The organism is Microcoleus sp. BR0-C5 (assembly GCF_036705045.1).
Lineage (GTDB): Bacteria > Cyanobacteriota > Cyanobacteriia > Cyanobacteriales > Microcoleaceae > Microcoleus.
On sequence record NZ_JAUBTR010000012.1, the window covers coordinates 57,672 to 115,342 of the forward strand.

Here is a 57,671-nt window from a genome sequence, read left to right on the forward strand (position 1 = left end):
CCAAGTCCATTGAGTTAATTATTTGAGGAACATCGCCATGAAAAAGTTACTTTACGCTGCTGCATTCACCTTTGTGCTAGCATTTAATGCCCCGACTACTCTTGCAGGAGGAGCCATGCGAAATGCTAATGTTTCTCACCTCGTACACAGCGGCGCCCATCCCAATAACGCTCGCTTTCAGGCTGCTACCCATCATTTTGAAGTTCACGTTCAGGGAAGAGCTCTTTCAGCACTCACAATTGATTTGCCGGAAGATGTGAAAATGCGTAGCGGCATTGACGTAACAAATCAATCTGGTCAAAAAATCGAGTCTCAAGTTTCTGTTAATAACCGAAAAGCGACAGTGGTTTTCTCCCAACCTGTTTCTTCTGACACCACCATATCAATTGATATGCGGGGCATTCACACTCCAGGTTACAGTCACAATTGGAGGTACGCAATCGCTGGCAAAATGGTGGGAATAAACGCAGACATACCACTCGGTACAGTTTTAATTCAAACCTACTAAATGTAGCTGGTCTTTAAGGATTTTAAATTGCAAGTAACTTGAATAAATTAGAGAAAGTTGCAATTTAAAATCTGCTATTTGTCATTCAAAGGCGAAAATTGGGGAACTTTAGGCGCTGCTATCTGTTTGCTAATCAAGTTTTAAAGGGATTTACTGCTATAAATTATAGTTATGAGAGTTTTGCTAGTTGAAGATGAGCCAGATTTAGGAAAAGCGATCGATCGCACTTTGAAGCAAGAAAAATATATCGTTGACTGGGCCCAGGATGGCTGTGAAGCTTGGGAATACTTAGAAAGTCATTGGACTCAATATAACTTGGCTATTTTTGACTGGTTGCTTCCAGGATTTTCAGGGTTGGAACTGCTGCGAAGATTGCGCGCAAAAAATAGCGTATTGCCAGTCTTGATGCTGACAGCAAAAGACCGAATGGAAGATAAAGTGGCTGGACTCGATGCGGGGGCTGATGATTATTTAGTGAAGCCGTTCGGGATGGCGGAACTGTTAGCAAGATTGCGGGCTTTGCAAAGGCGATCGCCCCAAATTCAACCGCAACAGCTACAGGTAGGAAATCTCGTTCTCGACTGCGGAAATCGCACTGCTTGTCATCTCGAACGCAACGGTAAAAACCAGATAATTTCGCTGACCAACAAAGAATTTCAACTGTTAGAATATTTTATGAAACATCCGAACCAAATTGTCACCACCGACCAAATTCGGAATCAGCTATGGGAGGTTAGTGCAGATACCTTTAGCAATGTCGTAGCAGCTCAAGTGCGCTTGCTGCGGCGCAAACTTGAGTCGGTTGGCGGCGCGAATTTAATTGAAACTGTACACGGCGTAGGATACCGGATGAGAAATTAAAGTAGGGTGGGCATTGTTCAGAACCCCTTTTATTTACCAACAGTCCTGGACGCAGCTATTGTGTCTGTCATGAGTCAAACGCAACGCAGTGTAGTGAAGCCTCTGTGAGATTCTTCGGTACACTCAGAATGACAGAATTACGTTGAAATGCGTAAGTCCTGACCAATTACCTATTAAGAATTACCAATTACCAAGTTATGAAAAATGAATCAAAATAAACTATTTAACCGGACTCGCTGGAAATTAGCCATTTCCTATGCAGCAGTAATGGGTTTGATTTTAAGCTTGTTGGGATTTGGCGTATATAGGGCGATCGCCCACGCTCACTGGGTAGCCATAGACCGGGAATTAGAATTGGTAGCTGGGACGCTACACGACAGCCTAGAACTCAAATTGCAGCAGCCCGGACGCTTGGAGCCTATAGTAAACGAATTTTTGCCCAACCTCCGCCTAACTGGAGTTAAAGGCATTAAAGAACAGTTGCCAAGCCGCCATATTTTAAGCGCTATCAACCAAGGCTATTACTATATTCGTTTATTTGATTATTCCGGGAAATTGATTGCTACAGCAGGCGCTTCTCCAGAAGAATTATCACCACAATTTAACTCCAAATACTGGCAAACAATAACTGACACCAAAGGCAATGTTTATCACCAAATTTCTGTAGTGTTACACACCAAAACACAGCAAAAATGGGGATATATTCAAGTGGGGCGGAGCCTGCAAGACTTCAATGATTATCTCAATACAGTGAAATTGGTTTTGAAATTAGGATTGCCTACAGCATTGATTTTGGTCGGCTTTTCTAGTTGGTTATTGGCAGGATTGGCAATGAAACCGATTTATGCTTCCTACCGACAAATTCAACAGTTTACAGCGGATGCCGCTCACGAATTACGAACGCCTTTAGCTGCTTCGCAGGCGACAGTAGAATCAGCGCTGTTGACGCCTCAATTGGATGAAAAAGAGGCGCGGGAAACTTTGCGGACGATCGATCGCCAAAACCGACGACTGACTCAGTTAGTTGCTGATTTGCTGTTGCTGGCTCGCATGGATAATCAACCGATACCCTATCGCCCTCAATTGTGTTGTTTGAATGACCTGGTTAGCGATTTAGTCGAGGAATTGGCAGCAATGGCGATCGCAAGAGAGGTAGCGCTAACATCGGAATTGCGGGTGCATCAGCCATTGACTATTATCGGTGATTCTAACCAGCTTTACCGCTTAGTTTCTAATTTAATTGTCAATGCCATTCAATACACTTCACCTGGTGGCAAAGTAAATGTTATTTTAGAGAAAAGTGACCATTTAGTTGTGATTCATGTTCAAGATACAGGGTGTGGGATTGCAGCAGAAGATCAAAGGCAAATTTTTGACCGTTTCTATCGAGTTAACAGTTCACGCGATCGCGTTACTGGCGGATCGGGATTGGGGTTGGCGATAGCGCAAGCTATAGCCTTAGCACATGGCGGTAGCCTGACTGTGCAGAGCAAATTGGGTAGGGGTAGCATTTTCACACTGCGATTTCGAGAAAGAAATGCGACGTTAGTGAATGATGCCATGAATCATTGAGGAATCGGCACATCCTAGAATTTGGGCGTTGGGCGTTGCACATTTATGGTATGATGGACAAATATACTTAACTAACTAAACCTATGATTTGTCCCGACTGTCAGTCCATCAATATCAAGAAAAATGGCTGAAAAAGAGGTAAACAAAACCATATTTGTTCAGGTTGCGGTCGGCAATTTATAGATGTTTATTCTGAGCGAGGTTATCCCCAAGAGGTAAAAAAGCGGTGTCTCCATCTCTACCTGGAAGGAAATGGTTTTCGGCGGATAGAACGTCTGACGGGGGTTTCTTATAATACAGTTATTAATTGGGTTAAAAAGGCCCGAAACTGCCTATCAACCGAACCAGATTATAGCGAAATTTCCGAAATTGCCCAGATAGATGAATTACAGACTTAATAGTAAACAAAACATATATGACATGGGTAGAAGGAGAAAATACCAGATTAATACATTACCTAGCTCGAATGCAATTGAAAAACTTTATGTTACTCCAAATCAGTAGAAATGTTAAACCTATCGGTGAGGTTGGTTGTTTACTATCTCAAACATAAAACTGTACCCCTACCTCCCTGTATCATACCATAAATGTGCAACGCCGAAAAAAAAGCCAAGTGGACAACGTTGATGATCATTGACTCACTCATGGGTGCAAAATACCTGCAATGCCAGTGTGGAGTCGAAAGGATGAAAGTTTCTACAAATTGACGGATGGGATCAAGCGGCATCGTGCCGTCGATACATTGGGGTTTCCTTTCTTCACTCACTGCACTTTCATCGAATATCTCAGACGATGCCGGATTGATTGAGATGCTGACATAACACCTAGATTATTTCCAGTCGAAGCCCGTCAATATTCCGAAGATCACCATCTTGTTAAACCACGGTTATCACGAGCGAGCATCTGACCCAAGAGTTGGAGAAGGTGTATCCGCAGATCATGCGGAAGATTAAGTTTGAGCGCTCGACCAAGCCCTCGAAACAAGAAAAGGCAGCCCAAGGAAAGTCGGGATTTGTTCCAGCAGTCGCCCGGTGGGTGATAGAACGGTCAAATGCTTGGATGGAACGATGTAAGCTCCTGGTGAAGAACTTTGAGCGAACCCTATCGAATGCGACTGCTAAGCTCAATCTTTGTTTCATCAGGCTAATGATTAAGAGGCTGGCAGCTTCTCCTTAGAGATGTCAAATGGGTTCTATACCTATTTAACAGAACAGCCCTGTGAAGGGGCTTATACAATTGATGTACCAGCAGACCCACGCATTGGTCGGACGGCGAGAGAAGCATTGCTCATTATTTGCTGTGTTAGTGTTAAGATTCGGCGTCCCGATCAATTGAAGGCACAAGATTATCCACCCAGTATCACTCTTTACGCAGTCGAAGCAATAGAAGTTAATCCTCCGGCAGGGCAAGAAGCGATTCATTGGCGATTACTCACAACTCACAGGGTGGTTTGTTTAGAACAAGCACTACAAGTTATCGAATGGTATCGATGGCGATGGCGCATCGAACAACTTTTTGCCACATTGAAACAAGCAGGATTAAATCTTGAAGCTACACAGTTAGAGTCCGTAGCTGCCATTCAACGACTCACTGTCTTGGCTTTAGGCGTTGCCGTGCGAACCCTACAAATGGTTGAAGGGCGCGATCGTGCCGACTTACCAGTTTCCCTGACTTTCTCTGATTCTCAACAGCAATGCTTCTCTGTGATTGAACCATCTCTTCAAGGGCGCACGAAAAAATTGCAAAATCCCTATCCTCCCGCCTCCTTACCGTGGGCTACTTGGCTGATTGCTCGACTTGGGGGTTGGTCTGGTTATAGTTCTCAGAGACCTCCCGGAATGCCTACCCTTGTTCATGGACTCCGACAGTTTGAATCCATCTTTTTGGGATGGAAACTAGCTCAGAATCAACTTGTGTGTACACGGTAGCCCTACTTATTGAGCCGATACTCTGATTTAATGTTCATTATTTTCTCGCTCTTTCACTCGCTCCCTCGATCATACCTCATTTCAGCAACGCCGATTTTTGTTAGTTCAGCATCCAGAGTTGCAATGTCTGCCCGGGGCGGAATTCGTTGTTCTCTTCCATATTTTTGACCAGGTTTGGCGACACTCCTGCTAAACCGATCAGGCGATCGCGCGCAATTGGCGGCGCTGCCGCCATGCGTAAAATGGGCAAAACCTCTGGATGCTGTCGCAGTAATGCGGACGTGATGTTGGTTAGATTGGCTGTTTCTGCTAAGGCGGATTCAACTTGTTGAGTTGTAGCAATGCGAGTGTCGCGGTAGGCTTTTGGAGCGAACTGCATAAACCAATTGTTATAGAAGTCTACCGACAGGGCAATATCGGGTTTCCACAAGTGTGGTTTGTCGGCATTAACTGGCACTGCACCTCCTCTAATCGCGACCCTCGCCTAAATAGCTTAGATTGCTGGAACGTCTCTGTTGTATTATCCACCAAGCGGTTGCTCTTGAAGCGGATTTAGTCAACTAAACCCGCGCGAAGAGCTCTGACAGCAGCTTGAGTGCGATCGTCACAAGACAGTTTGTTGAGTATGTTACGTACATGAGTTTTCACAGTACCAAGGGAAATGTATAGCTGCTTGCAAATTTCCTCATTGCTGCACCCTTCGACAATCAGCTCTATAACCTCTTTTTCGCGTTCTGTTAAAGGGTTCGCCATTAACAACTGACTGTACTCCGGATCGACTCCATTGATTGACACAGTGGAAATAGTTGCTGAATTAACAGATTCCTTGAAAGGATTATTCATGCGAGCCAAAACGATTCTGGCAATTGAAGAATCGATCCAGTTTTCGCCAGCATTTGTCTCAACAACGGCTTCCACTAACTTTTCAAAACTGACATCTTTCATGCAGTAAGAGTCGGCTCCCGCTGCAAAAGCTGCCAGTACGGATTCTTCGTTATCCTGCATCGTTAAAATCAACACTTTTGGTTGGTTATCCACGCTTGGGTTTTTGTCGGTTTGTATGTATTCTTTGAACCTTTTTGTCAGTTCAATCCCATCTACCAACCCCGGCAGTCCGATATCGACTATCGCTACGTCAGGCATGGTTTTCTCTAGTAAAGTTATCCCTTGCAGGCCGTTAGCTGCCTCTCCGATAAATTCAAGTTCTTCGCAGTCTTCTAAAGCTGCTTTGATTCCGGCCCTTGTCAGGTGGTGGTCTTCAATTAAGGCAACGCTAATTTTATTCATGGTTGGTTTGTTTAAAAAAGGGACAATTGTACTTTAGCGGCACGAGTGTGCCCGAGGTAGAACGTATGCGCTCTTTTGTATCCAAACAAGATTTTTAGAGCGAGATAGGGAGCCGTACAGTAAATGTGCTGCCTTGACCCACCGTTGATGCTACGTCAATACTGCCAGAGTGGGCTTCTACAATCCAGCGAGACAAGTGCAGCCCCAAACCGCAACCTGCTCTGGCATGGTTTCCGGTGCGAAATCGTTCAAACAGCGTGACTTGTTCTGAGGCTCTGATACCGGGGCCGGTGTCTTCTACGCTAATGCTTACCGACTTGACATCTGGACGGACAAAGATTTTCACACAACCAAAATCGGTGAATTTAATGGCATTTCCGACTAAGTTGGTGATGACTCGGCGGAGTTCGAGGCGATCGCCTTCAATCCGTATTGGTTGCGGGTCAGAGTCGTCGAAAGTTAGGACAAGTCCTTTATCAATAGCCACAGCCTCCTGTTCCTTAACGACTTCTTTGACCAGTTTTTTGAGGTCAAAGGGCGCGATCGCCAGAGTTTTGCAACCAGATTCAAATCGGTGAACCTCTAGTAAAGTATTGACTAACGAAAGCAAATTTTGGTTACTGTTGCCGATGGTGGCGATCGCCTCTACCGCTTGAACGGGCAGTTCACCAAATTTCCCTCGTTGGAGTAGGGTCAGCATTCTATCAGCGCCGACTAGGGGAATCCGCAAGTCGTGGGTAAGACGAGCCACAAAATCCTCTCGCGCCTTTGTTACTTCCTGCATCGCATCTATACTATGTTTGAGCCGGAGGAGGCTACGGACGCGAGCCAGCAACTCATTTACCTGGATGGGCTTGCAAACGAAATCATCAGCCCCCAAGTCGAGTCCATCTGCTATGGTTGTTGAGTTGTCAGCCGCAATTAACAGGATGGGGATAAAGGGAAGTTGAGGATTTGAGCGAATTCTGTAAGTCACTTCGTAACCGTCTACTTCTGGCATCATTACATCCAAAAGGAGTAAATCTGGGGGCGACTCCTCAACTAAAGCTAAAGCATCAAGTCCGCTAGAACTTGTACTGACGCAGTAGCCTTCTTCGGAGAGGATAGCCTGCATAATAAATAAGTTGTCAGTCGTATCATCAACCGCCAAGATTTTACTGCGTTTATCTCTCATTGCCCTGGATTTCTCTCCCGCCTCCATCCAAAGCTTACGAACGAATCCATATCTTCTGAGTCAGCCTTTTGGCGGATAAAACTTAAAAACTGTTGATAATCTTGAAGCTGCTTGGATTCTTCCAACTTTCGCTGCTTTCTGATTCGCAACAAGTAGTCTTTGAGGCGAGCGTACCGCCATCCAACATGGAACCCCAGATCGTAGATTTGAGGGATTTTCGGATTCGCGGTCGCGTTGAGTAAGGTTTGTGCGACGTTTGGCGAGCCTTCAGCAGAAATTGTTCTCCTGCTTTTTTTTCCATCCCTACAACCTTTCCAAAACTCTTGGCTGCTAGTTGAAGTGTGGATGGAAATCTTGTACTCTTGCAGCGTCGTTTCAAGCCAATCTAAGTCTTGTTTTCTGTCGTTTGAGAGCGAATCGTTGGGCTGATACTTGTTCCAAGCGCGGGCTAAAGCATTTAGCGACTTTTGAAAATCTGCCAAAAAACAGTCTAACAGGGTTTGATACTTGGCCGGCGGTAAAAGTCGGCTGTGGTTTGAAAGAGTGTGACTTTGTGGCATAACTGTCAACATAAGCCAAACAGGGTTTGAGTTTGCTTTTTTTCGGTTTCATCTCTATGTCTCTAACCTATCAACTGCCAAGCTCGATCGAATTCTACCTAAAAGCTGATTTCTCATTCACTGTCGCAAAGCTAATAATTTCTCCTTCACTGCCACTCTTGGTCAGAATTGTTAGCTCGACTTTTCTTTTTACAGAATAGTTATGCCGTCCCCTGCGCTCACGCCTGTATCAGACCGATCGCCAAAAAAGAATGTTCTCTCGATTAAGAGGGCATCCTTGACAAAAACTTAAACTTTGCCTCCCAACAGCCAGGGCAGAAATAATATCAAGCCCTGTACTCCGCGCGATCGCGCCGCTCGCCCGAAGTATAGCCAGGGATTAGGGATCTCTTACTAGGGACTAGGGAAAAAACCAACTAGAATCAATGGTTTCAGGAACTTGGAGTATCCTAACCGCGTTGTCGTTTGCTGTATGAAACCGTCCGCTAGAAGTCGCATATTTAATTCCTCAGAAGTCTCTGATCGCTTCTGTCTTTTAATGGGTACAACCATCCCTCAATGCCGGAACTTCTTCTCTAGAATCCGGTTGCACGGATTAGGCAGAATGCGGCATTGCCCTTGTTTTTTCTAATCTACTAAGAGGGATTCTAGCTCTATTAGAATTTTTTGGAGGCGCTTCTGCTTCTTGGGATCGCTCCAAGCTTTGGACTTGTTCGCTCTTGTTAAAGCTCCCTTTATTTTGGTTTTCAGATTTTCTTCCGGTTCTTCTTCCGAAGTACCTGCCTTTAAATCCGCGATGCGTTCTTTAATCTGAGTTAGAGATAGACATTCAGCGATTGCCGCTTCCAGAAGCGACTTTCTTGCCGGCTCGTCTTTAACTTTGGCGATCGCTCGCGCCTTGGTATACTCGATCTGACCTCGGCGGAGGGCTTCTTGGATGTCTGACGGCAGCTTCAGCAGTCCCAGTCTATTGCTGACGAAAGACTCCCATGACATCCGCCCCAATTCGCTAAAAACCTTGACGACTATTTGCGTTTCATGATGAATGATAACGTTATCATTCATCCTCTGTACGTCATTTTGCATCCGGTAGAGCAGCCGCACCACCTCTTCTAGATCGTATTCAAGGTGATGGGAGAGCAGTTGCAATATCCCCTCGGTTTCTTCGACTGGGTTGAGGTCTTCGCGCTGGAGGTTCTCAACTAATGCAACGCGCAGAGCTTGCTGTTGTGTCAAGTCCCGAATGATAACAGGGACTTCTGTCAATCCCACTTCCTTTGCAGCTCTATACCGCCTTTCGCCTGCTACTAGCTCGTATTTTTCCTCTCCCAAAGGACGGACTAACAGAGGTTGGAGAATTCCATCAGTTTTTACTGACTGAACCAAAGCCTGCATAGCTTGGGAGTCGAAGTATCGGCGAGGTTGAGAAGATGGAAGCTCGATCGACTCAATCGAGAGCAGTTTTTCTGCCGTTGGTTCTGCCACTTCATCATCTCCAAACAAAACGCTCAAAGAGGCCTTACCTTTATAGGGCTGGTCATTCTTACTTGACATTGAGTTTCTCCATCTTGGCGGATAGCTGGTCTAATATTTTGACGACGGGATTTTTAGGTTCGTAAACAGCAAGCGGGACTTGTTTCTCCGAAGCATCCGCGAAAGCAGTTATTCGCGGGATGGGAGCGTAAACAGGACCAAAGGTCGTAAACTGCTCGTTTATGGCTTTGAGAGTTCGCTTGTCCTGAGAGTTGGTGGCAGCATAGCGGGAGGGAACAAAACCAGCTATCTGCAAAGAGCGGTTTCCCTTCTTCCTGATTCTCGCTACTGTTTGCAACAGGAGGTTGGTGCCCTCAAAGGCCTTGTAGTGAGTCTCAACGGGGACTAAGACGTGAGTTGCGGCTACCAGGCTGATGTAGCTGAGCAACCCTAAACTGGGAGGGCAATCTATGAGGATGAAATCGTAGTTGGCTTGAATTGGGGCGATCGCATCTTTAAGGCGAACTTCCCGAAAATCCATGTTAACCAGTTGAATTTCCGCCGCGCTGAGGTTGATGTTGGTAGGAGCCAAATCCATACCGTGAATGCCCGTGTGGATGGAAAGAGGTTCCTCATTGACAATGGCATCAAACACAGTTTTATCCAAATTCTGAGAGTCAACCCCCATGAAGAGCGTTAGAGAACCTTGAGGATCGATATCGATGAGAAGAACCTTGTGGCCTCGTAAGGAGAGGTGGTAGCCGAGATTGAGCGCGATCGTGGTTTTCCCCACACCGCCGGCTTGGTTGAACAGCGAGATTATCTTTGTCATGAATTGCCCTCCGGTAGCGTGCCACTATAGTTCCAATACGGAGTGCAAAAGGAGGTGGCGGTTAAAACTGTAAGCATATTTGCACTTTTGTTGAAGTTTGGGAATGTCTGCACTTTAGGCATGAACCCTCACTATCCCCAGACCGTTTTGTAGAAAAACTATAGTTATACTCTCATATCAAGGTGATGTCTCTGAAGGCGCATTAGGAATTTTTTGATTTTTTCCCACTCCCAAAGGCAATTGGCAACAGTGACCATGCCGTTGCTGTGAAAGACAACGGCAATGCCGTTGGGTGCATGAATGCTGGCAGGTGACGCTAAATACTTCTAAGCTCGCTCTTTCATAGACTTGTAGGTATAAGAATAGTTGATTCTTAGTTTGAGTGAGCCAGGAAGTACCTCTGGTTGATTAATAATGCAGTAAATGAGATATCCAGCCCGTTCCACTTCGGTCGTTGCCAGAGGCGAGAATTGGGCTGACTCACAAATGGCGCGTTTAACGAGTCGCGATCTGCTGCGGTTCTCAAACAGAGCTTGCACAAACTGGGTGGGATTGGCTATGGCAGGAGACAGAAGCTTGCAAAATTTTTTAGGATGAACTGTCCGAAGGTAATGGATAGCAGCTTGTCCATTAAATGCTTCAACTAGAGATGGGGAAATTTGCAAGTGCTGAAGTAGCAACTCAATATCTTCATCAGTATTGGTTACTGCCCATAAATTATTCTCGATCCACCCCCAAACTATCTGCTCAGCCTCTTTGTCAGTTGTTACCAAAAAGCGATTTCCTTTGTAGGTAAACCCTGATACGTGAGGTAGTTGGGGGAGAGACCAGTCGGCAAGAGCGCGATCGCACTCCAGTAGCAATAGGACGGATGCTAGTATGTGCCTCCTGCTGTGCCGCAGCGGATCGGCGACGGGTGCAGGCTGTCGAGAGCTGTATTGATAGTCAAAATGCATGGGAACGCCGTTCTCCTATTAACAGTAAAGTTATTGCTTAAAGCTAAAAGCTAAAGGCTGTAAACTCAATCCGCCTTCCCTCCTAATTTCCCACCTCAAAAGTCATCGGCAAAATTAATCTTGCGGACTATTAAAACGCGATCCCGAGGCAAAAGCTATCGTCCGAGTGGCTGTTGTTTCTTGTAATTCCAGCTAGTTATAGCAATAGGGAAAAGGCATTTGTTCAATGGCTTATTTCCGGACAATACTTTTTGATAAAACAATTACTGATTCAATGTTCTCTGCCTTGAGAACTAAAGTTAGTTACAACTGAAGGCGTACCGAGAGCGACAAGAGCGCATGATAGGTTGGTTGCTAAAAGATCGACGCGCTTTTAGATGGCGGAACACTTATGTTTTTAGACACCATACAGAGATTTTCCCCTGACTATATCTTGAGGCTAAAACAAATAGGGCTGGCTTTTTTTGAGAAGATAGCAACTGACCGAGCAATAGCTGGAGAAACTCAAGATTTTTACCAGGGATTGCTGGCGGGATTGGATGGGGCAGTTAAATTAATAGACGAAGAAAGCGGAGTACAAACGCTTAGCCTTTTAGAAGCTAAAATAGCAACTTTTATCAATGATGAAGAAGATAACTCACCCCAACAAAGTTTAAGTTCAAGTTCAGTAGAAGGTGACTGTAAGCTATCCATTTCTAGGTTACCTGTTAGATCTATTTCTCAACTTAGACAAATTGGAAGAGAAACCGATTGCGAACTAGATATAGAAGATTGTGTCTGCATCGGCGAGACTCAAGATTTCTATCACGGCTGCCTCGCTGCGATTGATTTTGCTCTGTCCTTGGCAGGTGAGAAATATGCCTATGCTCAAATCAGTCTGGTAAAAACTAATGCCGCCAATTTCATCGAATTAAACAAAGATTGGGAACGCCGAGTTCTTGAGCTTAAAGGCTTATCCTCCTCTTTGAGGCAAGATAGGCAACCAAAACAAAATTTGCTGGTTTGGTTTTCGCAAGCGGATGGTGACAATCAAGTTGGGACGTTGGTTGGTGAAGGAGAGGAGGATGAAGCTGATTTGCGATCGACAGAAACAGGAACTTTAGAAGCTGAAATACAGGAGCAAGATTTAAAGAGCGATCGCTCTAATTCTAGCGAACTAATCGTACCTCTTACTTTAAGCAATCCGGTTCTTTTGAAATACCAGACTGAAAGTGAAGAGGAAGTACAAGAACAGTTTAAAGAAGAGATAGTAAAGCTGCCAGAAGAGGAGCGCTTAGAGCTAGAGAATTTGCTAGTCAGCACTTTATTAGATGGTTGTCAACTATTAAAGCTAGGAAAACGTAAAGTTATAGAAGATTGGACAGCATTTTTAGAGGAGGATGAAGCAATCAGGGTGATTTCCGATCGAGACAGCCACATCGTTCTGCGGATCACTTTAGAGGGTGAAGTGCAAAACGCTCTATCTTATGGCGATGCAGAGGTATTGAATGCAACTGTTAAAGAAAACTCAGAGGATTTGGTTATATTCTCTAACTGGTTAGAGCCGATAATTGAAAACGTGTCAGCAGATAATTTGAATGCTGATTCAGTACCGCCAGCAGCCACAATGGATATTCAGCAGGTAAAATTGGCTGAGTCTATCCTGCCAACAGCTCAAAGAGCTTTTGAGTATTTACTCAATCATGCTCCCGATCGCGTGGAAGAGACTGATGAGTACACCCGCATTCGGGTAGGAGATTTGTACGATCTGATAGTCGGAGAGTCGGAAGGGGTTTCAGTATCTTCTCTGACTGTCTCTGTCCGAGGGGAGTTAATCAAAGTTCGCGGAGAAAATTTGGTTTTAGCTCAGGGTATTTCCCCTGAAGATATTGACTTTTGGAGAGTTGTGGCAGATGAGCTAGATCGGATAGAGGCGAGGAGTAGGGATTGTGAGCGATCGGAACCAGATAGTGCAAGTGGTTTAGGGCGCTGAATCGCTGGAAATATAATTTTTCAGGAACAGGGAAAATAGTAGCTTCAGCGCGGCTTTTTTGCTGCAAAACTTGCAGGCTGTTGCGGTAGGGGTTTAGCTGTTGAGTTACGACCTTAGCATAGCACCTATGCACCTCGTCTGCAACACTTAAACACAGCGTGTAAGCTGTTAGACTTGAAAAAGTAGTGTGAAAGTAACGCAGGCGTGACATGATAGGAAGAAATGCGCTCAAAATTCCTGTGACGAAACGAGTAACTGTTTATCTGCCAGATCCGATTTACGCTTGGCTTGAAGAGTGGGCGATGGAAGAACAGCGCCCTGTAAGTAACTTGTCAGCGTTTTTACTGGAGAGAGTAGTCCGCGAACATAAGGACAAAGAACTTGGTAGAGGGGTAAAAAAGAATGAATCCAGCAAGGATTGACCCTTTTACCCTTCCATCTTAGTTAAAGGTAATAAGCTGTAATAGATCGCCCGTTACAGTCTACACAGCAGCCAATACCAGAAGTGCCTGCAATTGTTATCCCGCTCGTTGGATATAGACCTTAACGCCATCTATACAGATAGCCGCCTGGTCTACATTACGATCGCAACCTGTAATCAGACAAGATAAGACCTACAGATTACCGTACATTTTTTAACAGTTTCCCTATCAGAGTGAGGTAAGCGTGCCGACTGCGTGTCTGGAGTCAAGGATAGTATTTGCTTCGAGCGAGGAGCTATTTCAGATTAAAGCGCTTGCCGATACCCATCGGCAAGAGATAGGCTTTGTGAATCAGGCTGTTTTGGTAGAAGCGATCGCAAAGAGTGAAATTCTTTATCTCCCCTTCGGCTTTCTCCACTTTCATCACCGTCGAGACAAAATATCTACCCTTTACCATCTTTGCGTTTCTCCCAACCACCGCAGGCAAGGCATGGGTCGTCAGCTTATTTCTGCATGGGAAGAACACGGCAGGAAGTGTGGCATTACAAAACTGCGCCTAAAATGCCCGTTGGACATAGAAGCTAACGGGTTTTACAACAAGATGGGATTTGATCGGGTACAAATTGATCCTGGTAAACGCCGCTCTTTGGTTGTTTGGGAAAAGATATTATGCTCTAATATTCTCCTGACAATTCCCAAGTTTGTGGCTGCCGTAAGTGCTGGGGGCCCTGAGATTGAACGCAGTCGGCAGTTGTGGAATTCTAGCGGCGATCGGCGTAATCCCTTTGAAAACGTTCTTTACTCACCGATAACGTGCCCAGCTTCTACGACAGAATACTTTCGTCAACAAAAAGATGTGGGAAACATTTCGGAAGTCTGGCTAGATTGCGGTGCATATCAGGTGCAACAGGGGAAATTTACTTACGATCAACTGCTGGAATTTTTAGATAATTTTTATCGCAATAATACCTGGGCAGATGGGTATGTATTGCCCGATATCGTACCCATCTCAACTGATTCAGAGGAAATAGTGGAGTACAAAGTTCGCGAAACGCTTTACCATTGCGAAAAATTTTTCGGTAAAATGCCTGTTTATGTACAAGAACGCGCGATCGCCCCCGTACACGGACGCACTATCAACCAAATCAATCGCTGCATTGAAACCTATGCAAAAATGGGTATTACCCGTATCGGCTTTGGCTCTTGGGGAACGTCAGGGCCCAACGGCAGCGTTAATATGATTTCTGAATCTAGTTTGGCATTGTTTAAGATTGTTGGCAGTATCGCCCGCGAAAAAAACATGAAAGTTCACTGCTTTGGCATTGGCGGCCCAAACAGCTTTTATCGCCTCCGCAACAACTCCCTTGTACCCCATAGCTTAGATAGCTCAACCTGGTCAAAAGCAGGAGCCTTCGGCAGCATTTTTTTTCCGGGTACTTCTCAAATTCAAATTACCGTTAGACGCGGTTTTGAAACTACTAAAACTGGTCTAGAGGAACTCAAAAAATCTACGCAACATTCATGTTACTTTTGTCAAAGTATTGATAAATTGAGAACCAGCCGAGAATATCGGATTATGCACAATTTGACTGCTTGGTTAGATACTTTAGAACGCGCTTTATGAGCAATAAATTAACTTTACATATTCAGCAAAATACTACGCTAGAAAGAGTAGCTATAATTCTTGATTTTTTGAGAAATAAAGAAACAAATTTTGAACAACTTGGAGCTAGTTGTAATTTAGGGCTTTCCGTTCTCCAAAAGGTGGTATTTCCATTCTTGCGGAATCTTTCAATTATTTCAAAAAAAAATCCACCCTCACTGACACCTCTTGGCCAAGTTGCAGCTAAAATTCAAGAGTCTAACCCCGAATTGCTAGGAGATTTTTTACATTTAGTAATTTATAATCTACACCAAGAAGAAGCTGAAAAAAGGTTTTCTTGGACTTATGCTACAGTTGTACAACAACTCTGGTTGCGAAAAGAAGTTGTTTTATCACCGCCCGAAAAAAAGTCCCTAGTTGGAGAAGTAATTGAAAAGGCTGCTGTGAAGTTTGAACTACCTACCAGTGAAATAGCATTTAGTGATACGAGTGTGGCGGGTGTCCTCAATTGGTTGCGATCGCTATCGCCCAGTGTCATAGAACCAGAAGGCAAATACCAAAACTTCAGTCGCCGCTACTTCAGTGCCGCTCCTATTTTACTTCAGGCAGTAGACACAATCTACAAACAGCGACAACGAACCTATGGAGTCAAGATTTTCTTACGGGAAGAAGTTCAAGACGCTATCTGTCAAATGTTGTTGCTAGATCCGAGTGGATTAGATGGTAGCATAGATAATGCTAAATGTACCTATGATTATGACCAAGGTGGCTTATTTGACTGTGGCTATGAAGGGGGGTACGGACAATGGGTAATGCTGACTAAATCCCCTGATTGGACTCAGTTACTTTAGGTAAAAATTGACATTCTCCGAGACAAATTTTATATTTACAATCCATGAAAAGATTATTAGAACAACTAGACTCAATCCAAGCAATTGTCGATACAGTCAATCCCTTCCAGATAGAAAACGATCCTCAAGAAGTAGCCAGAATTTATGATTTATATGCAAGCACCTATGACTCAATTGAGTTAGTAAAAACTCTAAAAGACCATTTGATTGAGGAAATTTGTAAGGGTAAACCTGTCAACGGCTACATAAGTGCTGACTACGGTTATGGCAAGACAGCAACACTAATTTATTTATGGCAGCAGTGTCAGAAGCATAAGATAGTAGCAGTGCCGCCGTTTAAGTTTAAAGAACTGGGAGACTTGATGGTTGCCACTTATGGCTGGATAAAAACGTGCGTCCAACCAGAACTTATTCCTCAAATTGAGACGCTATATCGCAAATATGGCTTGAAGTCTCAGCAAAATATAGCAGCAGAAATAGCGATCGAGTACAAGTTATCAGAAGACAAAGCTTTAAAAATTGTTCAACACTTAAAAAATGACACTACAAATACGGATAATGTTTTGAATTTTTGGCAGGAGACAGTTTCTATCCTGCGACAAGCAGGTTTTGCAGGTTTAGCAATATTTGCCGATGAAAGCCAAGAATTCCTGCGAACAGAAGAAGGTGCTAGCGTTCGCATCCAGATTTTGAGCAATTTAGTTAAGGGAATGCGAGCTTTGGGTTCTGTGCCTGTTGCATTAATCCTAAGTATGCCGACTACTCCAACTGAATCAGCTATTGAAGAACAAGCTGGTGATATTATTCACCGTATGAAGGAGCAAAAAGTCTCCATTAGATTAGCTGATGCGTACAACTCTGAGTTTGCAGGCGAGCTTTGGGATTTTTTGTGTGCCAATTTTCTGGAAGATAAGGCGCAGCAAAACCAGTTGGCACATCCAGCAACAATTGAAAGTTTGGGACAATTGTGCGCTCGAAAAGATATCAGCAATGGTCCTCGCACGGTCATTGAAGTATTCAAACGCATTATCCATTTTGCCCAAAATAATCAGCCTCCCTACACTCCTTTAGATTTGATTCAGGATTATCTAGAAGGAAAAGTGCAGTTATATGGCACGGAACAACACAAAATTAACAATACTATCAAAACCTTGGAGCCGTTGATATCCTTTCCAAAACACCCAAAAGGACAAGAGGTAATCAAGCTACTCGCTGGTTTTCCCTCAGGTGTTTCTGAAACCGTAGCTAAAGAATTTAACCTCTTAAAGGAGTTGAAAAAACTAGCAGAAGATGACAATTTTTACGGTCTGCATATTATACAGCCTACAGAGCGTAGCTTTGCTTTAGTCGCTCTTCTTCAGACAACCATCCCCACAGTTGTAGATAAAATCCTTAATCGATTTCGTCAGCAATGGTTTGGAGAGTGGAACGATGCTAAAAAAGAAGAGATGGCAACAACGATTATCAAATATGAAATTATACCTTTACTTTTTCCAGTTTCGAGAGGGGGTCAAAAAGCTAATTTTTCTTGGCGTTATAAAGGGGAGTGGAAGGAAGACAGATTTGGATTTTTTAACTTATTAACAGGCGCTCCTGAGAGATATAATGCTGATTTCCCCAAGCGTTCTATTGTTATCAGTGTTGGGAGTAAAAATTCCGGTTTAATGAAATTTAAACCCCCAGAAGAAACTCATTTAGATTGGCGATTATACTTGAGTTTTGACCAAAAAGCAACTATCGTCCCACAAGTTTTAACTGCGATCGCGGGAACTAACCAAGTAGACTTCCATCTTCAGTTAAGTCGAAGTTTTGCAGGGGAATATCCGACAGCCTTCGGCTTACTTCGCAAAGTCATATCTGCTGAACAATGTTCGGTTTGTACGCTGCTGAGTTTGTCTCATTATATTCAAGACTGGCTCTCAAAAAATCCTGAAGTCAGTAAAGCCGATCGCTCTAGATTAGAACACCATCGCCAAGAGTGTCACCAGTATGCCATGCGATTGCTGTTTCCAGCGATTTCGCCTCAAACTTGGGAAATTGTGGGTCTAAAGGGTGTAAATGGCTCAGAGAGTAAACTGATCGAATCAGTGTTTTATCAGAAATGTAAAGCCTTATTTGCCGATTATAAGTCTTTCTACAATAGTCTGAATCCGACGTTACGAAAATATAAGTTACTGTTGGAAAAGATACCTTTATCTGTTCGCAAAGGTCGTCAGTTCTATCAAGTTTCCAAAGAAGAATTTGAAAATTTGTTTGAAATGGCGAGTTCTAGCCTACCCAGTGTTTTAGCAATTTTCAAACAACACGGTCTGATGAGTGGGGAGAAAATTGCCAAACGCAAAGAAGGAAATTCCAAAATTAAATTTACAGAACATCCTTTGGAATCGTTTATTCAAGAGAAACTGCAATTACAAGGGAGAATACAAACAGTAAAAACGGGGTGGGGGCAGCAAGATGTTAAAGCATTAGAATATTCACAGTTATGGAAAGCAGTTAAACTACTTGGCTATCTTCAAGAAGAGTTTCAAGAAGCTCTCGAATGGTTGCAACGGCGACGCTATATAGAGTGGGAGCGTTCGACGGATGTTGTCCGCCAAGCTAGTTTGGAATTAGAGCCAGATGAGCTAAATGGTCAATTAAAAGAACTTCGAGTTCTAGTTTCTTCCTTACTTGAAACTTTTGATGAGACACTCTTACATGAAATCAACGAAAAGATAAATGAGCAGGAAAAAATTCTTGATGCTAATCACGAGTCCGAGGTAGCTCTCGACCAAGTTCATAGAAATATACAATCCGAACGGGAACGTCTGGAAAAATTTTGCCTTGAAAAACGCTCAACTCTGCAAAAAGAACTGCGTGCAATTAAACTCAAGCTAGAAAACTTTACCAGAGACTTAAATGCTTCTAAAGTTAGTCAGAATATTGAGAGTCATAGCGATCTGGAAGCTTGTCTTAATGACCACAGAAAGACTTTAGAAAGGCAAGTGAATCAGCTAGATAAAGATTGCCAAAGTCTAGCTAGTTCGCTTAAAACAAATGAAACTGATATACTGGAATTGCATCGTCAACTAAAGCATTCTCAGCAGTTTTTGTCAACTTGCGAAAGCACTAAATTAATACTTGAGGAGTTGGTAGACGGTTTAGAGAAGTGGCGGATTATTCTAAATCGGGCACAGATGTTACGAGAGAATTTGAATAACGACCCAGTTCGCTTGATGCGTTATGATGATGACTTTGTTGACCGGGTTGTTACGCATTTCAGCAATAATCAGCTTGATAGTTTTAGACAGTACGATATACTGCAACAACCTTTGGTTGAACTTGAAGACGAAATTAATGGTGAGCGGCGATCGCGTCGAGAAGCTTTCGAGCAAATACTAAATCGCTACGAAGCGTTACTGACTCTAATTTCAATTAATGAATCTCCTTTGAAAAATCGATGCAAATTTGATGATGAAGACCGGGATGGGTCTTACCACATTGTGAAAAGAGTTTTGTGGGAAAAATTGCAAAAATTCTGCGAAGGTTTGGTTTCAGAATGGGAGCAACTAGAACGTGATTTTTCCTTTATTTCCCAAGCACTCGGCCACGATGTGACAGAGTTTTTGAGTCAACTTACTGATTTAAAAACACAGCTATCATTACAAAGAGAAAAGTTGCCATCTGCGCTCGACAACTTAACCAACCTGGAAGAACACATAAAAGAACTCAAATCTATTTTTGAACGCGGTCAGGTTCTTCAGGATAAATTGAAAGAAATTCATTTTAAAAGAGATGAAAATCTTCAGGAGGAAGAAAGACAGCTTTTAAATGCCATTAGCTCTGACAACAGTGCGATCGCCATTAGTCAACTTCCTCAAAATTTGCCACATAATCAGGAGGTATGGGAACTCTTAAAGACTTTGTACAAAAAGGGGCATCTAGAGATTATGCTTCGCCGTCGAGATTAATCTTTAAAGAGTGAGGACTCCAGCTCATTTGTTAACAGACCGCTCGCGATCGGTCTCTTCCGGCAGATGGTGTTTCTACCACTTCTGTTCGCTCCAGGTTGCGTTAGCAAAGCTTACCGAGGATCTGAGGTCTATGAGTTCTCCTCTCAAGGCGAGACCATAACGCTTTAACCAATTGCCTATTCGCCAGATTTGGTGATAACCTTGAGAAGGTAAGTTGCCTTCAGAAGGTCTTAACCCGTATAGCAGAGAGCAGTAAAATATTGTGACCTTAGTGTTTACTGCAATAGACTCAACCTTTTACTTATACGCTTAAAGGTACTATGTCCAAGATAATTCCAGTTTTTTACTTACCAAAAGAGTATTATGAAGAGGACATGAGGGTACTGGCGGAAGGGCTTGTAGCTAATAACGGTCAGATATTAAAGGCTGCATTGTCTTGGTTGGAAGGTAAGCTAGTTACTCATAAGGCACATAAAGGAAAGCCAGTAGGAACGCCCATGTCTGCTACAACTATAAAAAACTATTTAGCGGGTTTTTATGTTCTCGATATTTATAAATTAGATGGTCAGTTATATTCAGAAACTAAGCCTGAAAAAACCAGAGCATCAATTTCGGTTCAGTCTAAAATAGAAGTTATCAAGCCCTTAGAGACTCTGGCTAAAAAGTCTTCTTCTCTTGAAGTGTTTAATGAAAATTTAACTCAAATTTGTTCTCAGTATTCCCAAATTGTTAAAACTTACAGTAACGATAGATTTTTACTTTTTGAAAAGTATCAATTATCAGAAAACCCTGAACTGGCTAAACTTCAAGAATTATTAATACAACATTGTGGCTATAGCTATGTTGGTAATCCAGGGGTGGGTTATCTCGATCTGTTTTATAGACACAAGATACAAATTGACAATTACTTAAACCTTTTAGACTTTATTTTAAAAAATTACCGTGATATTGCCCAGAAAAGTCTGGGTCTAGTTCCAGTTGCTCAGATTCGTGATAGAATTATGACGCAAGGATCAGATTATACGGAAGAACACTTTAAAAAACATCTGATTCAGTTGCAACTGACTCACCGCATCGAATTAAGGACAACCAAGTCTCAGCTTGCCCGTAATATGGGAATTGAGTGTATTGACATTCGAGGAGTCAATTACGGATTTATCAAACTTCTAGAACCTGCTATTGCTGTCTAAGTATGTCCTATCAAGATGTTAAGGGAAACCTTGTACCGCCTGCTCTAAATCCCTACGTGGCTTCTGGCTCTGCTATGTCAGTATTAGAGCAAAACTATGAATTTACAATTGTTCATACGAAGTTTATTACCAATCTCCTGGAAGAGGTTAGACAATCACTCAATATAAAGAGACCAATAAAACTATTTTTTGTTGGAGATTATGGATATGGCAAGACAACTTTATTAAATCTTATAGCCAAAGAATTTCATGATAGAAAAGGCATTTGCATACCCATTAAATTCTCTGAGATAGTTACGCCTATTGCAGCGTCCAGCCAGCCTGATAAGCACTTTGAGAGTCTTCTGGGAGCTATTTTTACCAAGATGTATAACGTTTTGATTAGAGAAGGATGTTTGACTAAACAAGATGAAGTATTATTCGAGAAGATAGAGTTTATCGATTTATTTGAAGTTTTTTTGGAAATGCTGAATCGAACGCAGAAACAGAATATATTAATTGCTTTTGATGAAGTAGAACTCCTTTTTTCCAACCTAGAACTAAAACTTTCATATTTTATGACTTTTTTGCACGGGTTGTCCGAAAAATTTTCAACCAGACCGGGTTGGGGATTGTGTATAAGTGTCACTCAAGAATACTACAGTCAAATTATTTCAGAAGCTAAACAGTTACAAGAGGCTAGGTTTAACTTTAAAATTTTAACTTCTCTACCTTTCTCAGAAGTGAAAGAATATATAGAAACAAAAAACAGTTCAGTTACTTTGAGAACGACTGATAAAATTTATCCTTTTGAAGAGGAAGTAATTGATTTTATTACAGTAGTCTCTGGAGGGGTTCCAAGATATGTAGAAACTATTGGCCAATTGCTTTGGGCAGAAGCAGAACCCCACCACACTTTGGTTAGTATTGAAACTGCTAGAAGAATTTTCAGTAATACTTATCGAGTTTACGCCTTATCATATTTCTCAGAGTTACGGGACAGTTTCAAGTTTTCGGAAGAATCGGAGGCTTTTTTGAATATTCTCTTTTTTAGCGGTGGGAGAAGGCAGTCTATTCCAGAGCTTTTGAAATTGAAGGATGCTTGTTCAATTTCATATTTTTATGGACTGTCCGATGAAAAAGCTGATTATAGGTTGAATAGAGCACGTGTAGAACTTAAAAATAAGTTAGGAGCGGAGTATTTAGAAGTGTTCGGGCAAAGACCATATAGGTACACCCTCACTAGCTTAATTTTCCAAGATATCTTCCGTTCCCGTGAAAGAATTTAATAAGAAAAAATGTCGAATATATGACCCAAAAAGATTCTAATCAGTACCTCAACTTAAAGGGAGATATAACTAAGGAAATTAAATTATTGCGAAGAAAACAGTCAGATATAATGAACCCCTATAGAAGACCTATATCTTCTATTTTGCCAGAAGAAAGACAGGTAGAAAATACTTTATTATTTGATGAAAAAACAGACAGCGAAGCTTATTATGATAGGTTTTCTCACTGGGAAGGTTCTATATCAACGAAAAAAATCCGAGACTGGCTGAATCAATTTGAAACTAATATGGATAAAAACATAGCACATTTACTTTTGAGTAAGTTTCAGTTTTTCTCAAAAACTGATATTGAATCAGCTACTCGAAATTTACAGGAAAAATTACTTGACTTACTTCTGACAAAAGAGAATCTTTGGAAAGCTTTTCGTGACGATCCTAAAGTTGGTTTGAAAGATAATGAAGCTGAATTTAAAAAATGGTTGAGAAATAAGATTATTAGATATGCTATGTTGCCTTCACCTTCAGATACATCTGTTGAAAGTCAACATCGACTGTGGGCAATTTATGAAAGATCGGCTCTTACGGCTACTAGCTCTACTGATGGCAAAAAAATCCGACCTCTGAGCGAGTATTTTCAAGCAGGTAAAGGAGACCATGAAACATCAGTTTTTGTATTTATGGACTATACTAACGGTTCTGGTAATCAACTCGCCAAATGTATTCGGAAAATCAATAAGTTACTCGAACAATATCCTGCATATCAACAGTCATCGTTTATCTTTATGTATGTAGTTCAGGCTACATCATTCAACTTAGCTAGTATAGAATTTGCTCCTGAGAACAGTGAAATTATCTATTATAAACCCATGCTTGGCTATAAAAGCCAAGAAATTATGGATATTCTCGATAGCCACCAAATATCGAAATCAGAATATGGTGATTTCATAGAAAAATATTGCCGGCTTGCTTCTGGAAAATCATCCGTAGGCTATCGTGAGTCGGGAGCCTTAACCTGCCATCATTATAGTTGTCCCAATAATACATTACCTTTTTTTCATAAACCCAGTACAAATTGGGAACCGCTTTTTAGAAACAGTCAAACACCAAGCGCCACTCGCTATAAGCAAAAATGATTTGCTAGACAAAAATCTACGCACAATCTCCCGGTCTCCGCAGTACCATAAACGGGTTAGCAGCCTCCACCTGATAACCAGGATACTGCGATCGCGCGATCGCCACCGCTGCAATCCACTCTGGATGGTCATCATTCCATAAAGGATGTCGAATCATTTTGATTGTCCGCCGTCGAGTATTTTGATGAACGTAGCCAGTGAGAGTCTCAAACTGCACTGGCGCACCATAACCCAAGCGTTGAAGTGCCGCCGGAATTGGGCCTTGGACTAAGTTAAGCCAAGGATTCTGAAAATTGCCCCAAGAAGAGTTGAGAGCGATCGCCGACGCAGGATTAGCCACCAATCGTGCCATATCTAAAGCCAGTCGCCAATCCAATAACCCATGATAAGCAAGGTTTTGATAGTCCCGCAAACACAAATTGCAGGAAGTATCACAATCACTTCCGTGCTCGTGAGGATTCGTCCATTTCCAGGCAATGCTGTTTGAAATTGTTGGATCTGCCCGATCCATCAGTTGTTGAAACTCATTCGGTTTGGCTAGAAACCGACAATAACCCGCCCCATTCTCCAATTGATCGCAAAGAAAAGCTTGACCTATAATCGCTCCATTCTGCTCTAATGAACGAAAACCAGCCTGCAACTCCAGTGCATCCACATCGAGAAGAGAAGCAGCCGCTACCCGCAGCCAAAACGCGAAAGAATACCAAGCAGCACGACCTTCAACTGTAGTTGGATTGGCAAATATGCCATTAGGCCATTCCTGAATATTTACTAATAGGATATCTGTTTTACGTTGAGATAGTAGAGCTACCCGATAAACCGCTCCAGATGTACTAACCGAACTGTTTTGCTTAGATACAGCATAAGCCCCTGATTTATGTCGATTATCAATCCTAACTCTTTCGTAGAAGTCAAACCCTCCAGTGCCACCATTATCATTAACCGAAATGATATTGTCATTGAATGCAGATACAGAAGCATTAAGGACAGATGCAGGTGTGCCATTATTTGCAAGCGTGCCATCATTCGTAGGGATACTCAAAGAAGGTCGTGTCGATCGCGGTTGCCACTCAAATTGCCCATCAAAGTCCTCTGGTTGCAAGTCTGTAAAAAATCCCTTGGGTTCCCTGGCATCGATGCAACGCATCGCATCATTTACACCGCAAACTGGACATTGAGTTGTTGGCGGTGTTTGACCGCCCGGTAGTGGTTGATTTAAGATTATGTGCGGGTAAATTACCGCTTGACAGTTACTACAAAGTCCGAGAGATTGGTTGCCATTTGGTAGTGCAGGGGCAAACCCTGAATCTGAAGCAATTGTGTTGCCTTGAGGATATAATTCAACTACACCACAGGCAGTGTGAACCGCCTTATCTTTGACAGTCTCAGAGCCGGGTGCAAATTGGCTGATAGCCACATCAAGGTTGCGATCGACTATTCCCGTCTCTGGTGGCCATTGAGCGCCAGGTGACGGCCAGCGCGTGTAAAGTAAACGCACCCGCGTCGGGAAGCCAAACATCGGCAATAACCCCGCGTTTGCCAGACGTTCGCTCAGTGCATTCTGAGTGTATGTAGAGTCATTGACTTCAGTTTGAATGTCGGGGATCAGTTGATCGCGGAGATAATTCAACATTTGAGAATTACTAGCATTCGGTAATGTTGTTTGCACCCGCAAAATATCTAAAACTGACAAAATCTTCGGTTCATTGGCTGGATTGTTTAACCAACCTGCGATCGCTACTTCATAATTAGGCCAATTAGCAACATCACCAAACTCACCGTGTACGTTGTCAGTCCCACCTAAAGACGCAGTGATTCCCGTGTCTGTGAAAGCTTGCCTTAACACCTCTTTTCTGAGGACGCGCTGAAAAATTTCTTGACTCTTCATATCAACATAAGGCGGTGGGGGTGGGTCCCCTGTAATACTTTCAGGACGCTGAAAGTAAAAGTCATCGTGGCTTCTGCCTCGACAGAAGGTAACAGCTAATGAAACTCCCGCAGAACGTCTGCCAGCACGACCTACCCGCTGTTGATAATTAAATCGGCGTGGTGGCATATTTGCCATCATTACTGCTAGGAGTGCACCAATATCAACCCCTGCTTCCATTGTCGTTGTTACGCTCAGTAAATTGATTCCCTGAACCCGTCCGTTCTCGTCATTAATAAAAATGTCTTGAAACCAGCGCTGACGCTTAGTTCGCTCTTTCTTGTCAGTTTGACCCGTTAATTCCTCTGCATTCATGCGGAAGGGCTGGCCCGATTGTTCTGAGAGATAGGTATAGTAATCAAAATCGCTTGTTGTCTGTCCGGGTGTCAGATGAATTGTGGGATTGTTGGGATTGTCAAAACGGCGATCGCTGTTACATTCGGGGCAAACCCCAGCAGCAGGTTGAAGAAAGAAAGCATTGCATTGCAGACAACGGAATCCCGGACGCGAACCATCAGGATTGGCTTCTGGTGGTAGAACGAGATAGAGGCGATCGGGATCGAGTGCAAGTCCTCCATTACTGGGTATGCCAACTTGCGACTGGATTAATTGTTGCTGGATGTCGGCTAATGCTAAACCCGTTCTCGCAATATAACGTTGAGCAAAATTTGATAAATCCGAGTTATTGCCAAGGCGGAAATAAGGGAAATAGCGGTGCAATTTACGAGTTCCTAATTGTCGGATAACTGCCTCAGTTGCTTGAATCAGACTAGGTGTTGGATTCCCTTGAAGTTGATAGCTAACCCAACCCTGTCCAAGTCCTTCAATTGTCCGAGCTATGTGTGGGAAAATAGCGTACAGCAACTCAGCGGTTAGCAAATCCTCTAACCGATTAATGTGATTGCTCTGTTGCGGTGTGGGAGAGACAATTGGTGTGACTGAATTGCTTGCCCAGTGATAACAATCAAACCAAGGTTGCCAATTTTGACCACTTCCTTGCCCAAGTGAATATTTTAAAGCTTTAAAATCCGTTCCCCCCGGACAAATCCCGTATTCTAGTAGCTTATCTCTAACTGTTCGTCGCAAATCTAAAAGAAGAATTCGCTGTGGGTAGCGCTGGAGTAAATCGACCCATTGGTTGCGAGCTTGCGGGTTGAATGGGGGTGAATCCATCACCCAGGAAACAGCTTCATTTACCTGGGTAGAATAGGCATTACCAAATCGGTTGCGCCTTTCCATATCGTCTAGGCAACTGGATGATGTTACCGCAGCATGAAGATTGGGATTTAAAGCCTGTAATCTAGCCAGTGCTGCTTGGTTATTCGTACAAGTGATGCGGAGAAAGGCTACAAGATCATTCCAATAATCTTGGAAAGACTGAATCAACAACATCCGCGCCATATCGCGATAATGATCTCGCTCCATTCCCGCTGCCAACTTCGCCGCATCCTGGCGGCTATCGGAGAAGATAACTAACTTGCGAGATGAAGCTCCTGTAGGGCTTTGTTGTGATGGCATTTCTCTCAGGAGTCCACTAGCAAGTACCTGACAAGCTTTTTGAAATCCGGTGCGGTGGAAACGCAGGGGAGTAGGAAATTTGTCTCGTTTTCCATAGTCAGCATCACAGCGAGGACATTTACTTGGCAATGCTCGTTCTTCTGGATGATTGCCAACCACTTGATACAGCCACCCCGGTATTTCCTCTGCTTGTGGTTGAGCGTTATTCTGTGCGATCGCGCCTGTACTCCGGTTCAGCTTGGCGCGAACCCATTTTCGTTTTATCTTGTCAAGCGTCCATTCTGGGTCTTGTGGCTGCGTATCCCAAACAGGTGTCTCTCCAGGCAAAGGCCAAAAAACTCTATAATTTCCGTAGCGTTGATTGAGAGTAATACGGTCAGGGATTCCCTCTAAATCGGGTTGATCTGGTGTAAGAATTTCTACATTTGTGTTTCCTATTCGTTGAGTAGCTCTGTAACCACCAAGAAAAACCTCTCCACACACTTCACAAATAATTAAGTCCAAAACACGAGAACCACAGGAGCAGCTAAGGCAATGAGTGGCATGAATTGCACCCACAGTCGGAGGATTCGGATCGTTATTCCTGATAGTGCGATCGACTGCTGAATCGTCGGTACAGTCAGGGTTACAGCAAGCCCATAAGTTTTGCAGGTTGTGGAAGAATAGATGACCGCGTACAGGTTGGGGCGATCGCCTTGTACTCACTTGTTGAGACATTCCCAATCCCAAAAGCAGTCCCCGCATCGCATCAGATACTAACCCATTAGTTGCAGCCCCAGGAAAAAGTTGACGGTCTAAATCTGTTGGATTATTTGAGTTGTATGGGTCTATAACTTTCGTAGCCCGAACTGTAAGATTAGGATTACTTGGATTAAGCAGACGATCCACTTCGCGGCAAGCATCCCTCAGTACATCTGCTGCGCCTAGAGTAGCGAGTGCTTCGCCAAGATGTTGTTCCGCACTTATTCCAGATACCGCTGGTTGTCCAAGCTGCATAGCCAAATTAGACATAGCATTCCGCACCTGATTTGATGCTGGATCGGGCGGTTGCATTTCCTGCAATGGGTCAGCTTGTACTGACTGAGCAAACTGGGCAAAAGCATTTTGATAGGTCGAAAGATTGAATCTTGCCCCTGATGTTGGTGGGGTTTGTTGCCCTGTAATGAAGGCAAAATTATCGCGTCCAAAAAACTCACGCAAAAAGTCTCTACCTTGCTGATTTTGATCGAGACTTGCCGTTGTTGTCAAAATCCGCAGTTGTGGTGAGTCTGGTGTCAATCCCAAACGCGAATACAACAATCGCAGAATATAAGCAACCTCTGTCCCCGGCGTACCGCGATAAGCATGAAGTTCGTCAATAATTAGGAAAAATTGGTTTTCTGGGTCGCTTGCCAGCCAGTTACAAGTTGCATCAAAGATATTGTTCTCGATACTCCGCATCATCATAATGTTGAGCATCGAGTAATTAGTAATCAGAATATCCGGCGGACTATTTTGCATATCCCACCGAGACCACATTTCACCGCCATCGAGTCGCGGGAAGTAGTAAGGCAAATCTGGCATATCCTGAAGTAGAGACGGATTGTTTTGGATAGCCCTATCTACCTGTTGCCGCTGCTGTTCAATCTCCCTTAATTCATTCCTCAGTCGTCTGATGCTATCGTCTGTCTGTATTCCTGAAACTGCCGTTTGTCCGGTATAACGACCAAAAGTAATCCGATTGCCACGTTGATCTCGCTCTAACCACTGGTGTACTGAGGGTGCTTCCAGTGCTTTTCTCAATCGACGCAATTGGTCTTCAACTAAGGCATTGAGTGGATATAGAATCAAAGCGCGGAGGGCTTTTGGTCGCGGAGTGTGAGCCCATTGAGATATGCGATTTCCATTACCATTATCATTCCACCAGCGATGATTATTTGGCGGTTGAGGATTAGCTGACCAAGTGCTGCATTCCCGTGCTAATTGTGCTAGTAGTGGTAATAGGAAACACTCGGTTTTACCGGAACCCGTACCAGTAGTCACGACTAAATCTCGCTGGTTAACCAGCACTTCCCGCAGGCTTTCCCACTGGTGTTGATAAAGCTGGACTCCCGGATCGAAAATCATTTGCCCAAGTTGTGCCAAGTTGTGGTATTCGGAGGGGAGTTGATTGGCTGCGGCTGATAAATTCATCCCCGATGATGGATAAATCGGGACTGGCTCAACTAAGGGAGGCTGACTCAAGATACCTGGTTGCTGGAGGAGTGTATCCCGTTCATCAGCCAAAGCGCGGTAACGCAGGGGGAAAGCACTTTTGATATATAGCTGATAGATGCGATCGAGTCTTTGATATGCTCCAACTAAGTCATGCACTGGCAGGTACCTCTTCGCACTTTACATTAAGTTTATCAGTTAGCAGAGAAATTACTTCCATCGGCACGTTCTTGTACAGAAGCCAGGAGTTTTGATTTTGATAAGTCGGGAGTTGTCCAGATGCTAGCACTAGCGCACGTTCGTAAATTTCAGGCCAACGCTGGGAGACAGGTATTGCTAAACGCTGTTTCGAGATAGAATAAAGCGCTTGACGAACTATGCTTGTGTGTGATAAGTGCAGAAATCGCAAGCCGTACCAATCTCCCTGTCGCCAGAGATCATTCTCTCGGTCATAAAATAGGGTACGGGAAAAATGGTTGTTTGATTCTTGATGCAGCTTGTACATCCCTGTTTCGCTAGGAAAGCTACACGGCTCAAAACAATCTTTATAAACATCAAAGCGTTCCCACTCGTAGAAACTCGGCACAATTCCCTGTAAGGTACTGAGACTCTGTTTCCAAGTTGCAATATCAGGTAATATTTCAGCAATTTTTAGAGAAACTTCACCAACATAGCAGAGCGGCACCTTGCTAGTAATTAGACTTGGAGCGCTGATTTTTATACGAATACAAGGTGGTGCATCTCCTTTGGATTGGTGTACTGATGTTACATCAGCATATTCTTTCAATTGCCTCAGTAAACAGATACTGCGTTGACCACACAGCATAAATTCTGGAAAGTCAGAGTCTGAGCTAATTTTAACAATAGCAGTAGGGGCCGCAGACCATCGTTTGCCGTTCTCTGAAACTTCGAGATGTCCCAGCAACTTCAGCTTCCGCAAGATGCTTGTTGGTTCCTCAAGTTTCAGGGCTTCACAGGCTTTGTTGAATGATTCTCTCGTTCCGCAGCCAAGTACAGACAGCCAGTATAAAAGTTTTTGGTTGCGATAAGAGAGAGCTTCTATCTTGGGCGATAGCTGATTTATAATCGGTGATAATATACCATAAAGAATAGCATTATTTCTTGTTGCAACCGCTACCCGCTCGTCTTCCTTGGCTTTGCTAGTAATAACTTTTAATATAGGTGGATTTTTTGGAGATTGCTTGTCTGCTATGCTGCCAACTAGGTTACACAAAAGGGGGCGAATGTAATCGCCTATAGTTTGTTTAGCAAGACTTAACCTCTCGGCTACTTCAGCCATAGCACGACCTTCAGAAAGATACAGAAGAGCATCAATACTTTTAAGAGATGACAAGTTATTTGTCGCGATAGCTTGGTTTCGCCATTGCAATACTTTTTTTCTAGTTTGATTGGTAAGGCGTATTTTGATCTGCATGAATAATACCTTATACACCCCTCTGAATGTAAGTTAAGAAACTGGTTCAATGAGGCTACCACAAATACGATACCCAGAATTAATTGGTATCCATTCGCGCTCCTTCGGTTCTTGAATTGATAGTTCACTCCAACCGATAATTTGGATATAACGCTTTGTCGATTCACTTCCACAAGTAGCCTTGACGAGGTAATAACCTGGACTGGGAAAATTGACTGAAATGGGAGTCTTCGTCCTCTTAAAATCGTCCATAATTGGGTTATTATCCGATAATCGCGTTACTTGTAACTTAGCAGGAGCGGTGGAGGAACGGCTAAAGATAGTCACTTCAGGACTATGACCCTCTATCCATGCACCCATATTGCGATCGCGCAATCCCCCAGAAAAGCTAATATATAAACTGACATTGGGTTGCAAAGCCTCCTTAAGTTCTTGATTGTTGATAAAGACTCTATCCCAAGCCAGTGAAACAATTTTGCACTGGTGGAACTCTACCCACTGGGAATTATTATTAAATACAGAGATTAGAGAATCGCTACATTCCAGCAAACCTGCATTACGCAAACATTCGATATCTGAGCACAGTTTTTGTTTGCAAAGTAGGATAAATGGCACATCAAGTGACGGCCTTCCCCAAGATGCGTACTCTCCTGAATCGGGGTTATCAGAGTCGGGAACCAGTATCCAAAAGTCACGGGAAGGTAAGATTAGGAAACCAAGGTTAGCGGGTGATATAATTCGGTAGGAGGTGTCATTGTTCAATTCAGTCGCACCCATTGGCCATGCAGGCATATACCATCCCGCTCGTTGTTGGTCTATCCTCAACGTATGTACAGTGTTCTGACACTGAACTTGCATTGATTCTATTTGCTGCCCCCTTCCCTGCTTTGGGTAGAGATAGTAATCAACCAGCCCCAAAAAAGGAGCTGTTTCAACGCGGTACAATCCTGCAAAAATGTTGCGATTACCAGTCCGCTTTCCTCTTGTCCCAGGTTGGGGATAACCTTCATCTTGCCACTGTTCATAAACTTCGTGAATTGCTTCGGCGACAGCTTCATCGCGTTCTAGATATTCAGTCAGGAGCTCGCTCAGATGTTTGGAAAGTCCAGATGCTTCTTTGCGGACATAAGTAAACAATGTCTGGACATCCCATTTTCTTCTCCATTGCTTCTCGTAAAATAATCTGATGAGTCGGTCTTTATCAGCTTGGCGGATTAGGGTTTGAGAAATGGGGTAATTAATGTATTTATACCGTCTGCCGCTTCCCTGTTGTGCTGAAGCTAGGAATCCCTGCTTCTCTAGCCATTTGTTCCAATCTTCCCAAAGTAGTTGTTCATCTCCAGAGTTCATCCCTAATGGACGACCATCTCCACGTAAATCTAAAACTTCCTGTAATCGCCTGAAGTATTTTAGGTCTAGTTTTGATGTTCTTTCCTCATCTCCCATCTGATAGGCGGCTAGGACTGTGGCACTCAGAAAGGCAATACTTTTGGGTAAACCGTCATAATCACACCCTCGCAAGTTGCCCAAATTAACTTGTCGGTCAACAATAACTTTTTTTCTTACGGCAATCAGAAAGTCATCACGAATGTTATCGGCGATCGCATCTTTTCCGAATTCTAGACCAATGCGATCAAGTACATCGTCGTCAACACTCAGATAGACTTTAGTACCACGCGACACGCCACTGGTAAAGTAAGATATTAACGCCCGATTCCAGTTTGTATAGCTTGCCATTGTTTCTTTACTGTAGTTGTAATACCAATTCTCCAAAGTTATGCAACAGTAGCCAGGGCTGATGTCCGTCTGTCTCACCTATATTAATTCGTTTGCACTGCAATGGCACGGAAGGGGAGAACACAGGGAGAGGGGGATTTTATTCTGCTCTCTCTTTATCTTCCCTTCCTCTTTGGTTTGATTTTAGCTTCCGGCCGAACTGCACCAACTGGTTGGCAGTGCAATGCTCCGCTTTAAGTACCCAATGTCGTCGTGAGCACCAACTGCCTTACTCCCAGTTTCAAGGGTGATTGGCGATCGCACAGTTTTATCAAAGTTCAAACTGCCCCATAACTTTCTCGCCTTGGCTGTTGTCGTGTGCGATCGCGCAACTCCAACTTCCCACAGTTCTAATCGCAGTCTAGCAAAAACCCTTAATTTGTAAAGAGTGCTCATTTTTACCCCCTATAACGTCTATTTGACATGGCTTGCTATGCGACTACCGTACTTATTACGAGGATTGAGGAGGATTCAAGAGGTGTCGGAGTACAGAAAATCACGCCAAAAACAACAATTCTTTACAACAAATGATAAGCATTTATACTTATTGTGACCGAAAAAGTAGGAATTACGAGGTGTAATGAGTAATAACTGTGCTGTTTTCTCCTCTTTTTTCCTCCTTTTTTAGTCCTCTAAAATTCACATCCAGGTCAAATATAGCTCTAACAAAATAAAATAGCTCTCAATTCAAGGGTGGGTGGGTGGCAATAAGCTTCCCCACTCCTAAAATGAGGAGTAGGGAAGTTGCCCTTAACAGGCAATTTTTGATATTCTTAGTTGCTCAAGCGACTCAATCCAAATCATCAATGTCGTCGTCAGCAACATCCACTTCTTCATGCACACTTTGGGAGCTTGAAGCGACTCCGCTGCTCTGACGGGCGAGCCGTTGATTGCGAATGCCCCGATGCTTGGCGCGGCGATCGCGGATTGCATCCATATCGGTCAATCCGTATAGGATGCGACTAGCACGCATCAACTCTTTTAAAGGTGTCTCGCTGTAGTCAGCGCGAAATTGGGCATTATGTGTCTCCCAATCAAATTCGCCGCCGTTAAAGCGAGCAACGCTTGCAAGTTCCCGACCTGATTCTTCTCTCAAAACTTCTAGTACCATTAGGCGAAGTTTATCGTTGTAACTAATACACTTGTCTAGCGCTTTTGTGTGAGTTTTTTGCGCTTTAGCGATATGGGTTGCATTAGTCTTGTAAGCTTTTTCAGTAACTGTCATTTTTCAGCTTTCCTGAATTCAATTTTGTTCATTTCCACAGCAGCAATAGCTGCCTTTTTTATTTAATCAAAAAGTTTTAATTTTTTAAATAACAGCAATAGCTGTATAGATAATTCAGTTGTCTTAAAATAGTTGAAAAATTTAACCAACTAATTATTATAGTTAAAGTTAGTTAACCTACTCTAATAATATGAGAAAAAAAACTCTGTTCAGCCTTTTTTAGGCAGAGCAGAGTTTTACATATTCGACAAAAGCAGTGGTGAAGGAAAGCTATAAAATTGAGTGACGGCGAAAGACTATTCTAAGTCTTCGTCTTCATCTTCTTCGTCCTCATCTTCTTCGTCCTCGGTATCGAAGTCTTCTTCGCTGTCCTCATCCAAGTCTTCTTCGGATTCATCTGTTTCCTCATCTTCATCAGCATCAAGTTCATCTTCTAAGTCATCCACATCATCATCATCTTCATCATCGGATTCATCCTGCTTGTTATAGCTATTGCGTTTAGCAAGCGATTCTTGATTGAATTTGACAAGACCTTTAATTGCTTCTTGCGGGTCAAGCTCGAAAACGTCGTATAGTTTTGCCATCACAAGCGCAATGACTTCCATATCGTGGCGCAGTGCATCGGGTTGACCAAATAGAGCTGGAAACACTTCGTTATTCCAACGCTGCCAGTTCATCGTTTTGCCGCGTTTTTTCAACTGTGCAGCAATATCCAAACCTAGTTTTTCCTTGGTAGCGTGACCTACCTTAGTTTGGAGGCGTTTTTCGCGCAGTTGAATTTTGACTCCAAACTTTTTCAGGATGGTAGTTCGCACGCGGTCTAGAAGTGCGTCTGCTTGCTCTTCTACAGTGAGTGTCGAACGGCGACTGACCTGTGATTGGGTAGCTGTTGCTGGACTCTTTGACTTAGCAGCACCATTGCTTTTGCCATTCAAAGTCACCGCTCCATTGGATGGGCGAGAGTTATGGTTTTTAGCTGTTGTTGTAGCCATGAAATTTGATTTAATTAAACTACTTCACGGCTAACAGCGCCGTTAGGCGCTCTCAAATTTCATCAAATTTATAATTAGTTTTTTTTATACCTATTAACAATTATTTATAAAATTGTTAGTTTGAAATAAATTTATGTAATAATTCGGTGTGTTTTTTTGAGAGCAGCCGAAATACATAATTATGTATATTTAGGAAATTAGGTAAATAATTCCTAAGAATTAAGACGAGGTTTGGCTGCTGTAGAACTGTTGGCTGATGGCAACGCTCGACCGTAGCATATCAATGAGAAGAGTACCTTTGAATATTTCTTACCATTGAATTTATGCGTATCATTAATGACTGGCTCGCTTTGGCCCAAAGAGGCATTAAGATTGTCGGGCTGGAGTATTACACGCCTGACCGAATCAGAGTTTTAGCACAGTTTCACAATTGGGGGCAGGAGCTGCATTTGCCTGTTTTCTTTTGGAACTCTGGGTACAGTTGCTTGCAGGAAATTGTGAGTCGGGACGGTCAGTGTATCTTGCAAAATACTGACTTGCACCCAGATTCTGACGTGCTTGAGTTTCTATTAGAGAGTAAGAGAGAGGGAATTTACATTCTTGAGGGAGTGCTAGATTTTGACGAATCCGGTCAGGTGAGTTCGCGTCTGGGGTTTCAACTGGCAAATGCTTACTATCACTCATCTTGGTCTGCGGTTCCTCAGTTTTGGGTGATGCTGGAAAACTACATAGAATTGCCGGTGAACTTGCAGCCGTTGATTCCCGTACTGACGACTCCATTACCGTCCCGAGTTGCAGCGCAAAAGGTGGTGGAGTTGTTTTGCGATCGCAATCCTTGGCTTGGCGACAAAGGCGACGAGGTGTTGCAAACTGCTTTGGTTCGAGCTTGCCAGGGGTTGCCCCAAGGTGAGATCGAGTTGATTTTGGAGCGATCGCTAGCTTTTGCTTCGACTGTGGAGGAAATAGCGCGGTTGGTGCTCGACCACAAGGTTAACAAGCTGCGGGGGCGAGGCTTAGAGTTTATTGCCGAGGCTGATGTGCCGGATGCAGGTGGTTTAGACTTGCTAGACGAGTCCCTTTCAAAGGTGGCTTCGTTGTTGAGTCCAGAAGCAGAGAAATACGGACTCAAATTTCCCAAAGGAATGATTCTCTGGGGGCCGCCGGGTACGGGCAAAAGTCTGAGTGCTAAACTTGCGGCTAAGAAGATGGGAGTACCGCTGTTGGCGGCTGATTGGGGTTCGATTGTTGGTTCTTCCAGACCAGATTTAGCTTTGCGCGAATTGCTGGAACTGACTCAGGCTTTAAGTCCTACAATTCTCTATTGGGATGATTTTGATAAAGGTTTTGCAGGGTGGGATTCCAATGCAGATGGCGGCGTTTCTAGGCGCTTATCGGGGAAGCTTTTAACGTGGATGCAAGAGCATCAATACCCAATTTATATCGTGGCGACAGTTAACCGTTTGGGGATGTTACCACCGGAATTAATTCGTCGCTTTGATGATATTTTCTTTGTGGATTTGCCTCACGAAGGGGCGATGTATGAAATTTTCAATCTTCATCTCAAAAAATATTTTCCTGAGTTTCGTAATGCTTCTGAGTCGCCTTGGACAGATGATGAGTGGCGGATTCTGTTGAGAGATTACAGGCTTTGTACACCCGCAGAAGTCGGCAATGCTGTGAGAAAATGTGCTGAGGAAATTTATTATCGCGATCGGGTACAAGGGAAACAGCCGGATGAATTGAAAGTGACTTTGAACGACCTCCGACAACAGCGCTATCAGTTTACGCCGTCGATGCTGCGCGATGAAGAGCAAATTTTAGCGATTCGCAATCAAGCGACTTATGCTCGATCGGCTATTGGGCAGGATCGATCGCGATTTTCTATTCCGTTACAGGAGTTGTTTGGTTAGCGATCACCAGAGGAAAGGGAGGGAAGGATTATCGTGAACTTGAAAATGACACAATTTCACCCTTCCCCCTTTGCATAAGTCATTTTTGCTCTGTCCTCAAATTCAATCGTTAAATCGCGACCTATAGCTATCGAACAGTTCATCAATTTTCTGGGGGTCAGATACAAGCGTCCCTCGCTCATCCCGGAACGTGCGATCGCGGTCTCCCTTGAAGGAAAGCCAATTGAAACTTGTTACTACAGCAAATTTCGCATCAGATATCAGAATTTTGGCGTGGGTATTTCCCAAACGCTTAAGGATAAAATTATCTTTGTACTGATTCGCTAATTTTTTAAGATTTTTCTCAGCTTGGATATCGGATGGGTATTTTTTATCATCTTCATCTTTTCCCAAACCGTACCCAATTAAAAGCTGTATGTTACACTTAAGTAGTTTTTCTAGCTGTTCAATAAACTGTTTCTTTACAACATTAGCTCGAATCCAAGGAGAAATAATCATCAAACGTTTTTGACTGTCTTGAATAGCCTGTTTGAGAATCTCAGGGTGGTCGTAAACTTCTAGGTAACTAATTTGAAATGAATTCAAGCGCTGTTTGAGAATTTCTATTTCCTGCTCTTGCTCAATAATTTTTTGCTCTAAAGCAGCCTTGTCTTCATCCGTTTCAGCCTCTGCAACGCTATTTCGATCCGTATCAATTTTAGCTTGAGCCGAAGATACCTCTTCTTTCAGTGCTTCAGCTTCTTGTAAGGGAGCTTGAGCAACAAATTCATGCCCTAAAACTTCTTCTGCTAACTTTCGGGGTGCGCTTTCCCTCAATGCTTCTAGTAAGCGAAGTTTCTTGACACCATTAGCACGAGCAAAAGCTGCTTCATGTTCATTAGAAAGAACACCATCGATAGCAAAGGCAACCTGAATATCATCACTGTCTTTTGCTTTATAAATTAGGAGCAAAGCAGGTTGAAAAAATATCTGTCTGCGCTCAATAGCTTTCAAGGCTAAAAGGTCTCTATCTTGCTTGAATTTAGCTTTGCTTGCTCCCTCAATCTGGCGAATAATTGAGTCCCCATCTTTGAGTTTAAGATCGCAAAGTTCGGGTGGCTTTTTCGCAGATGGTTCAATTTCTATGATTTCTTGATTACGCAAGTCTTTTTGCTTGAGTAAACGTGATTCCAATCGCCCATACCAGCGAGGATACCGTAGAAGCCCATCAAAATTTATATCAAATGTTCGCTCTTCGGGAACAATAATTTTGGCATCGCGGAGCGTTCCTTCGCCTTTCTTAGTCAATTTCCAAACTTGCATCAGAGAGCCATCAGGAGCTATGAGGTCAATATCCTCACTCATCCTTAAATTTATCATTGCATCCCTGATAATAGACGGTTCGAGACCAAGAAATCCAGCAATATCCACTTCTGAGGATAAACTAGCATTAATAGCTTTCAAGACATATTCTTCTATCGGGGGAATCGGTTTACGGAGTTGGGTTAGAGCTTGAACAGTGATTTTATAAACTGGCAATCCGACTTCTTTACAGCTAACTAAATCGAAGCCTGTACGATTGTCATAGCGGCGTAGTTCTTCGGAAGTAAGAAAAACTGATTCTTCTGAACTCATAAGTTAGGCTCCTTTATGGCGCAATTTTTAGGGTGACTTTCAACGTAATCCAAAACTCGGTGTAATGGGTTGTCATGTGAGGTTCTACAGAAGTGGTGATCTCCCACGATGACTAAGCCAACTTTCCCTCTGGATAAAGCCACATTTAATCGTTCTGCATCGCGTAGAAAACCCACTTTACCTTCTTTGTTAGAACGAGTCACAGAGTACACTGCAATATCAGCTTCGCGTCCTTGGAAGGCATCCACTGTATTGCACTCAACTGTTAATGCTTGCCAATTGTTTAATTCTGAGGCAAGGTTGCGATCGAGCAACTTTAGCTGTGCTGCATACCCCGTCAATACAGCGACACTGTATTTTTTCTGCGCGTTTACTGCCGTCTGGTTTAGCTGTTTGAGAAACTGAACTATGACATTGACCTCACAAATATTGTTAAAGCTAGAATTGGCAGACTGTTCGCGACTATTCGGAAGTTTGGTTGTTGTTAACCAAGTCACAGGTTGTGGTAAAACACTACGAAGATACTGATCTAAGTCAGTCCTGGCACTTTTTAGCTGACCATCATAGAAGCACTCACTGACCAAATTGCCGATTGGTGCTACCATCCTATGTTGGATTGTTAACATCTTGCGACACCCATCTGGGAGTGTTCTGAGCAGTCGATCAAATAAAGTTTCTCGAATATTATCCTGAGTAAGTTCGTATTTTTCCAAAAAGTCAGAATCTCTACTGGCTTCATCTCGAAATGGTGGGAGTTGTTTAGGGTCGCCAACGAGTATCCAGCGATGCGATCGCGCAATTGGAACCAACACTTCTGTCGCCGTAGCTTTTGAAGCCTCATCAACAATACACAGGTCAAATTCTATGTCTTGAATATCTCTAGGAATTCCGATGCAAGTTCCGGCTACTACTTGCGATCGCTTAATCAAAGGTGCATTGAATTTCTCATTTCGACCAAACTGATCGAACCACTCCGCCTGAATAGCTATCAGCCGTTGGAGCATTTTCGCATCGGGTGCATTTGGATCTATTAGTTTATTGATCCGCTCTTCTATTTCCTGAACCGAAAGTCTCAAAAGTTTATTGATACTGCTTCCGGTTAATTCTTTAAGACGCTTTGCTTTTTCCTTCTGTTGCTCTCGTGCTTCTTTTAATTGCTTACGCACGATACTAATTTCAGCTTCAATACTCTGACATTCCTCTAGCTTATCCTTGGGGATTTTAGTTTCCAACAATGAATCTGGATTTTCTGGATTGTAATTTATTGCTAGTATTTTATCTAAATCCTGTTTCCAGATATTAACATCTCCTCTGAGACTTTCAATTTTTGTAACCAGAGTTTTCATTTCTTGAAATAGTGTGGCTATTTCACTGTTATGCTGAGAAATACCTCGTTGCGCTGACCAATTATCAATAAATTCCTGTCCTTTAGCAATTGCACCCTCTCGCCACTGTTCCATCTGTTCTTCGAGTAAGAGCGAATGAACATTCTCTGATACCCGTTCATGGTTACCAAGTCGCACCAACTTCAAGTTAGGATTTTTAGCTTGAATCCGTTCTAGGGCGTTATCTAGTGCAACATGAGTTTGTGAACTGAGCAGAATTCGAGCATCAGGATTAGCTTTAAGAGTTTGCAGAACAACTTCTGTAATAAATGTTGTCTTTCCTGTACCTGGTGGACCTTGGACAATCAGAAAATCTTCTGTTGCGAGTGCAGCTTTAACAACTTGCTGCTGTGATTCATTGAGAGGTTGAATAAACTGTAAATCTACTTCTACGTCAGGAGTACGGACTTCTTGAGGATTGACGAGTAATTGGCGAATGTCTGACCGTACTCCCTGGTCAAATCGAATGGCATCAAGGGCATTTTTTTGTCGATTTAGGGCAACCTCAGCAGCACGAGTATCAAAGCGTAACTCACCAGATTGTGGGAGTCTGTCTGGTTCTCCATATTTAACATAAAGAGTCAATCTGTCACTGATGACCTGTTCAACATCTCCCCCCACAATGCTAAATCCTTTTAAGTTTGTCACATGGCGGGGTTGTCCAGCTAAGTCATCTTCTGGAAGCTCTGATAGTTCAAAGGTAACGCGGTTTCCGTCACGAGTAACGCTTGTGTATTTAATCGGTTTTTCTCGTTTTTTCTCCCAATCTGTTTTAGCTCTGAGAATATTCCACCAAACTTGGAATATCAGTTGCTTTTCTTTTTCATCTTCTTGTTCTTTTAAGTTGGCTTCATGCTCTATAACTGCATCCTGTAGCTTCTGAATAACCTCTTTTGCTTCATATAAATTCAGTGGCGTTCCAAATTTGAACTCGTAGGATAGATTCCAAGCACGCTCTCGACGCTGTTCCAGTTGCGAGTAGGAAGTAGACCAAGCATTGAAAATAACTAGGTGATTTCCTCGGTTTTGATCCACCTTCATGTGATACCGATAGGAAACACCATAAATTTCGTAATGATCTTCACGAGATGGATCGTCTGCGTCGTCCTTAAATTTATAGGGACGAATCCCACAACCCGATTCATTATTGAGATCGTCAAGGATAAGATTCTCGATCTCAACTTCAGAAGAAATCTCAATTTCACTTTTAAGTCTGTTCAAGCACTTTGGTATAAGCTTAAGGAAGCAAGGAGGCTTCTTAATTGCTCCTGTTTTTGTCTTCCCTTGAATAACATTAAGTTCAGCTAGTAGTACCTCTGCATTAGGTTGACGCTCTGCGGGGTCGAGGGAAACAGCACGCTCGATTATTTCAAGGATTTCAGGTGGTGCATTAAACGCTTTCTGTGCGCTGGGGATACTATTATGGTCTGTGAGTTCAATATTGGTCAGGCACTTCAAAACCAATACACCAAAACTGAAAATATCGCGGGTGTAGGTATAGGAACCATCGTCGGTTTCTGGCGGAGTGAATGTACGCGATACAAAGTCTTTGAGAGTAATGCTTGGTTGCAAATACCCCTTAAGCTTGGATATGCCAAAGTCAGCAAGTTTGAGTTTACCGTCACTCCCCACTAAAATGTTGCTGGGCTTGATATCGCGGTGTATTATTCTGCGATTATGGGAAAAAGCCAGAGCCTCCAACACGGGTAACGCTACCGCTTTCCAGAAAGAATCCCAACCGTCTGGTGGAGATTCTTTCAGAAGTGTTGCCAAATCCTTTTCCATCCACTCCAAGACGAGAAAATAGTTACCCGTAGTTTCATCCTTGCCAGAATCGAGAAGTTCCACGATTCCCGGATGCTTCAACTCTTGCAGGGCTTGGGTTTCACGTCTGAAAGACTCGGCTAGAATATCTGCTTCAATCTGCCCGTGTTTGAATTCTTTTACTGCCACCCGCCGGAGGTCATCAAGCATATCGCTTGCCTGATAGACATCAGCCATCCCGCCCGATCGCGGGTTGGGGGATATAGCATAGCGATCGTTTATCAAGCGAGCTGGCATAACTTAGCTACCCATAGAATATTTCTATTCTTTTTGTAACACAAATCCCAATTAGGCTGGTTTTTTAGCAATTATCTATTGCTTAGATTTCCATGCACTTTACCAAACACAGCAGGAACTAATGCGTTTAACTTGCCCATGACGAGGAAATAGTTACTTCCACTTCTACAGGAACTTGCTGCAAATATAGCTCTCCAGCTTCCACCATCACTTTTTTGAGAATGCGACTGGTTCTTTTTAAAGTAGTCTGCGGACACTCTAACAGAATCTCGTCATGTACCACACCGATTAATTTTGCTCCAGTCTTGGGTAGGAGTTTGAACAAACGAGCGATCGCCACTTTCAACATATCAGCCGAAGTTCCTTGAACAGGGTGATTTAGCAACTCAGAAAGTCGGGGTTTCTTTGCCCACCGTCTTCTGCGTCCGCCAATTGTACGGATTTGCTTGATGTCTTTGACGTACACCGTTTTCCTGATGCTGTCGTGCCATCTTCTGACTCCAGAATAAGCTTGGAAAAATCGTCTTCTGAACTCTTTAGCTTCGTCCAAGGTTAAAAGAACATCATATTTTTCCTCAGCATAAGCTTGGAGTTTGGCAGCACCCATGCCGTAAATTAATCCGAAATTAACTGATTTAGCTATCCGTCTATCCTCTGCCGTTACCTCCTCTAATGCCTTACCTGTAATCAAAGAAGCCGTTAAAGTATGCAAATCTTCACCTTTAGCGTAGGCATCTAACATTCGGCGATCGCCAGATATTTCAGCGACAATCCTTAGTTCGATTTGGCTGTAATCTGCTTTAATAATTTGATATCCGGGAGCAGCAATGAAGCACGCACGCATCCCCTTTGCCGTACAATTCCTGGGAACGTTTTGCAAGTTGGGCTTCTTGCAACTAAAGCGTCCAGAACGAGCGCCGCATTGCCGATAGCTGGGGTGAATTCTCCCCGTTATCGGGTGAATGTGTTTGGGCAATGCCTCAGCAAAGTTGGAACACAAAGATGCTAATTTCCGATAATTCAGTAGCAACTGAATTATCGGGTATTGACGAGCTAGAGGAATAAGTTCGCTCTTACTTGTTGACTTAATTGGAATGTTTAGGGCATGGAGAGCGCTTAAAACTTGTACAGACGAGCGGGGATTTATGCTTTCTACCATCTCGGGAAACAGGGAAAGTTGTGCGCTAGGGGCTGGTTTGAGACCGGCTTTCACTAATTCCACCAGCGTAGTCTGCTTTTGAGCTTTCAGTTCCTCGGCCACCAAATGCCAGTGTTTTGCATCCAGTAACATTCCATTTAGTTCCATTTGGGCTACAGCAGGCATCGCTTCAAATTCAATTTGGGCGGTTTCTAGTAACCCAGCATTCTGAAGTTTTGAGATGAGTCGCGCTCTAAGTTTCAGAAGGACAGCAGCATCTAAAGCGGCGTATTCTAACTGAGAAGCTGATAACTTACCTCCGAAATTGCTCGACTGTAGGCTTTTGTCAAGTTTGATTCCTAAAAATTCAAGAGCGAGGGATTGTAGATCGTGGTCTTTCTTGAGTCCAGATCGCAACACCTGACTCGCTAGCATGACATCAAAAAATGGGCCAGACGGTCTAAGTCCAGCTATTTCTAGTACCTGCCAGTCGAACTTACCATTTTGAAATATTTTGAGCGCACGGCTGTTTAGAAGCGCTTTTAAAGGCGATAATTCGCGATCGGCAAAAGCAGCTAGATCGACAATTACCACTGGGCGGTGGGGGACAGCTATTTGGATAAGTCGGATGCGTTCCGTAAGTGGATCTAGCCCGGTGGTTTCTGTGTCTATGGCTATAACACGAGCTTTTATTAAAGGCGAGAGGACATCGTTTAGTCTGGAAAAGTTTGTAATCAGCTCGTATTCCACAATAGGATTTGGGGCGTAGTGTGGGGAATTATTCATGGGAGTACAGGGGTTTTAAGGTAATATTGTTAGTCGTAAAATTGATAGAACTAGCGGAGATAGTTGGGCAGATATTTGGTATTGAAATGTAAGTTACATTCTTAATATTTATTTTGAGAATAAGTAATAGTAATGTGTTGAAATGTAAGTTGTGCTGTCCCCACTAATAAAACGGTCTAGTGGGGAAGCAATCGTCTATTTTTTGTCTATTACGACTAGGTAGCTCTCAACAGTAACCGGGCGATCGCTCCCCCAAAATATTTCTAAGGGAAGTTCGATTAACTTGGCTGACGTGCGCTTAAGAAAGGCTCGAAATGCTTGCGATCGCGGATCGCCTCGGACATTCATGGAATTGCTAACAACACTTACCAGGCGTCCAGAATTGCCTAGAAAAAGGTTATAGGCACGTTGTATGATATCTAAATCAACTCCTTTGATGTGGGGCGTAGAAAATGGGGGATTTGCCAAAATTCTGCTATATCGCCTCTGCGGTTCAGTTGTTAAAAAGTCACTTCCAACTAGATTGAACCCTTTTTGAAACAGAAGTTGTTGTAGCAGCGGGTTTATTTCAATTACATCAACGATTGCACCCGCTCTAACCATAGCCTGCGCCAATAAGCCGTCTCCTGCTGTTGGTTCTAAAACGTAGATTCCTGAAATGATTTGAGCTTCTTCAATCATAAGCTCAATTAGCTCTGGGGGAGACGGAAACCAGGAATAAGGTGGAGCTTCTCGGATTCGCTCATATAGTATTTCTGCAAGCAATGAAGTATCTTTCATTTTAATTTTGCTGCTATTAGGGCTATAATTGGCGAAAATTGCTTTTTTCTCGTGGTTAAAATAAAGTCAATTGCCCTTCAACTTTTGACTTATCTTTTGGTGACTTAGCTGTTACCATTTCTGTCGGTAAATCTGCATCAGCGCTTTTATCTTGGGACAATTTACGTTTGCCCCAGCCTTGGGACGCTGCATGGCGGACAACGCTTTTCCTAATTGCTCTAGCTAGATGGTGATAATCATTTTTGATGCTGTCAAAGTTCACCGCTGAAAATTCAGATAATTCGGATAAATTGTAACCATTTGGTAGCCGATTATGTCTTGTCAACGCGTCTTGTGCTGCCCACATATAGACGTTGTAATAACTGTGGTGCAGAGGAGCTTCAAATGTGGCTCCCATCATATACGCCACGACTTCTGTGGAAGTGCAGTAATTCCCTACAATTCTGTTGCTGTACTCCTCTAGAATCAAATCGAGCCTATCGGATAAGCAAGCCGTTTTCAACCAGTCAGGTATGCTTTCTGACCAGGGGGTTTTGTGTAAAACTAATGGGCCTGCATAGTAACGTAAAAGGGGAAGGGGAATTCCGGTAAATTCCAGTAGCACGGCTATTAAGTCGCGGTGCATACCCATCTGGGCTAATAGCTTCAGCTTTTCCAAAATGCCGGACTGAGGTTTTACAGGGTGAGTGGTAATTTGTTCAAGTAATTCGGGCGTTAACAGATTTAGCTGAGTCATATCTTTTTGAAGGATAATTGTGTGACGAATGAAGATCAGAAAAATCGCGTAGCGAATTCAGTTACAGGGATTTGCGCCGTCTGTTGGGCAAACAATTCGGCAGAGATACGCGCCTCTATATTTCTGAGTAATTTTTACCCACCTTGCTGGATGGAAGGCGGGCGAAATTAAGAGCAATGCCAGCGCTATATTTTGTTTCGTGCAATAGCAGTAGGTCTTGGTTGTTTGCAGACAGGCTAAGGCGATCGCCGTAGCCTATCCGCCGATAGGCGGTAATTTAATTACGACTATCGGATGAAACCCCCACTCGTTATCCCTAGCTACGCTGAATTGTTGATTCTTACGACTTTGTAGCTACATAATTTATGAACGAGCCAAACAATATCTGTGGCAATGAACCAGGTTACAGCGCTGATGGTTATGCTGTTAGTGGCCGTGAAAGTAACCCGTGCGAATCCTCCCTTAACGGATATCGAAGCAACAGTTATAGCAGTCAGCAAACAGAGGAATACGGGGTTCCAGACTACTTTGCTGATGGCTATCGAGAAAACATTTTTGAAGGCGATTTAAATTTAGCAGATACTCCGTGGACGGAGACGGCTGCTAACCCTAACCCCTATTTTAAGGGAGGCGTAAATGACGCGAATCCCTATCAAAATCAAACAGCTACTTCTCATTTCTACGGCGGGGACTTAGAGCTGTAGTGCTTCAGATGGTAGGCTACAAATCGCCTGTATGAAACTTCTCATTTCGGCGACGATGACTTAGAGCTGCAGTGCTTTACGCCGAGGCTGCTCCATGTAAAGCCTCGGTTGACTGCTTTATTTATTTTAAGAAGCGCAATTGCAGCCTCATCAAGTTCGGTGGGTTCCTTTCTCCCACTTAATTGCTTAACTTTTGTACAGTATCCTCAACCAATAACCAAAGTTTTTTGCACAAACATGAGAAGAATATTATCAACAAGATTCGGGCGATTATCAGTATGGTTATTCTCTTTAGCCTTAATAGTTTCCATTTTGTTTGAGCAACCAATATTTGCTAGGGCACGAATTCCTGCTGATACAACTGAAATGCCAACAAAAATTTTAGAAATACCAGGGATGGACAGGCAAGGAAATCCTACTTCAGTTAACGCCCTCTTGCCAGATTGGACACAAATTTCTTTTTCTCAAATGCCACCCATCAGTCAATCTGGAAGCCTTTCAGCGGGAGAGTACAAGCAGGCAGTTGGCTATGATTTGAGCCGAAGTTGGACAGCAGGGCAAACTCCTGACCAGTACATCATGTTGGGCGATATCAGCCAAGCTTTGCAACCAGAATTGTTATCCTTTGGTTTTGTTACACAGCAAGCTGGTCTGAATTTAGATAGCGTAGCTTTAAGCGCATTTACTTTAGTTGCCAAGCAGTCGTTAAATCAGTTAGTTCAGGCTATCCCTATTCTCGGTCAATTTAAAGTCGCAGAGATTGCGCCGGTGGCGGGACTGCTAGCAACAAAAGCTGCTGGCATTGATGTAGCCGATCGCACTCTAGATCGGGTTCTCAGTTCCCATCCACAATTAGGTCAGTTGAAACTGGGAGAAATTGACCTGTCTCAGTATTCAATGTCTTCGATTCCGAACTTAAGCAGCGCTCAACTTGGCGCGTTTTCAGATTGGCAAACGACCTTAATTAAAGACGTACCTGGGCTGAATGCTTTACCTCTGTCTAGCTTTCCCAATCCAATAGCAGAATTCGGCAATTTAGTAATGAGAATTGATGCGGTTTATGGTCCCGCCGAGCGGCGGCGAACTAAGACGATATCAGGCTCCGACGTTCAGGGATTCTCAGTTAACTGCCAAGAAAATGATTGCGCTTACATCGAACTAGACGATCTGGAGAATTCGGGTCGGAACGCTCGCGGTTCGCTCGAAGGCAAGCAATGGATTAGCGGTAAGTACCAGGAAGTCGAGGGCGGATCGGGCTGTCTTAAAGGTGTCAACGGCGGCAAGGAACCGACGGGAAGATTGCCTTTTGGCAGTGCTTTTAAGGTAGTGGTCATGGAACCGGACGAGCAAACCGATACCGTTGATACAGCTCTATTCTTCCGATTTTGTTCGCCTTGCGGCTGCTCTCCTTATTTCATTGGCCCAGTACCTTTCTTCACCTATCGGGTTAATTCTCCCATTTTCGTTGGGGCGCTGGAATCGTCCTCTGGCGGCTCTTCCTCTGTACCAACTGGGGCAGTTCGCGGCGGAGTATCTTCTCCTGTTACAAAAGGCGTAGCTACAGCAGCTAATATTAATGTTCCTTGCCCTCCGGGTAGCACTGCACCAGCGCCAGTGTCAGTTGGCAATGTTCAAGGAGTCAATGTTCCCGCTTTGTCGGAAGCGATCGCCAGTATTGAAAGCAGCAGTTCTTACGAGAATGCCGGCGTTAATGCTTGCGTTGATGGCGGAAATAATTGCGGGGTTCCGTTGGGCAAGTACCAGTTTATAAACTACGACGAGTACGCTGCTAGTTCAATTTCATCTAAACCAGGGGGTACGCAATTTTTAGCCAAACTGCGACGCGGTTATCAACCCACTCAAGCAGAACTTTTTCAATTTTTTCCGCCTGCCGATCGAGAAGCTGTTTTTGCTCAAAGTCTCGCTTCTAAGCTGAATGCCACCTCTCAAGAAAAAGACCCTACTACTGGAAGTTTTTTTAGTGGCGATCGCCTGATTGAGCGAGTAGCTCAAAAGCATTTCGGGGGCAACTACTCCAAAGTTGACGGCTCTTCAACCGATATATTCGGTCGTTTAACTCTCTCAAGTTACGGACAGGATGTTTTGAGGCGCTATCGAGAGGGAAGTAGGGCGATCGCGGAGTCGAATGCTGCTGCTTGCGTTCCGACTTCCAGTGCGGCGCAATCCTCTAATTCTGCGAGTGCTGCCCCCGGCGGCGGTCAATCCACGAGTCAGTATATCAAGCCTGCGAATGGGCCAATAACCAGCCGCTTTGGGATGCGGACTCGTCCGGTTTCCGGTGTGCGGAAAATCTATAACGGCATTGGAATTGCCGGCTCAATGGGAAGCCCGGTAAAAGCTGTTGGCGACGGCGTTGTCAAGACAGCGGTGTCTAACTGCCAGGAAGGGTTACAGAACTGCGGCGGTGGCTACGGCAACTGGATCGAAATTGAACACGGCAACGGTCGCACAACTCGGTATGCTCATCTGCGCGAAGGTTCAGTGAAAGTCAAAGTTGGCGATCGTGTTTCTCAAGGTCAGGTCATAGGCGGACTAGGCAGCACTGGGACAACGGCAGACCCTCGCTTGCACTTTGAAACCCGCATTAACGGAACGGCTGTTAACCCATCTCAAGAAGGAATTTGAATTAAACGGAGATGTTCTGCACCATGATTTCCTTGAAAAAACGGACGATTATGTTGAAATTTACCTGGGGCTTGCTAACAGCTTTTTTGGTTTATTTGTCGAGCAGTTTATTCACCCATTCCCCAGCTTTTAGCCAGCCGACTCGGAACGCTGATTTCCCTTCAGCTTGCCTTCCAGTGGGTCTAGGGACTCTCAGGACAGAGTTTGTAACTGAAGTAACAGATGGCAGCACTCAATATCGCTTGTTCGATGCCTATTTGCAGGGAGATGTCGTCCCTTTTTCTGTATTGGTTTCTCTCCAAGAGAAGCAGTGTAGCTTGCTTTATTCCAACCCGACAAACGATTTTTATCCTTACAGCCACACTGTCAAGCTGCCGATAGCAAGGCAAATTGCTCTGGGAGAATTGCGTTACTCCATCAACAAGGCAGGGAGTATTGATAAGTTCCGCTCTACCTTGCAGCCGAATTTGGGAGAACCCACTTGGCAATTTTCGGAAGAAGAGCTTTGGGCATTTAAGCAGGTTGGGATTACTATTCCTTCACTTAGTAAAAGCAGCAAAGATAAGTGAGATATGTTCGCTTTAATAAGACTCCTACAAGGGAAAACCAAACTTTTGCTTAAAGCGGATTTAGTAAATCTGCCGGGTGTCTTTCCTAACCGGATTTAGTAAATCTGCCGGGTGTCTTCCATAACCGGATTTAGTAAATCTGCCGGGTGTCTTTCCTAACCAGATTTAGTAAATCTACCGGGTGTTTTTCCTAACCGGATTTGGTATGACATCTACATAGAAATAATTTACAGAGGTTAAAGCAATGTTTAGCAAAAAGCAACAACTAACTTCAGGTTCAAAACACATAGGGGAGCCACCCATCATAGCTGCAAAGAAAAATTTATTACTGTTTTCTCAACCTTCTCATAAGGAACTCCCAAACCCCGCTTCTAATTCCCTAAATAATTCTCAGTCCAGAGTATCATCGTTTTTATTTATTGGGCGGTGGTTCCGCTTTGGAGTGGTCTTGTTCTTGCTGTTATCGATGTTGTTAGGAACTGCTGGTTGCACCGCGAGTGCTACAACGATTTCTTGGACACCTGCTACTAGACTCATCCCTGTTGAAACTGTTCAAGGCATAGTTTCCGAAAATTCTGATCTGAACCCCCAGAATTCAGCATCAAATGTGTTGGCTTGGGCTGTAAACGGACAAGCAGGCCGGTTAGTTATTTTTAATTTTAACAGCCCTGGAGTTTGTGGAGCGGGAGGTTGCTTATATGCTGGGTATTTATTCAGAAAGAATGTTCCTCCTCATCGTGTATTTGCTAGTTATTTAAACGAAAACTTGCCACCTAATAAACCGCTACTTCAAGTAGTAAGTGACCCCTCAGAAACCTCTGATTTGCCTTGCTTGCAAGTACAGCAGCCGTCACAAAATGGTATTCGGCAGTTGTTTTATTGCTTCAACGGCCGCCAGTACCAGTTAGCTAACAGTTCCTTGATTAATCTTCCCAATAAAATGGAATAGGCGACTTTAAAGTATTTGAGCTTGGCTGTTCGTTAGCGATCGCCTGTTCCGCACCAATAAAAAAATGCCTCGCTCCTTAACTGGATATGAGGCACTTCTTCAAAAGTAACTAACCGAGGCTGTTAGTCATCTGCTTCCGCATCAAAATCATCGTCGAACTCCTCTTCATCATCAAAATCGTCGAAATCATCCTCTTCTTCTATTACTTCAGCGGCAATTTTACGAGGGGATTTATGATTGGCGGTCTGCTTTTTTCCATTTTCTATTTTACGAGCAGCGGGTGGCAGCACTTGAATTTGCGGTTCGGCTGTACCTGGTAATGCAGGAGTTTCAGTGAATCCGGCAATGATATCGTGCAGCCCCCAAATCGCATTTTTATGCTGCGGGCGTCCCAGATATAGAAAGGGGAAATTATCAGCAGTTGGCTTAGTATAGCTGACAGTTTTGCAACAGTAGCTCTTATTAGAGCCTTCACCTTCTTTAACTCCTTTGAATTCCACCTCTAGGATACCGAGGCTTCGCCATTTATCGGTTTTCCCGCTGAAAGGAATTTGGAAATAGTCGGCGAATGCTTTTTCCAACAGACGGTAGAATTCGTCTCTGGCTGCTTTAAAGCTCCAAAGCGCAACATTTTTAAATCTGACGACAATAGGCGTGCTGTGTCTGGGACGATTGTTTTCATCCAAGAAGACAATGGCGTGTTCGCTAACAACATCCATTATCTTTTTATCGAGTTGAGCTTTATACTCTTCGTACAGCCCGACAACACTACCGCCTAGATCGGGAACGTCATTCTTGTAACGAATGTATTCAGGGACGAATCCCAGCACGCATAAGCGGCATTTAGAGAGCAACAGGCCTGTAACATCTTCTGTTAGTCCAATTGTAGTCATTTCCTCTTCTGTTGGCATGACAAACCAATTGGCTTTTTCTAGCTGATCCTCTGGAATTAATATTCCCGCCACTTGTTCGTTGATGACGATGCCATAGGGCAGAATTGGTCGCCTTACTTGATTGTGACCGGGTTCTAGGAGTTCGGGGTCAATTTCAAAATCAAGGTCTTCTGACTGATGTGGGATTGTGCCTTCAGTCATTCCTGCGTTATTTGAGCTTTTTGCTTTAGCTTTACTATTGGTTTTAACCATTCTAAAAGTTTGTGACATTGCAGTTCCTGCAAGGCGGTAGCCTTACCTTTAAAAAGGGTAAGAGGTAGCACAGTTAAGCCTAGTAATTTTGTCAAAAACATTAAAAAGTCATAAAAAAATTAACTGGTAGTACAGAACTACCGAATCGTGAGGGAGACTAATTAAGTGTGCAAAAAAAAAGAACGATTGTGAAAGCGCTCGCGCAGCTTCAGCAATTTCTGAAGTTGCGCTATTATCAGAATCAAGCACTCACAATTTTTTTAATTTTCTCGCTGCCAATATTGGGCGCGATCGACGCTCGGTAAAGCGTTTATTCCTATTGTCCGCAGTAGAGGTAGCCCTTCAACAAAGTTGATGGCTCCTTTCAAACCCGCGATCGCGTACAAAGAAGCTGCATCTGCTTGTTCGGATAGACTAGCATTGGCTTCTTCTAACAACTTTATTAGATATTCAGGAACCTGTACGAAACCGCCATCAATACAAGCAAGGGGGACAAATTTAGTATCGGGAGCTAGGGCTTTTGGCTTCAAAAAAGGCAGTTCGCGCTGGAAAGGTTTTGGAGTGGGGCGACTGTTTGTTACAGGCGATCGTTCTGATTTGCGCCTACGCCACCGCTTGGCTCGGTAAAAACTCCCTTTCAATAATGGGGGCTGGCTTACCATCAGTACAGCTTCGTGAAAGGGGAAATTCATCTGTTCTCCTTCCTGAATTTTCACCTCTTCTAAGTTAGATTTTGTCAACCAGTCAGGCGCCAGCGGACAGTGAGGGTAAGACACGACTTTAGAGTTGTAGGTTAAGTCGGAAAGCAATTTGCCCGTTCTGGATAGTCTGGCGTTAAGATAATGCCACTTTAATCCAGGTAGATAGGCTCCTGAATATTTTACTTCAACGGCTCCCATGTAGATCCATTCTGTACGTTCTAAAGTTAGCGAAATGTCGCCTCTTCCTAGTTTGATGGTGCTGCGTTTTAAAATTTCATAGTCCGGGTGTCTCTTCAAAAGCTCTGACAGCCACTCTTTTTGTTTCTTGTTCACGGTAAAAATATCTTTCAATAATTTTGCTTCCTATCCTGTTGACTGCGTTAGCAGGGATAATATCAAGTGCTGGTTGTTTTCTACCGAAAGTTAGAACTGTTGGCTGTAATTGCTCGTTCCCAAGACTGAACTAACACTGAGTAATTTTGATTTAAGCTTACTTGTCTGCAAACACTAAGTTGTAGCTACAACTGAGGTCATAGTTAATTGAGCGATAGACAAAATATTGAATTCAGATAGATACTTATGAATTTTGAGATTAAATTTTTGATAGCACAGGCTAACTCTACTCCAGTTCTCGCTCAAGCCCAGAGGAGAACCCAGCAACCCACACCCCTATCGTCAATTGACTTAGGCGGTCTCTTCCAACAATACAATAACCCGGATGGATATCTAACAATAGGAGCGCTGATATTCCTCCTCTTACTGTCTCGGTTTCTGGGAAATGGAAAGGGCAAAATTACCACTGGCAAGGTGTGCGGAACTTCCGAAAAAATGGCAGCCACTCAGCTTGCGTTGAAACAAATTAAGGAACGCAAGCATAATAAAGTCACGCTCTGGTGTGGCAGCCCTCGCTATTGGTGGAAGGGGAAAAAACTTAAAGGTTTTGTTACCAATATTCAGACAGCTTTTGGTTCTCCTCCCACTGTTTGGCTCCCTCATGCAGAACGGTCAACTTTAGTAATTGGAGCGCCTGGGTCGGGTAAAACTTTTTCTACAATTGATAGGGCGATAGAAAGTGCAATGGTACAAGGATTTCCGATTATTCTATACGATAAGAAAGGCGATCAGCTCAAACTCCACGCACCTCTGGCAGCGCGGTATGGCTACCAAGTGTCGGTATTTGCACCGGGAGAACCTTATTCAGGCATCATTAATCCCCTCGACTTTATGAAGTCCCCTCAAGATTCGGTCATGGCTGGGGAAATCGGTCAGGTTATTAATAGAAATGCGAGTTCTGGCAATGGAAAAAGTGATGAGTTTTTCTCTAAAGCCGGAGACTTATTGGCTAAAGCACTCCTTCAATTAGTCAAAGGTTCTAGGTATCCAGACATGGCAATGCTCTATGCAATTTTGAGGTTGCCAAATTTGGTAAAACGGATTGACTATGCGGTTCAATCCCGTCAAATTGATGAGTGGGTTGCCACCAGCTTCAACCAATTTTTGAGCGCTAAGGAAGCAGAAAAAACTATTTCAGGAATTCTGACGACAGCGGCCGGAACGTTCAGCAGTTTTATCCAAGCTGACCTGTTGCGAGCATTTTTGGGAAAGTCGGACATCCCAACGAAAATAGAAGGCCGACAGATGATTATTTTCAAATTAGATGACGAGCGGCGCTCCGTCGTGGGGCCTCTGCTGGCAGCCGCGATTCACCTCCTCGTTGTATCCAACTTAAGTCGCCCTCGGAAAGATCCACTGGTTATTTCACTCGATGAATTTCCCTCCATTCGATTGGATAGGATGCCGCAGTGGATTAACGAATATCGCTCGAATGGAGCTTGTTTCCTTCTAGGAATTCAGAGTTTGGAGCAACTGTACGAAGGGTACGGAGAGAAAATGGGGGCGGCGATCGCCTCTGCTTGCAGCACTCATATTTTATTCAATCCGGGTAACACTGATACTGCAAAAAAATACTCCGAACGCTACGGAGAAAAAGAAGTTTTGCTGAAAAGCAAGTCCACCAGCCGTTCAATGGGCGGCCAATCTCAAAGCAATCAATCTATTAGTTGGAACGAGTCGCTTCAAAAAATGCCGTTGTTTTCGGTGGACGAAATTTTGCGGTTCCCCCAGGGCCGGTGTGTAATTACGAACCCCGGCTACAGTTCCGGCGGCGAGGGGTCAATTCCTTACGCGCTGACTATACCTATTCCCAAAGCAGACTTGCAGCGGCAAAGCGAGAGTGAGGCTCTCTGGGATACAGAGGTCAGGTTCCGGCTGGAGAGTCGGGTGCAACTTGCCAGCCAAGACCAGCTTACAGCTGCTTTGTACGATCGCATTGAGGAAGCAGAACGGATGCTGCCTCTGCCAGACGCCGGAGGTAACGTTCCATCCCAATCGCCGATGCCGCCAGCTTCAGGCAAGAAATTTGGCTCTGACCCGCTAGACTCAGTTGTCAGTAAAACTGGGCGTTCTAGGCGGGTTTTTGCCACTGGCAGCATTGGCAAGCGCTAGCGGAGTGTGGCAGCCAATGGAAAATTTTCCATTGGCCTTGACCTGGAAGTTGGGATCGATTCGGATAGCAAAAGCCGCGATCGCATTCTGAGCGGCTGCGACAATAGTTTCTAAATCTCTACCTCTGGAATTCCCTCAATGTCGAAATGAGTTAGGGACGCGCAAGCAGGCGGTGATGTTCTTCGAGCAGCAACAGGCCATCTCGCCTGTCCTGCCAGCGCGGACGCGAGCCAGGCTTTCGCCTGCGCGTGTTGCCGGCTGTCCCAACTGATTTCGCGCCTCGTCCCCGGATGGGCGGGGTGCAGTGCTAACACGGTTAGCTTGATATTTTCTGGCGACAGCGAGAGAGATTCGGCTGCTGTCCACAATTTTACTCGGTCAGACCAATTTAATGCAGGATGGCGGATTGCCCATTCAATTAAATGGACGGATTGACGTTCAAGAAAAGCTGCATTGGCGTTGATTTGCACGCATACATCTTTATTAAGCCTAGCGCTAAACTGAGTATCGACTAAGAATGTAGGAGGTTCCCATTCAAATAGCTCTGGAAATAGCAAACTAACTTCCATAATCCACTTATCCACTTTGGGCTCCGCAAGTAGCAGGGGTTCAGTGGGTAGTTTCAAGAAAGTTTGTTTCATTATTAGTTGAAATTCCTCTTGTTTCAATTCAATGGGAACTGTTAGTTGTGTCGGATTGGCTAGAAAACTTAAATCAGTGAGGGTGATTAATTGCATAGGTGGGTAAGACAGTTACAGCCTACCCAGAAGCCGCGACGTTAGTCGCCTGGATGCTATTTATTGATAATGAACATTTTGGTTATCAAATATTTATAAATAAGAGTTGAGCGACCTCAAGAAAAATGCTCACGGGCGATCGCCACTTGAGAGGGTTTCGAGTACAGGGAACTTCAGTTTAACGGTGATGTCTCAATGCCTGCGACTACGCCATTGCTGCCCAGGAACATTGTTAATAACCCTCTCAAGCAGTCATCATGCTTGTCGAGGTTAAGGAGCCTCAACGATTGACCTATCAAGGTTTCAGAGGCGTTGTCACCCGCGTCAGACCCGGAAGCGAAAAAACGAGCCAAACAGTTATAGGTTGCACTGCTCGGCTATGGTAACGACGAGTTAAACTGCGACGCAGCAGCACTCAATGCTGTGCGATCGCACATTCAAACTCATTGGCAAACAGATCATCGGTTAGTTTCAGTAAAAAGGAACCTTACTACAAAGCCTGCTCGATCGCCCGCCGCGCCAATTCCACCTGTTCCACAGCATCCAGATAAGCTAGCGCTGCTGCATCCCAAACCACTTTTCTCTGCATTCTGTTCAAGACGATTTTCCCAAATTCGTACACCGTGCCAAAGCTTTGCAGCCTAAGAATTCGCTCAGCTATTGAGCAAAAACTCGGCGTTGGGTTCAATATCGCCACCACATCTGATTGAAGGAGCGACACCACCTCTGAACCCATATCGACTTTCAAAGTCGCTCCAACCTCCACAATCCGGCCCCAAAATCCATTCCACTTCCTTTCCGCTATTTTTTCTTTAGGAATAAAAGGGATTTTGACAATAACCCATGCCCCCGCGCTGTCTAAACCAAAGCGCGTTTTGACTCCCTCACCCGTAATTGGTTCGCAAGGAGTGCAAGTTTTACATTCTCCACCGCAATCGCTTTCTTGAATCGGCTCGCTACTACTGCTGCCCTCGGTTTCCTTCGAGGCGGAAGATTTTCTCAAAGCAGCCTTAATCAGAGCTTTAGCTTGTTTCGGGGTTTTCGCTGCTCCCGACGAGATCGCAGCCAACGCCACTACTCGCTTGTCCTCCTGCATCTTTGCAAGTTGATACCCTACATCTATGCTGTGGTCATTAATAATGTCCAACCACTTTGCAGCCAATTCGGGGTGGTCTCTCTTGAGCTCGTCGGCAGCTTTGACGGCAATGCGCCCTTTCCTGTAATTCCTGCCGCACCCCAAGCCGACTATAGCCGCCACAATATTTTCCGTCAGTTCCATTTCCCTTGGAGTCAGACCTAAGTCGATCGGCTTCAATGGAAAATTTTCCATCAGCGGTTGCTGGTTGTCCGACGGCGGCTCTGCTGAGTCAGCAGCTTGCTGGCAAGCTTTCTTGGCAGCGTGTCTGTTCCTCAGCTCTCTAGCTATAGGCTCCACAACAATTCCTTCACGAATTCTCTGTACTGGACTTTGGTGGCGGTGGCGGTTTTCTGCCACCAAGACGAAGAGCTCGTCATCTTCAGTCTGGAAGGGGCGGACAATAACTGGGACAAACTTCCAGCCCAGCGCGGATAGCGCCCTCCACCGCCGATGGCCGCTAACGATCGTGCCATCTGTTTTGACGGTCAGCGGTTGGACGTAGCCTTTGAGTTGGATCAACTCTACCAGGTCAGCAATACTTTCGGTGCACCCGTAAATTTCCTCATTGCGAGGGTGAGGCTTGAGTTGGTCAAGACCAATATGCTGAATCGCGTCGCTGACTGAGAGCGACACAGTTTCATTTTTATTCATTTGGATAGCCCTGGTTGTTTATTTGGGGATTGGGGCTTTGTACCGAAGGCCTGCTAAACCCAATAAGGTTTCCTAACAGAAAGCTGGGGTTATTCTCTGTCGGGGCGGCGCGGGCTGTATCGGCAGGTCGCCTTCACTGTCAAAAGGTTCGCTGTCTTTACATTCTTAAGAATAGCATATTTCTTAAACTAGCAATGCGCTACATTATGGTATAAGAAAAGACTATTATGTTTAACATTTTTTAAACAATTATTAATTATTATGATAGCGTATATGAGAAAAGTGGAGAAGGAATTAAAATTAATTATAACAGAGCCTTTATCACGTTGTATTTCAAAATTAAAATTACTACAAACATAATGTCTGTTGGATACTTTAGCCCATTTCTTACGAATCTTTCCACATTTAGGGCATCTCTGTGAGGGTTTTATTTTTTGAGTAGCAAGCATTAACATTCGAGTGACTTTAGTTTAATTAATAAGTTTTATAAGGTGTTTTGGTAAAAAAATAAAAAATTCCCCCGTTTAACTTCTTGCATTAGTTAAACAAGGGGAATGAACACTCGCGATCGCCCCTATATCGCCCCTACATCACTTCTACATCGCCCCTACATCACTTCTACATCGCTTCTACTTCGCGCTTGCTTGCTTTCTTAGGAGGAAACAGTTGGGCGATCGCCAGAATTGCAGGCAACATGGAATCCCCTTTACGCCCAAGCTTCAGCGAACCCTCTAAGTCAAGCAACAGGGACACCGCAGACGAAAGGGATGTTAGAGAAGCAGCAGCTACTTCTTTTCTCAGAAAGTACACTCGCTTCGGGTTGGCAATTTGACAAATCCGGGCAATTTCAGCGTCTTGCTTAACTCCTCCAACTATCGCCGCTTTCACCCACAACCAAGTTCTAAAT

At 43.8% G+C, this 57,671-nt stretch carries 41 protein-coding genes and 2 pseudogenes (1 of these 43 only partly in view); 20 read left to right on the forward strand and 23 right to left on the reverse strand.

The window, feature by feature from the left end; all coding sequences use genetic code 11:
* Window positions 1–37: 37 nt before the first annotated feature.
* From QUB08_RS08310 to QUB08_RS08335, 6 genes and pseudogenes are all read left to right on the forward strand, one after another.
* Window positions 38–508, forward strand: coding sequence for a DUF2808 domain-containing protein (locus QUB08_RS08310; RefSeq protein ID WP_333224270.1), 471 nt, complete (start codon window positions 38–40; stop codon window positions 506–508).
* A gap of 171 nt (window positions 509–679) precedes the next feature.
* Window positions 680–1,369 (forward strand): two-component system response regulator RppA, encoded by a 690-nt coding sequence (gene rppA, locus QUB08_RS08315; protein WP_333176594.1) that lies wholly within the window; start codon window positions 680–682, stop codon window positions 1,367–1,369.
* 204 nt (window positions 1,370–1,573) lie between these two features.
* Window positions 1,574–2,941 carry a two-component system sensor histidine kinase RppB gene (gene rppB, locus QUB08_RS08320; RefSeq protein ID WP_333224271.1) on the forward strand — a complete coding sequence of 456 codons (1,368 nt, stop codon included), beginning with the start codon at window positions 1,574–1,576 and terminating at the stop codon, window positions 2,939–2,941.
* A gap of 83 nt (window positions 2,942–3,024) precedes the next feature.
* Window positions 3,025–3,528: pseudogene (locus QUB08_RS08325) on the forward strand (IS1 family transposase).
* A 352-nt stretch (window positions 3,529–3,880) separates the two neighbouring features.
* Window positions 3,881–4,117 carry a hypothetical protein gene (locus tag QUB08_RS08330; RefSeq protein ID WP_333224272.1) on the forward strand — a complete coding sequence of 79 codons (237 nt, stop codon included), beginning with the start codon at window positions 3,881–3,883 and terminating at the stop codon, window positions 4,115–4,117.
* A 17-nt stretch (window positions 4,118–4,134) separates the two neighbouring features.
* Window positions 4,135–4,869 (forward strand): annotated as a pseudogene (locus tag QUB08_RS08335) (IS4 family transposase); the annotation flags it as partial.
* Window positions 4,870–4,969: 100 nt separating this feature from the next.
* Here QUB08_RS08335 and QUB08_RS08340 read toward each other — a convergent pair.
* The 7 genes from QUB08_RS08340 to QUB08_RS08370 form a co-directional block, all read right to left on the reverse strand.
* Window positions 4,970–5,326, reverse strand: a complete 357-nt coding sequence (locus QUB08_RS08340) for a XamI family restriction endonuclease (protein ID WP_333224273.1) — start codon at window positions 5,324–5,326, stop codon at window positions 4,970–4,972.
* Between the two features lie 95 nt (window positions 5,327–5,421).
* Entirely contained in the window at window positions 5,422–6,156 is a 735-nt protein-coding gene (locus tag QUB08_RS08345) for a response regulator transcription factor (protein ID WP_333176386.1), read from the reverse strand.
* A gap of 94 nt (window positions 6,157–6,250) precedes the next feature.
* A complete protein-coding gene (locus tag QUB08_RS08350) occupies window positions 6,251–7,330 on the reverse strand; it encodes a hybrid sensor histidine kinase/response regulator (protein ID WP_333224274.1) in 1,080 nt (359 codons plus the stop codon).
* Window positions 7,327–7,890: a hypothetical protein gene (locus tag QUB08_RS08355; RefSeq protein WP_333224275.1), complete on the reverse strand. Its 564-nt coding sequence runs from the start codon at window positions 7,888–7,890 to the stop codon at window positions 7,327–7,329. The genes QUB08_RS08350 and QUB08_RS08355 overlap by 4 nt, the downstream gene beginning before the upstream one ends.
* A 627-nt stretch (window positions 7,891–8,517) precedes the next feature.
* Window positions 8,518–9,444: a ParB/RepB/Spo0J family partition protein gene (locus tag QUB08_RS08360; RefSeq protein ID WP_333224276.1), complete on the reverse strand. Its 927-nt coding sequence runs from the start codon at window positions 9,442–9,444 to the stop codon at window positions 8,518–8,520.
* Window positions 9,434–10,195, reverse strand: coding sequence for a ParA family protein (locus QUB08_RS08365; RefSeq protein ID WP_333224277.1), 762 nt, complete (start codon window positions 10,193–10,195; stop codon window positions 9,434–9,436). Before QUB08_RS08365 ends, QUB08_RS08360 begins: the two co-directional genes overlap by 11 nt.
* A gap of 326 nt (window positions 10,196–10,521) precedes the next feature.
* Entirely contained in the window at window positions 10,522–11,151 is a 630-nt protein-coding gene (locus tag QUB08_RS08370) for a hypothetical protein (protein WP_333224278.1), read from the reverse strand.
* Window positions 11,152–11,542: 391 nt separating this feature from the next.
* Here QUB08_RS08370 and QUB08_RS08375 point away from each other — a divergent pair, with 391 nt between their 5' ends.
* From QUB08_RS08375 to QUB08_RS08410, 8 genes are all read left to right on the forward strand, one after another.
* Entirely contained in the window at window positions 11,543–13,123 is a 1,581-nt protein-coding gene (locus QUB08_RS08375) for a hypothetical protein (RefSeq protein WP_333224279.1), read from the forward strand.
* A 209-nt stretch (window positions 13,124–13,332) separates the two neighbouring features.
* On the forward strand, window positions 13,333–13,545 hold the full coding sequence (locus QUB08_RS08380) for a ribbon-helix-helix domain-containing protein (protein ID WP_333224280.1): 213 nt from the start codon (window positions 13,333–13,335) through the stop codon (window positions 13,543–13,545).
* Between the two features lie 346 nt (window positions 13,546–13,891).
* Entirely contained in the window at window positions 13,892–15,169 is a 1,278-nt protein-coding gene (locus QUB08_RS08385) for a GNAT family N-acetyltransferase (protein WP_333224281.1), read from the forward strand.
* Entirely contained in the window at window positions 15,166–15,999 is an 834-nt protein-coding gene (locus QUB08_RS08390; RefSeq protein ID WP_333224282.1) for a hypothetical protein, read from the forward strand. The genes QUB08_RS08385 and QUB08_RS08390 overlap by 4 nt, the downstream gene beginning before the upstream one ends.
* A 44-nt stretch (window positions 16,000–16,043) precedes the next feature.
* Entirely contained in the window at window positions 16,044–19,949 is a 3,906-nt protein-coding gene (locus QUB08_RS08395) for a hypothetical protein (RefSeq protein ID WP_333224283.1), read from the forward strand.
* Window positions 19,950–20,272: 323 nt separating this feature from the next.
* Entirely contained in the window at window positions 20,273–21,142 is an 870-nt protein-coding gene (locus QUB08_RS08400; RefSeq protein WP_333224284.1) for a hypothetical protein, read from the forward strand.
* 2 nt (window positions 21,143–21,144) lie between these two features.
* Complete coding sequence (locus tag QUB08_RS08405) at window positions 21,145–22,410, forward strand: ATP-binding protein (RefSeq protein ID WP_333224285.1); 1,266 nt, start codon at window positions 21,145–21,147, stop codon at window positions 22,408–22,410.
* Window positions 22,411–22,430: 20 nt separating this feature from the next.
* Entirely contained in the window at window positions 22,431–23,543 is a 1,113-nt protein-coding gene (locus QUB08_RS08410) for a phosphoribosyltransferase-like protein (RefSeq protein WP_333224286.1), read from the forward strand.
* Between the two features lie 16 nt (window positions 23,544–23,559).
* On the opposite strand, the gene QUB08_RS08415 is transcribed toward QUB08_RS08410, so the two are convergent.
* From QUB08_RS08415 to QUB08_RS08440, 6 genes are all read right to left on the reverse strand, one after another.
* Window positions 23,560–29,340: a DEAD/DEAH box helicase gene (locus QUB08_RS08415; protein ID WP_333224287.1), complete on the reverse strand. Its 5,781-nt coding sequence runs from the start codon at window positions 29,338–29,340 to the stop codon at window positions 23,560–23,562.
* On the reverse strand, window positions 29,333–30,634 hold the full coding sequence (locus QUB08_RS08420; RefSeq protein WP_333224288.1) for a hypothetical protein: 1,302 nt from the start codon (window positions 30,632–30,634) through the stop codon (window positions 29,333–29,335). Before QUB08_RS08420 ends, QUB08_RS08415 begins: the two co-directional genes overlap by 8 nt.
* Window positions 30,635–30,649: 15 nt before the next feature.
* Window positions 30,650–32,353, reverse strand: a complete 1,704-nt coding sequence (locus tag QUB08_RS08425; protein ID WP_333224289.1) for a hypothetical protein — start codon at window positions 32,351–32,353, stop codon at window positions 30,650–30,652.
* 183 nt (window positions 32,354–32,536) lie between these two features.
* The gene (locus tag QUB08_RS08430) at window positions 32,537–32,788 is read right to left on the reverse strand and encodes a hypothetical protein (RefSeq protein ID WP_333224290.1); all 252 of its coding nucleotides are present in this window, start codon (window positions 32,786–32,788) and stop codon (window positions 32,537–32,539) included.
* Between the two features lie 394 nt (window positions 32,789–33,182).
* Window positions 33,183–33,617 (reverse strand): aminoacyl-histidine dipeptidase, encoded by a 435-nt coding sequence (locus QUB08_RS08435; protein WP_333224291.1) that lies wholly within the window; start codon window positions 33,615–33,617, stop codon window positions 33,183–33,185.
* Between the two features lie 296 nt (window positions 33,618–33,913).
* Window positions 33,914–34,609 carry a hypothetical protein gene (locus QUB08_RS08440; RefSeq protein WP_333224292.1) on the reverse strand — a complete coding sequence of 232 codons (696 nt, stop codon included), beginning with the start codon at window positions 34,607–34,609 and terminating at the stop codon, window positions 33,914–33,916.
* Window positions 34,610–34,932: 323 nt separating this feature from the next.
* Between QUB08_RS08440 and QUB08_RS08445 the strand changes: the two genes are divergently transcribed.
* On the forward strand, window positions 34,933–36,519 hold the full coding sequence (locus tag QUB08_RS08445; protein ID WP_333224293.1) for an AAA family ATPase: 1,587 nt from the start codon (window positions 34,933–34,935) through the stop codon (window positions 36,517–36,519).
* 102 nt (window positions 36,520–36,621) lie between these two features.
* On the opposite strand, the gene QUB08_RS08450 is transcribed toward QUB08_RS08445, so the two are convergent.
* From QUB08_RS08450 to QUB08_RS08470, 5 genes are all read right to left on the reverse strand, one after another.
* A complete protein-coding gene (locus QUB08_RS08450) occupies window positions 36,622–38,133 on the reverse strand; it encodes a phospholipase D-like domain-containing protein (protein WP_333224294.1) in 1,512 nt (503 codons plus the stop codon).
* Window positions 38,130–41,579: an AAA domain-containing protein gene (locus tag QUB08_RS08455; protein WP_333224295.1), complete on the reverse strand. Its 3,450-nt coding sequence runs from the start codon at window positions 41,577–41,579 to the stop codon at window positions 38,130–38,132. Before QUB08_RS08455 ends, QUB08_RS08450 begins: the two co-directional genes overlap by 4 nt.
* 127 nt (window positions 41,580–41,706) lie before the next feature.
* Complete coding sequence (locus QUB08_RS08460; protein WP_333224296.1) at window positions 41,707–43,503, reverse strand: bifunctional 3'-5' exonuclease/DNA polymerase; 1,797 nt, start codon at window positions 43,501–43,503, stop codon at window positions 41,707–41,709.
* Window positions 43,504–43,698: 195 nt separating this feature from the next.
* Window positions 43,699–44,283: a class I SAM-dependent methyltransferase gene (locus tag QUB08_RS08465; protein WP_333224297.1), complete on the reverse strand. Its 585-nt coding sequence runs from the start codon at window positions 44,281–44,283 to the stop codon at window positions 43,699–43,701.
* 55 nt (window positions 44,284–44,338) lie between these two features.
* Window positions 44,339–45,019, reverse strand: a complete 681-nt coding sequence (locus QUB08_RS08470) for a hypothetical protein (protein ID WP_333224298.1) — start codon at window positions 45,017–45,019, stop codon at window positions 44,339–44,341.
* Window positions 45,020–45,384: 365 nt separating this feature from the next.
* On the opposite strand from QUB08_RS08470, the gene QUB08_RS08475 reads away from it, so the two are divergent.
* From QUB08_RS08475 to QUB08_RS08490, 4 genes are all read left to right on the forward strand, one after another.
* Window positions 45,385–45,723, forward strand: coding sequence for a hypothetical protein (locus QUB08_RS08475; RefSeq protein ID WP_333224299.1), 339 nt, complete (start codon window positions 45,385–45,387; stop codon window positions 45,721–45,723).
* Window positions 45,724–46,089: 366 nt separating this feature from the next.
* Complete coding sequence (locus QUB08_RS08480; RefSeq protein ID WP_333224300.1) at window positions 46,090–48,369, forward strand: M23 family metallopeptidase; 2,280 nt, start codon at window positions 46,090–46,092, stop codon at window positions 48,367–48,369.
* Between the two features lie 50 nt (window positions 48,370–48,419).
* Window positions 48,420–48,938 (forward strand): hypothetical protein, encoded by a 519-nt coding sequence (locus QUB08_RS08485; RefSeq protein WP_333224301.1) that lies wholly within the window; start codon window positions 48,420–48,422, stop codon window positions 48,936–48,938.
* Between the two features lie 244 nt (window positions 48,939–49,182).
* The gene (locus tag QUB08_RS08490) at window positions 49,183–49,887 is read left to right on the forward strand and encodes a hypothetical protein (protein WP_333224302.1); all 705 of its coding nucleotides are present in this window, start codon (window positions 49,183–49,185) and stop codon (window positions 49,885–49,887) included.
* A gap of 122 nt (window positions 49,888–50,009) precedes the next feature.
* Here QUB08_RS08490 and QUB08_RS08495 read toward each other — a convergent pair whose 3' ends face one another.
* Together QUB08_RS08495 and QUB08_RS08500 are read right to left on the reverse strand one after the other, a co-directional pair.
* On the reverse strand, window positions 50,010–51,050 hold the full coding sequence (locus tag QUB08_RS08495) for a DUF5895 domain-containing protein (RefSeq protein ID WP_333224303.1): 1,041 nt from the start codon (window positions 51,048–51,050) through the stop codon (window positions 50,010–50,012).
* Window positions 51,051–51,292: 242 nt separating this feature from the next.
* Window positions 51,293–52,066 carry a hypothetical protein gene (locus QUB08_RS08500; RefSeq protein ID WP_333224304.1) on the reverse strand — a complete coding sequence of 258 codons (774 nt, stop codon included), beginning with the start codon at window positions 52,064–52,066 and terminating at the stop codon, window positions 51,293–51,295.
* Between the two features lie 246 nt (window positions 52,067–52,312).
* Between QUB08_RS08500 and QUB08_RS08505 the strand changes: the two genes are divergently transcribed.
* Window positions 52,313–54,238: a type IV secretion system DNA-binding domain-containing protein gene (locus QUB08_RS08505; RefSeq protein WP_333224305.1), complete on the forward strand. Its 1,926-nt coding sequence runs from the start codon at window positions 52,313–52,315 to the stop codon at window positions 54,236–54,238.
* 110 nt (window positions 54,239–54,348) lie between these two features.
* Here QUB08_RS08505 and QUB08_RS08510 read toward each other — a convergent pair whose 3' ends face one another.
* The 3 genes from QUB08_RS08510 to holA all read right to left on the reverse strand — a co-directional run.
* On the reverse strand, window positions 54,349–54,975 hold the full coding sequence (locus QUB08_RS08510) for a hypothetical protein (protein WP_333224306.1): 627 nt from the start codon (window positions 54,973–54,975) through the stop codon (window positions 54,349–54,351).
* A gap of 490 nt (window positions 54,976–55,465) precedes the next feature.
* Window positions 55,466–56,764 (reverse strand): ParB N-terminal domain-containing protein, encoded by a 1,299-nt coding sequence (locus tag QUB08_RS08515; RefSeq protein WP_333224307.1) that lies wholly within the window; start codon window positions 56,762–56,764, stop codon window positions 55,466–55,468.
* Between the two features lie 618 nt (window positions 56,765–57,382).
* Window positions 57,383–57,671 carry the final stretch of a DNA polymerase III subunit delta gene (gene holA / locus QUB08_RS08525; protein ID WP_333224309.1) on the reverse strand. It continues 698 nt past the right edge of the window, so the window shows 289 of its 987 coding nt (coding positions 699–987); its start codon lies beyond the right edge, outside the window; its stop codon occupies window positions 57,383–57,385.

Coding starts and splice junctions, on each gene's coding strand:
- QUB08_RS08310 (WP_333224270.1), top strand. CDS start 38: ATGAAAAAGTTACTTTACGCTGCTGCATTCACCTTTGTGCTAGCATTT.
- rppA (WP_333176594.1), top strand. CDS start 680: ATGAGAGTTTTGCTAGTTGAAGATGAGCCAGATTTAGGAAAAGCGATC.
- rppB (WP_333224271.1), top strand. CDS start 1,574: ATGAATCAAAATAAACTATTTAACCGGACTCGCTGGAAATTAGCCATT.
- QUB08_RS08330 (WP_333224272.1), top strand. CDS start 3,881: ATGCGGAAGATTAAGTTTGAGCGCTCGACCAAGCCCTCGAAACAAGAA.
- QUB08_RS08345 (WP_333176386.1), bottom strand. CDS start 6,156: ATGAATAAAATTAGCGTTGCCTTAATTGAAGACCACCACCTGACAAGG.
- QUB08_RS08350 (WP_333224274.1), bottom strand. CDS start 7,330: ATGAGAGATAAACGCAGTAAAATCTTGGCGGTTGATGATACGACTGAC.
- QUB08_RS08355 (WP_333224275.1), bottom strand. CDS start 7,890: ATGCCACAAAGTCACACTCTTTCAAACCACAGCCGACTTTTACCGCCG.
- QUB08_RS08360 (WP_333224276.1), bottom strand. CDS start 9,444: ATGTCAAGTAAGAATGACCAGCCCTATAAAGGTAAGGCCTCTTTGAGC.
- QUB08_RS08365 (WP_333224277.1), bottom strand. CDS start 10,195: ATGACAAAGATAATCTCGCTGTTCAACCAAGCCGGCGGTGTGGGGAAA.
- QUB08_RS08370 (WP_333224278.1), bottom strand. CDS start 11,151: ATGCATTTTGACTATCAATACAGCTCTCGACAGCCTGCACCCGTCGCC.
- QUB08_RS08375 (WP_333224279.1), top strand. CDS start 11,543: ATGTTTTTAGACACCATACAGAGATTTTCCCCTGACTATATCTTGAGG.
- QUB08_RS08380 (WP_333224280.1), top strand. CDS start 13,333: ATGATAGGAAGAAATGCGCTCAAAATTCCTGTGACGAAACGAGTAACT.
- QUB08_RS08390 (WP_333224282.1), top strand. CDS start 15,166: ATGAGCAATAAATTAACTTTACATATTCAGCAAAATACTACGCTAGAA.
- QUB08_RS08395 (WP_333224283.1), top strand. CDS start 16,044: ATGAAAAGATTATTAGAACAACTAGACTCAATCCAAGCAATTGTCGAT.
- QUB08_RS08400 (WP_333224284.1), top strand. CDS start 20,273: ATGTCCAAGATAATTCCAGTTTTTTACTTACCAAAAGAGTATTATGAA.
- QUB08_RS08405 (WP_333224285.1), top strand. CDS start 21,145: ATGTCCTATCAAGATGTTAAGGGAAACCTTGTACCGCCTGCTCTAAAT.
- QUB08_RS08410 (WP_333224286.1), top strand. CDS start 22,431: ATGACCCAAAAAGATTCTAATCAGTACCTCAACTTAAAGGGAGATATA.
- QUB08_RS08425 (WP_333224289.1), bottom strand. CDS start 32,353: ATGGCAAGCTATACAAACTGGAATCGGGCGTTAATATCTTACTTTACC.
- QUB08_RS08430 (WP_333224290.1), bottom strand. CDS start 32,788: ATGAGCACTCTTTACAAATTAAGGGTTTTTGCTAGACTGCGATTAGAA.
- QUB08_RS08435 (WP_333224291.1), bottom strand. CDS start 33,617: ATGACAGTTACTGAAAAAGCTTACAAGACTAATGCAACCCATATCGCT.
- QUB08_RS08440 (WP_333224292.1), bottom strand. CDS start 34,609: ATGGCTACAACAACAGCTAAAAACCATAACTCTCGCCCATCCAATGGA.
- QUB08_RS08445 (WP_333224293.1), top strand. CDS start 34,933: ATGCGTATCATTAATGACTGGCTCGCTTTGGCCCAAAGAGGCATTAAG.
- QUB08_RS08450 (WP_333224294.1), bottom strand. CDS start 38,133: ATGAGTTCAGAAGAATCAGTTTTTCTTACTTCCGAAGAACTACGCCGC.
- QUB08_RS08455 (WP_333224295.1), bottom strand. CDS start 41,579: ATGCCAGCTCGCTTGATAAACGATCGCTATGCTATATCCCCCAACCCG.
- QUB08_RS08460 (WP_333224296.1), bottom strand. CDS start 43,503: ATGAATAATTCCCCACACTACGCCCCAAATCCTATTGTGGAATACGAG.
- QUB08_RS08465 (WP_333224297.1), bottom strand. CDS start 44,283: ATGAAAGATACTTCATTGCTTGCAGAAATACTATATGAGCGAATCCGA.
- QUB08_RS08470 (WP_333224298.1), bottom strand. CDS start 45,019: ATGACTCAGCTAAATCTGTTAACGCCCGAATTACTTGAACAAATTACC.
- QUB08_RS08475 (WP_333224299.1), top strand. CDS start 45,385: ATGAACGAGCCAAACAATATCTGTGGCAATGAACCAGGTTACAGCGCT.
- QUB08_RS08480 (WP_333224300.1), top strand. CDS start 46,090: ATGCCAACAAAAATTTTAGAAATACCAGGGATGGACAGGCAAGGAAAT.
- QUB08_RS08485 (WP_333224301.1), top strand. CDS start 48,420: ATGTTGAAATTTACCTGGGGCTTGCTAACAGCTTTTTTGGTTTATTTG.
- QUB08_RS08490 (WP_333224302.1), top strand. CDS start 49,183: ATGTTTAGCAAAAAGCAACAACTAACTTCAGGTTCAAAACACATAGGG.
- QUB08_RS08495 (WP_333224303.1), bottom strand. CDS start 51,050: ATGTCACAAACTTTTAGAATGGTTAAAACCAATAGTAAAGCTAAAGCA.
- QUB08_RS08505 (WP_333224305.1), top strand. CDS start 52,313: ATGAATTTTGAGATTAAATTTTTGATAGCACAGGCTAACTCTACTCCA.
- QUB08_RS08510 (WP_333224306.1), bottom strand. CDS start 54,975: ATGCAATTAATCACCCTCACTGATTTAAGTTTTCTAGCCAATCCGACA.
- QUB08_RS08515 (WP_333224307.1), bottom strand. CDS start 56,764: ATGAATAAAAATGAAACTGTGTCGCTCTCAGTCAGCGACGCGATTCAG.